Annotated in this window: 49 protein-coding genes; 28 read left to right on the plus strand and 21 right to left on the minus strand. The window is 71.0% G+C overall.

From position 1 onward, the window contains the following. Nucleotide 1: 1 nt before the first annotated feature. Both DSC45_RS13730 and DSC45_RS13735 read right to left on the minus strand, forming a co-directional pair. Entirely contained in the window at nt 2-421 is a 420-nt protein-coding gene (locus tag DSC45_RS13730) for a hypothetical protein (RefSeq protein WP_119290624.1), read from the minus strand. A gap of 156 nt (nt 422-577) precedes the next feature. Further along, the gene (locus tag DSC45_RS13735; RefSeq protein ID WP_119290626.1) at nt 578-1,888 is read right to left on the minus strand and encodes a 6-phospho-beta-glucosidase; all 1,311 of its coding nucleotides are present in this window, start codon (nt 1,886-1,888) and stop codon (nt 578-580) included. A gap of 137 nt (nt 1,889-2,025) precedes the next feature. Between DSC45_RS13735 and DSC45_RS13740 the strand changes: the two genes are divergently transcribed. The 4 genes from DSC45_RS13740 to DSC45_RS13755 all read left to right on the plus strand — a co-directional run bounded on the left by DSC45_RS13740 (nt 2,026) and on the right by DSC45_RS13755 (nt 6,208). Next, complete coding sequence (locus DSC45_RS13740) at nt 2,026-3,180, plus strand: PfkB family carbohydrate kinase (RefSeq protein ID WP_119290628.1); 1,155 nt, start codon at nt 2,026-2,028, stop codon at nt 3,178-3,180. Nucleotides 3,181-3,328: 148 nt separating this feature from the next. After that, complete coding sequence (locus tag DSC45_RS13745) at nt 3,329-4,381, plus strand: PhoH family protein (RefSeq protein WP_119290630.1); 1,053 nt, start codon at nt 3,329-3,331, stop codon at nt 4,379-4,381. Nucleotides 4,382-4,412: 31 nt separating this feature from the next. Further along, nucleotides 4,413-4,910 (plus strand): rRNA maturation RNase YbeY, encoded by a 498-nt coding sequence (gene ybeY / locus DSC45_RS13750; protein ID WP_119290632.1) that lies wholly within the window; start codon nt 4,413-4,415, stop codon nt 4,908-4,910. Beyond that, nucleotides 4,907-6,208, plus strand: a complete 1,302-nt coding sequence (locus tag DSC45_RS13755) for a hemolysin family protein (RefSeq protein ID WP_119290633.1) — start codon at nt 4,907-4,909, stop codon at nt 6,206-6,208. The genes ybeY and DSC45_RS13755 overlap by 4 nt, the downstream gene beginning before the upstream one ends. 73 nt (nt 6,209-6,281) lie before the next feature. Here DSC45_RS13755 and DSC45_RS13760 read toward each other — a convergent pair whose 3' ends face one another. Continuing rightward, the gene (locus tag DSC45_RS13760; protein ID WP_119290635.1) at nt 6,282-7,763 is read right to left on the minus strand and encodes an MFS transporter; all 1,482 of its coding nucleotides are present in this window, start codon (nt 7,761-7,763) and stop codon (nt 6,282-6,284) included. A 164-nt stretch (nt 7,764-7,927) separates the two neighbouring features. Here DSC45_RS13760 and DSC45_RS13765 point away from each other — a divergent pair, with 164 nt between their 5' ends. The 4 genes from DSC45_RS13765 (at nt 7,928) to era (ending at nt 11,189) form a co-directional block, all read left to right on the plus strand. Then, nucleotides 7,928-8,815: a helix-turn-helix transcriptional regulator gene (locus tag DSC45_RS13765; RefSeq protein WP_205571333.1), complete on the plus strand. Its 888-nt coding sequence runs from the start codon at nt 7,928-7,930 to the stop codon at nt 8,813-8,815. A gap of 27 nt (nt 8,816-8,842) precedes the next feature. Beyond that, the gene (locus DSC45_RS13770) at nt 8,843-9,196 is read left to right on the plus strand and encodes a cytidine/deoxycytidylate deaminase family protein (RefSeq protein ID WP_119290639.1); all 354 of its coding nucleotides are present in this window, start codon (nt 8,843-8,845) and stop codon (nt 9,194-9,196) included. 449 nt (nt 9,197-9,645) lie between these two features. After that, nucleotides 9,646-10,122 carry a hypothetical protein gene (locus tag DSC45_RS13775; RefSeq protein WP_119290641.1) on the plus strand — a complete coding sequence of 159 codons (477 nt, stop codon included), beginning with the start codon at nt 9,646-9,648 and terminating at the stop codon, nt 10,120-10,122. Nucleotides 10,123-10,232: 110 nt separating this feature from the next. Continuing rightward, nucleotides 10,233-11,189 carry a GTPase Era gene (gene era / locus DSC45_RS13780; RefSeq protein ID WP_119290643.1) on the plus strand — a complete coding sequence of 319 codons (957 nt, stop codon included), beginning with the start codon at nt 10,233-10,235 and terminating at the stop codon, nt 11,187-11,189. A 24-nt stretch (nt 11,190-11,213) separates the two neighbouring features. Here the strand turns inward: era and DSC45_RS13785 are convergent, their stop codons facing one another. Both DSC45_RS13785 and DSC45_RS13790 read right to left on the minus strand, forming a co-directional pair. Then, nucleotides 11,214-11,480 (minus strand): protealysin inhibitor emfourin, encoded by a 267-nt coding sequence (locus DSC45_RS13785; RefSeq protein WP_119290645.1) that lies wholly within the window; start codon nt 11,478-11,480, stop codon nt 11,214-11,216. A gap of 80 nt (nt 11,481-11,560) precedes the next feature. Continuing rightward, on the minus strand, nt 11,561-12,634 hold the full coding sequence (locus tag DSC45_RS13790) for a M4 family metallopeptidase (protein WP_119290647.1): 1,074 nt from the start codon (nt 12,632-12,634) through the stop codon (nt 11,561-11,563). Between the two features lie 289 nt (nt 12,635-12,923). Here DSC45_RS13790 and leuA point away from each other — a divergent pair, with 289 nt between their 5' ends. The 6 genes from leuA to DSC45_RS13820 all read left to right on the plus strand — a co-directional run bounded on the left by leuA (nt 12,924) and on the right by DSC45_RS13820 (nt 21,371). Then, entirely contained in the window at nt 12,924-14,654 is a 1,731-nt protein-coding gene (gene leuA / locus DSC45_RS13795; RefSeq protein ID WP_119290648.1) for a 2-isopropylmalate synthase, read from the plus strand. Between the two features lie 264 nt (nt 14,655-14,918). Further along, nucleotides 14,919-15,629: a TerB family tellurite resistance protein gene (locus DSC45_RS13800; RefSeq protein ID WP_119290650.1), complete on the plus strand. Its 711-nt coding sequence runs from the start codon at nt 14,919-14,921 to the stop codon at nt 15,627-15,629. 188 nt (nt 15,630-15,817) lie between these two features. After that, nucleotides 15,818-17,941, plus strand: a complete 2,124-nt coding sequence (locus tag DSC45_RS13805; protein WP_119290652.1) for an MMPL family transporter — start codon at nt 15,818-15,820, stop codon at nt 17,939-17,941. 116 nt (nt 17,942-18,057) lie between these two features. Beyond that, nucleotides 18,058-19,275, plus strand: coding sequence for a sensor histidine kinase (locus tag DSC45_RS13810; RefSeq protein ID WP_240434647.1), 1,218 nt, complete (start codon nt 18,058-18,060; stop codon nt 19,273-19,275). Next, nucleotides 19,272-19,940 carry a response regulator gene (locus tag DSC45_RS13815; protein ID WP_162929219.1) on the plus strand — a complete coding sequence of 223 codons (669 nt, stop codon included), beginning with the start codon at nt 19,272-19,274 and terminating at the stop codon, nt 19,938-19,940. Before DSC45_RS13810 ends, DSC45_RS13815 begins: the two co-directional genes overlap by 4 nt. Before the next feature lie 153 nt (nt 19,941-20,093). Next, nucleotides 20,094-21,371 carry a sialidase family protein gene (locus DSC45_RS13820; RefSeq protein WP_119290654.1) on the plus strand — a complete coding sequence of 426 codons (1,278 nt, stop codon included), beginning with the start codon at nt 20,094-20,096 and terminating at the stop codon, nt 21,369-21,371. Nucleotides 21,372-21,474: 103 nt separating this feature from the next. On the opposite strand, the gene DSC45_RS13825 is transcribed toward DSC45_RS13820, so the two are convergent. The 5 genes from DSC45_RS13825 to DSC45_RS13845 are packed head-to-tail and all read right to left on the minus strand — an operon-like array spanning nt 21,475 to nt 28,118. Beyond that, nucleotides 21,475-22,410, minus strand: coding sequence for a dihydrodipicolinate synthase family protein (locus DSC45_RS13825; protein ID WP_119290656.1), 936 nt, complete (start codon nt 22,408-22,410; stop codon nt 21,475-21,477). Then, nucleotides 22,407-23,465, minus strand: coding sequence for an oligopeptide/dipeptide ABC transporter ATP-binding protein (locus tag DSC45_RS13830; protein WP_119290657.1), 1,059 nt, complete (start codon nt 23,463-23,465; stop codon nt 22,407-22,409). The genes DSC45_RS13825 and DSC45_RS13830 overlap by 4 nt, the downstream gene beginning before the upstream one ends. Further along, complete coding sequence (locus DSC45_RS13835; protein ID WP_119290659.1) at nt 23,462-25,471, minus strand: dipeptide/oligopeptide/nickel ABC transporter permease/ATP-binding protein; 2,010 nt, start codon at nt 25,469-25,471, stop codon at nt 23,462-23,464. The genes DSC45_RS13830 and DSC45_RS13835 overlap by 4 nt, the downstream gene beginning before the upstream one ends. Continuing rightward, nucleotides 25,471-26,430, minus strand: a complete 960-nt coding sequence (locus DSC45_RS13840) for an ABC transporter permease (protein ID WP_119290661.1) — start codon at nt 26,428-26,430, stop codon at nt 25,471-25,473. Before DSC45_RS13840 ends, DSC45_RS13835 begins: the two co-directional genes overlap by 1 nt. A gap of 59 nt (nt 26,431-26,489) precedes the next feature. Next, nucleotides 26,490-28,118, minus strand: a complete 1,629-nt coding sequence (locus DSC45_RS13845; protein ID WP_119290663.1) for an ABC transporter substrate-binding protein — start codon at nt 28,116-28,118, stop codon at nt 26,490-26,492. A 318-nt stretch (nt 28,119-28,436) separates the two neighbouring features. On the opposite strand from DSC45_RS13845, the gene DSC45_RS13850 reads away from it, so the two are divergent. Then, entirely contained in the window at nt 28,437-29,204 is a 768-nt protein-coding gene (locus tag DSC45_RS13850; protein WP_240434630.1) for a FadR/GntR family transcriptional regulator, read from the plus strand. Beyond that, on the plus strand, nt 29,201-31,129 hold the full coding sequence (locus tag DSC45_RS13855; RefSeq protein WP_240434631.1) for a beta-galactosidase: 1,929 nt from the start codon (nt 29,201-29,203) through the stop codon (nt 31,127-31,129). Before DSC45_RS13850 ends, DSC45_RS13855 begins: the two co-directional genes overlap by 4 nt. A 17-nt stretch (nt 31,130-31,146) precedes the next feature. Here the strand turns inward: DSC45_RS13855 and DSC45_RS13860 are convergent, their stop codons facing one another. Beyond that, nucleotides 31,147-32,100 carry an ArsR/SmtB family transcription factor gene (locus DSC45_RS13860; protein WP_346426659.1) on the minus strand — a complete coding sequence of 318 codons (954 nt, stop codon included), beginning with the start codon at nt 32,098-32,100 and terminating at the stop codon, nt 31,147-31,149. A gap of 204 nt (nt 32,101-32,304) precedes the next feature. Between DSC45_RS13860 and DSC45_RS13865 the strand changes: the two genes are divergently transcribed. The 3 genes from DSC45_RS13865 to DSC45_RS13875 all read left to right on the plus strand — a co-directional run bounded on the left by DSC45_RS13865 (nt 32,305) and on the right by DSC45_RS13875 (nt 35,074). Beyond that, nucleotides 32,305-33,045: a phosphotransferase family protein gene (locus DSC45_RS13865; RefSeq protein ID WP_119290669.1), complete on the plus strand. Its 741-nt coding sequence runs from the start codon at nt 32,305-32,307 to the stop codon at nt 33,043-33,045. A gap of 323 nt (nt 33,046-33,368) precedes the next feature. Beyond that, a complete protein-coding gene (recO, locus tag DSC45_RS13870) occupies nt 33,369-34,160 on the plus strand; it encodes a DNA repair protein RecO (RefSeq protein ID WP_119290671.1) in 792 nt (263 codons plus the stop codon). A gap of 65 nt (nt 34,161-34,225) precedes the next feature. After that, nucleotides 34,226-35,074, plus strand: coding sequence for an isoprenyl transferase (locus DSC45_RS13875; protein WP_119290673.1), 849 nt, complete (start codon nt 34,226-34,228; stop codon nt 35,072-35,074). A gap of 217 nt (nt 35,075-35,291) precedes the next feature. On the opposite strand, the gene DSC45_RS13880 is transcribed toward DSC45_RS13875, so the two are convergent. The 4 genes from DSC45_RS13880 to DSC45_RS13895 all read right to left on the minus strand — a co-directional run bounded on the left by DSC45_RS13880 (nt 35,292) and on the right by DSC45_RS13895 (nt 38,658). Then, the gene (locus DSC45_RS13880; RefSeq protein WP_119290675.1) at nt 35,292-35,747 is read right to left on the minus strand and encodes a Fur family transcriptional regulator; all 456 of its coding nucleotides are present in this window, start codon (nt 35,745-35,747) and stop codon (nt 35,292-35,294) included. Between the two features lie 171 nt (nt 35,748-35,918). Continuing rightward, nucleotides 35,919-36,818, minus strand: a complete 900-nt coding sequence (locus tag DSC45_RS13885; RefSeq protein WP_119290676.1) for a metal ABC transporter permease — start codon at nt 36,816-36,818, stop codon at nt 35,919-35,921. After that, on the minus strand, nt 36,818-37,600 hold the full coding sequence (locus tag DSC45_RS13890; RefSeq protein ID WP_119290678.1) for a metal ABC transporter ATP-binding protein: 783 nt from the start codon (nt 37,598-37,600) through the stop codon (nt 36,818-36,820). Before DSC45_RS13890 ends, DSC45_RS13885 begins: the two co-directional genes overlap by 1 nt. Before the next feature lie 41 nt (nt 37,601-37,641). Then, nucleotides 37,642-38,658, minus strand: a complete 1,017-nt coding sequence (locus DSC45_RS13895; protein WP_119290680.1) for a metal ABC transporter substrate-binding protein — start codon at nt 38,656-38,658, stop codon at nt 37,642-37,644. Between the two features lie 193 nt (nt 38,659-38,851). Between DSC45_RS13895 and DSC45_RS13900 the strand changes: the two genes are divergently transcribed. After that, entirely contained in the window at nt 38,852-40,231 is a 1,380-nt protein-coding gene (locus tag DSC45_RS13900; protein ID WP_119290682.1) for a glycine--tRNA ligase, read from the plus strand. Nucleotides 40,232-40,396: 165 nt separating this feature from the next. Here the strand turns inward: DSC45_RS13900 and DSC45_RS13905 are convergent, their stop codons facing one another. Further along, nucleotides 40,397-41,788, minus strand: coding sequence for an MFS transporter (locus DSC45_RS13905; protein WP_240434648.1), 1,392 nt, complete (start codon nt 41,786-41,788; stop codon nt 40,397-40,399). Between the two features lie 161 nt (nt 41,789-41,949). Here DSC45_RS13905 and DSC45_RS13910 point away from each other — a divergent pair, with 161 nt between their 5' ends. The 5 genes from DSC45_RS13910 to ppdK all read left to right on the plus strand — a co-directional run bounded on the left by DSC45_RS13910 (nt 41,950) and on the right by ppdK (nt 48,145). Beyond that, complete coding sequence (locus DSC45_RS13910) at nt 41,950-42,819, plus strand: helix-turn-helix transcriptional regulator (RefSeq protein ID WP_119290685.1); 870 nt, start codon at nt 41,950-41,952, stop codon at nt 42,817-42,819. A 174-nt stretch (nt 42,820-42,993) separates the two neighbouring features. After that, nucleotides 42,994-43,197: a hypothetical protein gene (locus tag DSC45_RS13915; RefSeq protein ID WP_119290687.1), complete on the plus strand. Its 204-nt coding sequence runs from the start codon at nt 42,994-42,996 to the stop codon at nt 43,195-43,197. Nucleotides 43,198-43,368: 171 nt separating this feature from the next. Then, on the plus strand, nt 43,369-43,641 hold the full coding sequence (locus DSC45_RS13920) for a DUF6243 family protein (protein ID WP_119290689.1): 273 nt from the start codon (nt 43,369-43,371) through the stop codon (nt 43,639-43,641). A 174-nt stretch (nt 43,642-43,815) separates the two neighbouring features. After that, nucleotides 43,816-44,961, plus strand: coding sequence for a tRNA dihydrouridine synthase DusB (gene dusB, locus DSC45_RS13925; protein WP_119290691.1), 1,146 nt, complete (start codon nt 43,816-43,818; stop codon nt 44,959-44,961). A gap of 460 nt (nt 44,962-45,421) precedes the next feature. Next, a complete protein-coding gene (ppdK, locus tag DSC45_RS13930) occupies nt 45,422-48,145 on the plus strand; it encodes a pyruvate, phosphate dikinase (RefSeq protein WP_119290692.1) in 2,724 nt (907 codons plus the stop codon). Nucleotides 48,146-48,409: 264 nt separating this feature from the next. On the opposite strand, the gene DSC45_RS13935 is transcribed toward ppdK, so the two are convergent. The 4 genes from DSC45_RS13935 to DSC45_RS13950 form a co-directional block, all read right to left on the minus strand. Further along, a complete protein-coding gene (locus DSC45_RS13935; protein ID WP_119290694.1) occupies nt 48,410-49,336 on the minus strand; it encodes an oxidoreductase in 927 nt (308 codons plus the stop codon). Nucleotides 49,337-49,421: 85 nt separating this feature from the next. After that, nucleotides 49,422-49,787 carry a nitrite reductase small subunit NirD gene (gene nirD, locus DSC45_RS13940; RefSeq protein WP_119290696.1) on the minus strand — a complete coding sequence of 122 codons (366 nt, stop codon included), beginning with the start codon at nt 49,785-49,787 and terminating at the stop codon, nt 49,422-49,424. Beyond that, entirely contained in the window at nt 49,784-52,396 is a 2,613-nt protein-coding gene (gene nirB / locus DSC45_RS13945; RefSeq protein ID WP_119290697.1) for a nitrite reductase large subunit NirB, read from the minus strand. The genes nirD and nirB overlap by 4 nt, the downstream gene beginning before the upstream one ends. Continuing rightward, nucleotides 52,396-53,715: an NAD(P)/FAD-dependent oxidoreductase gene (locus DSC45_RS13950; protein WP_119290699.1), complete on the minus strand. Its 1,320-nt coding sequence runs from the start codon at nt 53,713-53,715 to the stop codon at nt 52,396-52,398. The genes nirB and DSC45_RS13950 overlap by 1 nt, the downstream gene beginning before the upstream one ends. A 245-nt stretch (nt 53,716-53,960) precedes the next feature. Between DSC45_RS13950 and DSC45_RS13955 the strand changes: the two genes are divergently transcribed. The 3 genes from DSC45_RS13955 to DSC45_RS13965 all read left to right on the plus strand — a co-directional run bounded on the left by DSC45_RS13955 (nt 53,961) and on the right by DSC45_RS13965 (nt 56,460). Next, nucleotides 53,961-55,343, plus strand: a complete 1,383-nt coding sequence (locus DSC45_RS13955; protein WP_240434632.1) for a ferredoxin reductase family protein — start codon at nt 53,961-53,963, stop codon at nt 55,341-55,343. 96 nt (nt 55,344-55,439) lie between these two features. Then, entirely contained in the window at nt 55,440-55,640 is a 201-nt protein-coding gene (locus DSC45_RS13960; protein WP_119290701.1) for a hypothetical protein, read from the plus strand. A gap of 37 nt (nt 55,641-55,677) precedes the next feature. After that, the gene (locus tag DSC45_RS13965) at nt 55,678-56,460 is read left to right on the plus strand and encodes a sulfite exporter TauE/SafE family protein (protein ID WP_119290703.1); all 783 of its coding nucleotides are present in this window, start codon (nt 55,678-55,680) and stop codon (nt 56,458-56,460) included. Nucleotides 56,461-56,487: 27 nt separating this feature from the next. Here the strand turns inward: DSC45_RS13965 and DSC45_RS13970 are convergent, their stop codons facing one another. After that, a complete protein-coding gene (locus tag DSC45_RS13970; RefSeq protein ID WP_119290705.1) occupies nt 56,488-57,201 on the minus strand; it encodes a class F sortase in 714 nt (237 codons plus the stop codon). Nucleotides 57,202-57,269 lie beyond the last annotated feature (68 nt).

Genomic DNA, 57,269 nt, shown 5'->3' on the forward strand with positions numbered 1-57,269 from the left:
CCTAGACCGAACGCAGCCTGCGTACCCCCGTCGCACACACTCCGCACACCGCGCCCCACGCGGCGTTGACGACGAACAGCGGGACAACGGCGAGCGGTTGGGCCAGCGGCCCGCGCAACTCGCCCGCGACGAAGGGCGACAGGGCCCCGCTCAGGATCAGCGCGGCCACGGCGTACCCCACCCCGGCCGCCACCGGCGTGAGGAAGGGCTCCGGGCCGCGGCTCAGACCGACCGCCAGGATCCAGACCGCCGAAATACCGAAGGTGAGCAGCAACGGCGTGAGCGGTTTCCCGAGCGCCTCGCTCCAGCCCGCGACGGAGAACAGCGGACGGACGAGCGCGACCGCCACCAGAGCGGCGGTCAGCCGCCGGTCCAGGCCACGCAGGCGAGCGACGAGGGAACCAAGCGGTTCAGAGGTCATACGGCCATGCTCGGCGGGCCGAACCGCCCCGGACATCCACCCGGAGCGGACACCCGGCATACCCCCTCGGTTGCGACGCGACGCCGCCCCGTACCCCGCCGGTTGCGCCGTCGGCACCGCGGGCATCCGCGCGGAGGAGGAGGCGCAGCCCCGCCCCTACACGCCTTCCGACGCCACCCGCTCCAGAATGCGCGCCGCCACCGCGGGAGAGTCCACCAGCGGATGCAGGGCCAACGCTCGCAGGGCCGCGTCCCGGTCCTTGAACACCGCCGCCTCCACCGTCGCCCGCTCGACCGCCTTCACCTGCAGCATCAACCCCAACTCCGCCGCCCCGAGCGGCTCGGCAGGCACCGGTCGCGCGCCCGTGCCGTCCACCTCGCACACCGTCTCCACCACCGCGTCCGCGGGCAGCTCCGGCACCGTCGAGCCGTTGCGCACGTTCAGGATCAGCCGGGTCCGCTCGTCCGATGCGATCGCCCGCATCAGCGCGAGAGCCACCCCGTCGTACCCGCCACCGTCCAGATCGTGGGCATCCCGCTGCCAACCGCCCGTCGCCGCACGGCTGTCCGCCATGTACGTCTCCTCGCGCTCCCGCCGCGTCGCCTCCCACAGCTCGTACGCCCGCTCCGGCTCCGCAGCCGCGCGCGTGAAGAAGCCGCCCTGCTGGGCCTGCAGGAACTCGCCCCGCGTCTCGGCGGCGCCCCGCACCGCGGCCAGCGTCTCGCGGCGGAAGTAGTAGTAGTGCAGATACTCGTTCGGCACCGCACCCAGCGTGCGCAGCCACGGAGCGCCGAACAGCCGGCCCTCCTCGAACGAACCCAGTGCCGCCTCGTCCGCCAGCAGGCCGGGCAGCAAGTCGCGACCGTCCGACGCCCGCAACGACCGCAACCAGCCCAGGTGGTTGAGCCCCACGTAGCCGTACTCCACGACATCCGGATCGGCGCCCGCCGCCCGCGCGGCCCGCCGCACCAGACCCACCGGCGAATCGCAGATCCCGATCACCCGGTCACCCAGCACCGAAGCCATCGCCTCGGTCACCGTCCCCGCCGGATTGGTGAAATTGATGACCCACGCGCGCGGGGCCAACGCCGCCACGCGCTCCGCGATACGCAGCGCCACCGGCACCGTACGCAGCCCGTACAGCACCCCGCCCGCGCCCACCGTCTCCTGGCCGAGTACACCCTCGGCCAACGGGATCCGCTCGTCGCGCACCCGGCCCGCCGTACCGCCCACCCGGATCGCCGAGAACACGAAGTCCGCGCCCCGCAGCGCCTCGTCCAGGTCCTTCGCGACCCGCACCGCGGGCCCTGGACCGTCCTGCGGCAGACCCGCGAGGACCGACCGCATCACCGCGAGCCGCACCGGGTCCGTGTCGTACAGAGCGAGTTCCGTGATCGGTGAACCCAGCAGCGCCCGGTACACCAGCGGCACCCGGAAACCGCCCCCGCCGAGAATCGTCAGCCTCATGCCGCGGAAGCTACCCCATGGCGCCCCGGGAGGCGCGAACAGGCTTCCGTGCATCGCAGGCGATGTGCCGGACACCCCCGGGCTCGATGATGCACACTGTCCTGACCTGCAGACCCACCCCCGGCGATGGAACCGCGATGAGTACGGAACCCGAGGCCCCACAATCCCCGCAGGCCGCCGCCCCTTCCGGCGAACGCCCACCGGACCACTCCGGCTGCCTCGACCCGCTCGCCGCCCTGCGCACCCCCGACGACCCGCCCTGGGACGTCCACCTCACCGGCACCGTCTTCCTCGACATCATCTTCACCGGCCTCGACTCCGCCCCCGTGCGCGGCACCGAATCCTGGGCACGGGGCATGGGCTCCAGCCCCGGCGGCGTCGCCAACATGGCCACCGCGCTCGCCCGCCTCGGACTGCGCACCTCCCTCGCCGCCGCCTTCGGGGACGACCACTACGGCGAGTACTGCTGGGACACCCTCGCGCACGGCGAAGGCATCGACCTCCGCCTCTCCCGTACCGCCTCGGGCTGGCACTCACCCGTCACCGTCTCCATGGCGTACGAGGGTGAACGCACCATGGTCTCGCACGGTCACGAAGCCCCCGCCGACGCCGCGGACAACACCCTCACCCGCCCTCCACGCGCGCGTAGCGCCATCGCACCGCTCACCCCCGGCGCCCCCGAACCGTGGGTCGCCCAGGCCGCCCGGCAGGACACCCTCCTCTTCGCCGACGTCGGCTGGGACGACACCGGCCGCTGGGACCTCGGCGGCCTCACCGACCTGGCCCACTGCGAAGCCTTCCTGCCGAACGCCGAGGAAGCGATGCGCTACACCCGCACCGAATGCCCCCGCGCCGCCGCCCACGCCCTCACCGAACATGTCCCCGTCGCCGTCGTCACCCTCGGCGCGGACGGCGCCTACGCCGTCGACAGCCGCACCGGCGAGACCGCCGAAGTCCCCGCCATCGCCGTCGAAGCGCTCGACCCCACCGGCGCGGGCGACGTCTTCGTCGCCGGCTTCGTCACCGGCACCCTGGCCGGCTGGCCGCTCGCCGACCGTCTCGCCTTCGCCGGACTCACCGCCGCCCTCTCCGTCCAGGAATTCGGCGGATCACTCTCCGCACCCGGCTGGGTCGAGATCGCCTCCTGGTGGCAGCGCGTCCGCACCCTCCCCGGCCAGGACCTCGCCGCCCTGCGCCGCTACGCCTTCCTCGAGCCGCTGCTTCCCGAGGCCACCCGCCCCTGGCCGCTGCGCCGGGCCGTCCCCACCATCGGCTTCGGTTCCGGCCGGTGACCGAACCCGTACGCACCGGGCACGTCCCGTACGCCGGAACGAAAAGCCCTCGGCGTTGTCGGCGCCCCGACGTACGCTGGGACCTACAGAGGCAGCCACGCTGCAGGCGCCCGCGCACAAGGAGGACGAGCAGGCCAAGAGCCGGCCCATGACGCAGACACCCTCAGCTCAGACCCCCGCACAGATTCCCGCCCGAGCCCACTTCACCGTCCCGGCCAAACACCCGATGGTGACGGTGCTCGGCTCCGGAGACGCTCTGTTGCGCGTGATCGAGAAGGCCTTCCCGGCGGCCGACATCCACGTCCGGGGGAACGAGATCAGCGCGGTCGGCGAAGCGGCGGAAGTCGCCCTGATCCAGCGCCTGTTCGACGAGATGATGCTGGTGCTCCGCACCGGACAGCCGATGACGGAGGACGCGGTGGAACGCTCGATCGCCATGCTCAGGGCGGGCGAGAACGGCGAAGGCGCCCCGGAGACCCCGGCCGAGGTGCTCACCCAGAACATCCTCTCCTCCCGCGGCCGCACCATCCGCCCCAAGACGCTCAACCAGAAGCGCTACGTCGACGCCATCGACAAGCACACGATCGTCTTCGGCATCGGCCCCGCGGGCACCGGCAAGACCTACCTGGCGATGGCCAAGGCGGTGCAGGCCCTGCAGTCCAAGCAGGTCACCCGCATCATCCTGACCCGACCCGCGGTAGAGGCCGGCGAGCGCCTCGGCTTCCTGCCCGGCACCCTCTACGAAAAGATCGACCCGTACCTGCGCCCGCTGTACGACGCCCTCCACGACATGCTCGACCCCGACTCGATCCCGAGGCTGATGGCCGCGGGCACGATCGAGGTGGCGCCGCTGGCGTACATGAGGGGACGCAGCTTGAACGACGCGTTCATCATCCTCGACGAGGCGCAGAACACCAGTCCGGAGCAGATGAAGATGTTCCTGACGCGGCTCGGGTTCGACTCGAAGATCGTCGTCACGGGTGACGTCACGCAGGTGGACCTGCCCGGCGGGACGAAGTCCGGGCTCCGGCAGGTGCAGGACATTCTCGAAGGCCTCGACGACGTCCACTTCTCGCGGCTCACGTCCCACGATGTCGTCCGGCACAAGCTGGTCGGCCGTATCGTCGACGCCTACGAGAAGTACGACAACGAGAACGGCACGGAGAACGGCGGCCACCAGAACCGCCGCAAGAGATCGTGACCGGGTGAGAGCGGGAGCTGAAAGCAGCACCATGTCGATCGACGTCAACAACGAGTCAGGCACGGGGGTCGACGAGCAGGCGATCCTCGACGTCGCCCGCTACGCGCTGGCGCGCCTGCGGATCCACCCGCTCTCGGAACTCTCGGTGATCGTCGTCGACGGCGACGCCATGGAGCAGCTGCATGTGCAGTGGATGGACCTGCCGGGGCCGACGGATGTCATGTCGTTCCCGATGGACGAGCTGCGTCCGCCGATGAAGGACGACGACGAGCCGGTGCAGGGACTGCTCGGTGACATCGTTCTCTGCCCGGAGGTCGCCAAGCGCCAGGGCGAGGAGGCCCCCACCCAGCATTCGATGGACGAGGAGCTGCAACTGCTCACCGTGCACGGGGTGTTGCATCTGCTCGGCTACGACCACGAGGAACCGGACGAGAAGGCCGAGATGTTCGGCCTTCAGGCGGCGATCGTGGATGGCTGGCGCGGTGAGAGGGGCCTGACCGGGCCGTCTCCCGCGCCGACGGTCTCGTGAGCGCCTCACTGGTCGTCGGCGCGGTTCTGCTCGTCGTCGTTGCGTGGCTCGCCTCCTGTGCGGAGGCGGGCCTCGCGCGTGTGTCGAGTTTCCGCGCGGAGAAGGCGGTGCGCTCGGGGCGGCGCGGCAGCGCGAAGCTCGCGCAGGTCGCGGCGGACCCGACCCGCTATCTGAATGTGGCGCTGCTGGTGCGGGTGGCCGCCGAGATGGCTTCGGCGTCCCTGGTCACGTACGTCTGTCTGCAGGAGCTCCCGGAGACCTGGGAGGCGCTGGCGGTCGCGATCGGCGTGATGGTGCTGCTCAGCTATGTCGCGGTGGGGGTGTCGCCGCGGACCATCGGGCGTCAGCATCCGCTGAACACGGCGACGGCGGCGGCGTACGTGTTGCTGCCGCTGGCGCGGGTGATGGGCCCGATCCCGTCGTTGCTGATCCTGATCGGTAATGCGCTGACTCCGGGCAAGGGTTTTCGCCGGGGGCCGTTCGCCTCGGAGGCGGAGCTGCGGGCGATGGTGGATCTCGCGGAGAAGGAGTCGCTGATCGAGGACGACGAGCGCCGGATGGTGCACTCGGTCTTCGAACTCGGTGACACCTTGGTGCGTGAGGTGATGGTGCCTCGTACGGACCTGGTGGTGATCGAGCGGTTCAAGACGATCCGGCAGGCGCTGACGCTCGCGCTGCGGTCGGGCTTCTCGCGGATCCCGGTGGCGGGCGAGAGCGAGGACGACATCGTCGGGATCGTGTATCTCAAGGATCTGGCGCGCAAGACGCACATCAGCCGGGACGCCGAGTCGGAGCTGGTGTCGACGGCGATGCGGCCGGCGTCGTTCGTCCCGGACACGAAGAACGCGGGGGATCTGCTGCGGGAGATGCAGCAGGAGCGCAATCACGTGGCGGTGGTGATCGACGAGTACGGCGGCACGGCCGGCATCGTCACGATCGAGGACATCCTGGAGGAGATCGTCGGGGAGATCACCGACGAGTACGACCGTGAGCTCCCGCCGATCGAGGATCTGGGTGAGGGCCGGTACCGGGTGACGGCGCGTCTGGACATCGGGGATCTCGGGGAGCTGTACGGGTTCGAGGAGTTCGACGACGAGGACGTGGAGACGGTCGGCGGGCTCCTCGCCAAGGAGTTGGGCCGGGTGCCGATCGCGGGCGCGGGTGCGGTGGTGGAGCTGCCGGACGAGCGGTCGCTGCGGCTGACGGCGGAGGCGGCCGCGGGCCGGCGCAACCGGATCACGACCGTGCTGGTGGAGCCGGTGCAGGTGGAGGCCGGGATCGGGGACGCGGAGTCCTGAGCGTCCCGGTGTCGTCCGGTTCTGGTACGACACGGCCCCGGCGGTCACCTGGCGATCGCCGGGGCCGCGCCGTTCAGGCAGAGGTGCGGTTCCGCAGGCCGACGGCGATCAGGACTCCGGCGGTCAGGAGTACGCCGGCATCGATCGCGACGGCCGTACGGACTCCGGAGACCAGGTCGGTGGAGGCGGTGGCGAGGACACCGAGCAGCGGGATGCCGACGGTCGATCCGACCTGCTGGGTGCTGGTGACCAGGCCGGTGGCCAGGCCCTGTTCCTTGTCGGGCACGCCGGAGGTGACTGTCACGCCGTAGGAGATGATCGCGCCGAGGTGGCCGACGCAGGCCAGTGAGACGGCGACGGTGGCGATCCACACGGAGGCGCCGCCGGTGCCGATCGCCAGGAGCGAGGCGGTGAAGGCTCCTTGGACGAGCAGCGATCCGGCGAGGGTGCGGCGGGCGCCGATGGCGCCGATGACGCGGGGGACCAGTGCGCCGGTGACGACGGCGACGACGCCCTGTGCGCCGAAGACGAGTCCGGTCCGGAAGGCGGTCAGACCGAGGACCTCCTGCAGGTACAGGGTGAGGAGGAAGACCACGGTGCTCATCATCGAGAAGGTCACCAGGCCGCCGAGGTTGCCCCAGGCGATGGTGCGGCGGCGCAGCATCGGCAGTGAGACGAGTGGCTCGGTCGTGCGGGTCTCGACGACGGCGAAGGCGGCGAGCAGTGCCGGGCCGATCAGCAGGGTCGCGATGACGTCGGGGCGGGCGAAGCCGCCTTCGGCCGCGGTGGACAGGGCGTAGATCAGCGCGAGCAGGCCGCCGGTGACGGTGACCGCGCCGGGGATGTCGAGGCGCGGGCGGGTGGCGGGCCGTGACTCGGTGAGCAGGAACGGTGCGAGGGGCAGGACGACCGCGGTGAAGAGGGCGAGCAGCCACATGGTGGCGCGCCAGCCGAGTGTGTCGGTCAGGGTGCCGCCGGCGACCATGCCGATGGTGAAGCCGAGCGAGAGCAGAGTGCCGGAGATGCCCAACGCCCTTGCCCGCTGCGGTCCTTCGGGGAAGGTCGTGGTGAGCAGTGCCATGCCGGTGGGCACGATGGCGGCCGCGCCGATGCCTTGCAGGGCGCGGCCGGTCAGGAAGGACGCGGGGTTCCAGGCGAAGGCGGCGAGCACGGAGGCCGTGCCGAACACGGCGAGTCCGGTGAGGAAGAGCCGGCGTCGGCCGTAGAGGTCGCCGACCCGGCCGAAGAGCAGCAGGAAGCCGCCGGAGGGCAGGGCGAAGGCGGTGATCGCCCATTGCAGGGCGGAGTGGCTCATGCCGAGGTCGGTGCCGAGTACGGGCAGGGCCACGTTCAGGACGGAGAAGTCGAGCGCCACCATGAACTGGGCGGCACAGAGCACGAAGAGGACGAGCCGGTCGCGTGCGCCGAGCGGGGCGAGGCGCGTGCGGGCTGTGGGGGAGGGGAGGTCGGCGGTCGGGGAAACGGTCCTCTGCTGGGTGGGGGAGGCGGCGGACGCCTCGGGTGCGGTGTGTCGGGTGGGTACGTCGGTCGGCATGGGCCCAGGGTCGTGCGGCGGGAATACCGGTGGGGAGCCGGTGTTTATCCTGGTGCCCGCACCACCACCTGGGGGAGACGCGTGTGACGGAGACGGTTGGACGGCCTGCTGGGGCGGCCGGTGGCGGGGCCGGTCGTGCCGGTGTCCGTGCCGAGGGTGTGGAGCTGCCCGGTGTGCGGCTCGTCCCGGATGGCAAGGCCCAACGGCTGCGTGAGCTGCGGGAGTTCCTGACGGCGCGGCGGGCGCGGGTGACTCCGGCGCAGGCGGGTCTGCCGGACGGTGGGGGCCGTCGTCGTACGCCGGGTCTGCGCCGTGAGGAGGTCGCGGTACTCGCCGGGGTGGGGGCCTCCTGGTATCAGTGGCTGGAGCAGGGGCGGGACATCTCGGTCTCGCCGCAGGTGCTCGATGCGGTGGCCAGGGTGCTGCGGTTGAGCGATGCGGAGCGCCGCCATCTCTATGTGCTGGCGGGTCTCAATCCGCCGGTGGCCCGCGTCGAGGCGGAGGACCTGCGGATGTGCGACGGGCTGCGCCGCCTGATCGACACCTGGATGCCGTATCCGGCGCACATCATGGACGTGTGCTGGAACTGCGTGATGTACAACGACGCGGCGGCGGCCGTGCTCGGTATGCGGCCGGAGATCCGGCAGAACTGCCTGATCTCCTTCTTCACGGACCCGGTCTACCGGGCCCGTTCGAGGAGTTGGCAGGCGAACGCACGCGAGGTGGTGGCGCAGTACCGCGCGGCCTGGTCGGAGGCCCCGGAGGACGAGGGCTTCCGCGAGATCGTGACCGAGGCGCTGGCGGCGAGCGCTGAGTTCGCCGAACTGTGGGAGCGGCACGAGGTGCGGCCGGGCGGGCAGTTGGAGAAGGAGCTGGAGCATCCGGTGGTGGGTGCGCTGCATTTCGAGGCGACGCAGCTGCGGGTGCCGGTCCGCCCGGACCTGAACATCGTGCTGCACAACCCGCTGCCGGACACGGACACGGCCGCGCGTACGCGCTGGCTGGCTTCGCCGGAGGGCCGGCGCGGGTCGATGTACCCGGTGGCCGGGTGACGGGTGGCGGCTTCGTATCCTCGGGGCATGACCGAGAGCAGCGCGCTTGACCCCGAGGACCGCAAGATCGTCACCCTCGCCCGCTCGGCGCGGGCCCGCAACGGTGTGCCGGAGGGCGCGGCCGTACGGGACGACACGGGCCGTACGTATGTCGCGGGGACGGTGGATCTCGCCTCGCTGAAGCTGAGTGCGCTGCGTACGGCGGTGGCGATGGCGGTCGCGAGCGGGGCGGAGTCCCTGGAGGCGGCGGCGGTGGTGTCCACGGCCGGCGAGCTGAGTGCGGACGATGTCGCGGCGGTTGGCGATCTGGGCGGGGCGGGCACCGTGGTGCTGCTCGCCGGGACGGACGGCGAGGTCCGCGAAACGGTGCGTACGGGCTGAGGGTCCGGAGGCTTGCACGGCTGGGAGGCGGTGTGGGGCTACGGAGGCTTGCACGGCTGAGGCGGTGTGGGGGTCCGGGCGTGGTTCCCGCGCCTTCCGGGCGATACGGCCCCGGTTCCCCTCGCGTGCCCGTACGGCCGGAAATCCTTCGGCGCGCTGGCCGGAAAGCCTCTGGCCGTCCTTCGAGTACCCGAAGAATCAAGGGACTTGGTCTTGCGTTCGCGGGCGGTCCGCGCATCAATGGGTGGAGTTCTTCCGACGGACCGTCAGATCTGCCGTACGGCGTGCGCACCCCCGCCCCGGCGGCGGTCCTTCATGTGCATCCCCACACGCACACCCCGCGGCGTCGCACCCCGCTCCGGCAGCAGAATTGGCATGCCCATGCCGGATGGGCGCGCGGCTCCGTGCAACGGCACACCGACCACGACCCCCACAGGGAAGGTGAACCGATGAAGCGCTCCAGAATCGGCATCGGCGCGGCGCTCACAGCGGGCGCGCTCGCCACGGCCGGCCTGATCTACGCCCCGGCCGCCGCGGCCGTCGAACCCGGCACGGCCACGGTCCAGGCGGACTGCGGGATCTACGGCGGCGGCGAGGCCACGCTGACCGCCACCCAGGACGGCACCACGGCGACCATCACGGTCACCTCGTCCGAGATCACCACCCCCGTCGCCGTCGACGCGAACACGGTCGACACGACGATCACCATGACGAAGGGCGGCGGAGGCACCACCGAGTTCACCGGCAGCAGCAACCCGGCGATGGAGGCGGGCGGCGGAGTCGACTCCGGTCCGCTCACCGGCACCGTCGCATCCGGCGACAGCCTGGACGCCTTTCCCGGTTCCCTGACGCTGGTCGTCATGGGCATCTCGGTGACCTGCGAATCGACCGCGGCCCAGTCGCCGGGCCCGTTCGTCTTCGACTGATCCGGACGGTCCGGCGGGTGACACCGCCGGACCGTGAGCGACACCGTCCCGGCCGACCCGGGAGGCCGCAGTGGCCGCCCTGGTCGGCCGGGACCACGGCATCGGGGACAATGGGCCGCATGAGTTCACCCACCTCGTCCCAGGACCGGCCGCAGGAGCACCGCGCGGGCTTCGCCTGCTTCGTCGGCCGGCCGAACGCGGGCAAGTCCACGCTGACCAATGCCCTGGTGGGGACGAAGGTCGCCATCACCTCCAACCGCCCGCAGACCACCCGGCACACCGTGCGCGGCATCGTGACCCGCCCGGACGCCCAGCTGATCCTGGTGGACACCCCAGGCCTGCACAAGCCGCGCACCCTGCTGGGAGAGCGGCTCAACGACGTGGTGCGCACCACCTGGGCCGAGGTCGACGTGATCGGCTTCTGCCTGCCCGCGAACGAGAAGCTCGGCCCCGGTGACCGGTTCATCGCCAAGGAGCTCGCCGGCATCCGCCGCACCCCGAAGATCGCGATCGTCACCAAGACCGACCTGGTCGACTCCAAGACGCTCGCCGAGCAGCTCATCGCCATCGACCAGCTCGGCAAGGAACTCGGCATCGAGTGGGCCGAGATCGTCCCGGTCTCCGCGGTCGGTGACAAGCAGGTCCAGCTGGTGGCCGACCTGATCGCGCCGATGCTGCCGGAGAGCCCGCCGCTGTACCCGGAGGGCGACCTCACCGACGAGCCCGAGCAGGTCATGGTCGCGGAACTGATCCGCGAGGCCGCGCTCGAGGGCGTACGGGACGAACTGCCGCACTCCATCGCGGTGGTCGTCGAGGAGATGCTGCCCCGCGAGGACCGCCCCGCGGACAAGCCGATGCTCGACATCCACGCGTTCGTCTACATCGAGCGGTCCAGTCAGAAGGGCATCATCATCGGCCCGAAGGGCAAGCGGCTCAAGGACGTGGGCATCAAGTCCCGCAAGCACATCGAGGCCCTGCTCGGCACCCCGGTCTACCTCGATCTGCATGTGAAGGTCGCCAAGGACTGGCAGCGCGACCCGAGGCAGCTCAGGAAGCTCGGCTTCTGAGCGGAGCCCCGGGCCCGCCGACGGTCAGGACCCTTCCCGCAAGACCCGCGAGATGAGTGCGCGCTGCTGTTCGGACAGTCGCGGGTCCGCGCAGTACACCGTCCGGTCGTCCACGGTGATCTGGTAACTGAACCCGTCGGGGACCCCGATCGGGGGTGTCGTGCGGGCCGCGGCCAGTGCCTCGTCGGCCAGCGCGTGCCAGTCGCCGGCGTCGGCCCGTCCGGAGGTGTCCACCTCGGCGTGCCGCTCGATGCCGGCGAATCCTCCCGTACGCCTCACTTGGATACGCATGGGTCCTTGTCTAGTACGGCAGAGGGGCGGGCGGTAGTCGGACGGCGGTCCCGCATCGGCGCGACCGCCCGGGGAGCCGGTCACGAGGTCGGGACGCCGACCTGCGACCAGGCCTTGACCACCGCCTCGTGCTCGTCCCCGGCGCCGTAGCGGCTGCTCGCGGCGGCCACCGTGGCCTTGGCGAACGCGGCGAAGTCGGCCTCGGCCTTCAGCGTGCCGCCGGTCAGGACGTCGTACCAGATCTGGCCTGCGCGTTCCCAGGCGTTCCCGCCGAGCGCCGTGGCGAAGAGGTGGAAGGCGCGGTTCGGGATGCCCGAGTTGATGTGCACGCCGCCGTTGTCCTGGTCGGTCGTGACGTAGTCGTCCATCGTGGCGGGTTGCGGGTCCTTGCCGAGGACGTCGTCGTCGTACGCCGTGCCCGGGGCCTTCATGGAACGCAGGGCCTCACCGGTGACGCGGGGCGCGAGCAGTCCGGCGCCGATCAGCCAGTCGGCCTCGTCGGCGCTCTGGCCGAGCGTGTACTGCTTGATCAGCGAGCCGAAGACATCGGACACCGACTCGTTGAGCGCGCCGGACTGGCCGAAGTACGCCAGGTTCGCGGTGTGCTGGGTGACACCGTGCGTCAGCTCGTGGCCGATCACGTCGACGGGCAGGGTGAAGTCCAGGAAGACCTCCCCGTCACCGTCGCCGAACACCATCTGGTCGCCGTTCCAGAAGGCGTTCGCGTAGTCCTTGTCGTAGTGCACGGTGGCGGTCAGGGGAAGGCCCGCGCCGTCGATCGAGTCCCGGCCGTACGCCTTGAGGAACAGGTCGAACGTCGCACCGAGGCCCGCGTACGCGCGGTTGACGGTGGCGTCCTTGGTGGGCTTGTCGCCCTCGCCGCGGACCTTCTCGCCCGGCAGTTCGGTGCCGTGGCCCGCGTCGTGGACGGTGCGCTCGGGTTCGCCCGCCGCGGCGGCGGCCGAGCGTGCGGCGGCGGTGGTGCCGGCCACGGTCGCCAGGCGGCGCTGGGTGCGCTCGAAGGCGTCGCGCTGCAGGGTGCGCCGGGCGGGTCCCGACAGGGCGGAGTCCTCGGCCCGGGACAGCCGGTCGAGGACATGGGGCGGCACGATCGTGCAGAAGACAGGCTCCACGCCTGCGGTGCTCTCGCTCATGCTTCGCAATGTGGCAGTGCGTGACGGATCTGTCACTAGCGGCGACGAGGATTACCGAAATAGAGGGATCCATCACCTCTCGCCCGTTACCGGGGTGCGGTCCCGCATACTGATACGGGCCTTCACCAAGCGGATCGCTCGGTTACGCTACGGACATCATGCGTTTCGGGCTGCTTCTCCTTAGCTGCCGCGGCGAGGGCCTGTAGTCGAGGCCGACCCCCTCCCCGCGGAGTTCGGTGTTGCGCTACGTCGGCCGCCCCCTCAGCGGACCCAGAGGAGCCCCCGCATCATGCCGAACCACCAGCAGCCTTCCGGGATGCCCACCCACAAGTACCGCGGCTACGACGCCGTCGACATCCCGGACCGCACCTGGCCGAGCAAGCGCATCACGAAGGCTCCGCGCTGGCTGTCCACCGACCTGCGGGACGGCAACCAGGCGCTGATCGACCCCATGTCGCCCGCCCGCAAGCGCGAGATGTTCGACCTCCTGGTACGCATGGGCTACAAGGAGATCGAGGTCGGCTTCCCGTCCTCCGGCCAGACCGACTTCGACTTCGTACGCTCCATCATCGAAGAGGGCGCGATCCCCGAGGACGTGACGATCTCCGTCCTCACCCAGGCACGTGAAGAACTGATCGAGCGGACCGTGGAGTCCCTGGTCGGTGCCCACCGCGCCACCGTCCACCTGTACAACGCGACCGCGCCGGTCTGGCGCGACGTCGTCTTCCGCGGTTCGCGCGACGCGGTCAAGCAGATCGCGGTCGACGGCACCCGGCTGGTCATGGAGTACGCCGAGAAGCTGCTCGACGAGCGCACCACCTTCGGCTACCAGTACTCGCCGGAGATCTTCACCGACACCGAGCTGGACTTCGCCCTGGAGGTCTGCGAGGCCGTCTGCGACGTGTGGCAGCCGGGTCCCGACCGCGAGATCATCCTCAACCTGCCCGCCACGGTGGAGCGTTCGACCCCCTCCACGCACGCGGACCGCTTCGAGTGGATGTCGCGCAACCTGACCCGCCGCGAGTACGTGTGCCTGTCCATCCACCCGCACAACGACCGCGGCACCGCCGTCGCCGCCGCCGAACTGGCCGTGATGGCGGGCGGCGACCGCGTCGAGGGCTGCCTGTTCGGCCAGGGCGAGCGCACCGGCAACGTCGACCTGGTCACCCTGGGCATGAACCTGTTCTCGCAGGGCGTCGACCCGGAGATCGACTTCTCGAACATCGACGAGATCCGTCGCGTGTACGAGTACTGCAACCAGATGGAGGTCCACCCGCGCCACCCCTACGCGGGCGACCTCGTCTACACCGCCTTCTCCGGCTCGCACCAGGACGCCATCAAGAAGGGCTTCGAGGCGATGGAAACCGGCGCCGAGGCACGGGGCGTCACCGTCGACGACATCGAGTGGGCCGTCCCGTACCTGCCCATCGACCCCAAGGACGTCGGCCGCTCCTACGAGGCCGTGATCCGCGTCAACTCCCAGTCCGGCAAGGGCGGAATCGCCTACGTCCTGCAGAACGAGCACAAGCTCGACCTGCCGCGCCGCATGCAGATCGAGTTCTCCCGGCTGATTCAGGCCAAGACCGACGCCGACGGCGGCGAGGTCACCCCGCAGGACATCTGGCGGACCTTCCAGGACGAATACCTGCCGGCCGAGCCCGGTTCCGGCGCCGAGCCCTGGGGCCGGATCCAGCTGCGCTCCGGGCAGAGCACGACCGACACCGACGGCGTGGACAAGCTCACCGTCGAGGCCGTGGTGGACGGCGTCGAGACCACCCTGTCCGGCTCCGGCAACGGTCCGATCTCCGCGTTCTTCGCGGCACTGCAGGGCGTCGGCATCGACGTACGGCTGCTCGACTACCAGGAGCACACGATGAGCGAGGGCGCCTCCGCGCAGGCCGCCTCGTACATCGAGTGCGCGATCGGCGACAAGGTTCTGTGGGGCATCGGCATCGATGCCAACACCACCCGCGCCTCGCTGAAGGCGGCCGTCTCCGCGGTCAACCGCGCCGCTCGCTGACTCTTCCGTAGCGCACCGGCAACTTCCGCCCGGCACCGCGTCCCACAGGCTCCGGCCTGCGACGCAGTGCCGGGCGGCGTCGGTACGGGGGCACCGTTCGCACATCAGGTCTCGGCCAACTGATGTCCAAGGTACTGACGTCGCATCATCGATGTGGCTAACATCACGCCAACGCGGGCTGCGCGTCCGAGGGTTGGGCGCGTGCATCCCGGGGGAGTGAAGCGCGGTGCAACGGGGCACCGCGGTGCGTGACGGAGGTGCGACGTGCTGCCAGTTCGTGGTCGGGAGAGCCGCGGTCGTTCGGGCCATCAGTCACGCGTCTGGGGCGTCCGCACGGTGTGGACCACCGTCGGCGACGGCGAGTTCTTCTGCCCGGCGTGCGGCGGCGACCGAAACTACCGGCGCCGTACCGGACGCAGGCGGTTCACCCTGCTCGGCCTCCCGCTGCTGCCCCGCGGCACCACGGGGCCCGTCGTCGAATGCACGGCCTGCCAGGAGCACTTCGGCCCCGACACCCTCGGCCATCCGACCACCACCCGCTTCTCGGCGATGCTCAGGGACGCCGTGCACACCGTGGCCCTCGCCGTGCTCGCCTCCGGTGGCACCGCCTCGCGGCCGGTACTGCGCACGGCCGTCACCACCGTTCGGTCCGCCGGATTCGCGGACTGTACCGAGGACCAGCTGACCACCCTGGTCGACGCACTCGCCGCGGACACCGGCCGGTTCCCCGGCGGTGCGCAGGACACAGCCGGAGTCACGCTGGCCATAGAGCTCCACGAGGCGCTCGATCCGCTCGCCCCGCACCTCGCCCCGGCCGGCCGCGAGGCGATCCTGCTGCAGGCGGCGCACATCGCGCTCGCCGACGGCCCGTACACCCCGGCCGAGCGCGAGGTGCTCGGCACCGTCGGCGGAGCGCTCACGCTGCCCGCCGGCGAGGTGACCCGGCTGCTCGCGTCGGCCGATCTGCCGTCCTGAGCGGTGGCTGGGAAGTCCCCCACGGCGCCCACGGCGCCCGGTCCCACGTACTCCCGCGGGAGTAAGAGGTCCTGCCCGCCACCTTGCGGAGTACGGCCCGATTCGCCCTGACGCCCGACGCCTCGCCCTCCCCACGACGGAAGTCTGGTCAGTGAACCGGACACCGTTCACGAGGGGAGGACCCCGGCATGGGGCCCGTAACAGAACCACGAGGCAGGCGGCGGACGCTGCCCTGGGCGCTGGTCGGCCTGTGGGTGGCCGTACTCGCAGTCGCCCTGCCCTTCGCCGGCCAGCTCGGCGACGTACAGCGTGACCGTGCCATCGACTATCTGCCCGCCAGTGCGGACTCCACCCAGGTCGCCGAGATCCAGGACCGGCTGCCCGGCGGCGAGGCCACCGAGACGATCGTCGTCTACCAGCGCGACGACGGCCTCACCGCGGCCGACCGCACCCTTGCACGCGAGCAGCTCGCCGAGATCTCGGACGCGCACGAACTGACCGGCACACCGCGGGCCGTACCGTCGAAGGACGGCACGACCCTGATGTATCCCGTCGCCAGCACCGCACCCGGCCAGGACGAGGAAGCCAGGAACGAGTTCGTCAACGGCGTGCGCGACATCGTGCGCGGCGGCGACGGGCTGAGTGCCGAGGTGGGCGGCAGCGGCGGCCTCGCCGTGGACGCCGAGGAAGTCTACGAATCGCTCGACGGCCCCCTGCTCTACACCACCGTCGCCGTCGTCGCGATCCTGCTGATCCTCATCTACCGCAGCCCGTTCCTGTGGCTGGTGCCGCTGATCGTCGCGGGTCTCGCCGACGCCCTGTCGCTGTCCGTCACCTACGGCCTCCACCAGGCCTTCGACATCTCGGTCAGCGGCCAGAGCACCGGCGTGATGACCATCCTCGTCTTCGGGGTCGGCACCGACTACGCCCTGCTCCTCGTCTCCCGCTACCGCGAGGAACTCCGGCGCCAGGAACGGCCCTACGACGCGATGCGCACCGCCCTGCGCGGCTGCGGGCCCGCCATCCTGGCCTCGTCGGGCACGGTCTCGGCGGGCATGCTCTGCCTGCTTGCCGCCGACCTCAACAGCAGCAGCGGGATGGGGCCGACCGCCGCGGTCGGGGTGCTGTGCGCTCTCGTCGCCATGACGACGCTGCTGCCCGCGCTCCTGATCCTGCTCGGCCGGCGGGTGTTCTGGCCGCTGGTACCGGCGTTCGGCAGTGAGCCCAAGGCGCGCAGGTCGCTGTTCGCCGCGATGGGGGACTCCGCGGGACGGCGGCCGGCCACCGTGCTCGCCACCGGCGCCGTACTCCTCGGCGCGCTCGCCCTCGGGACGTTCAGCCTGCCCGGCAACCTCAAACAGGAAGACAGCTTCACCTCGAAACCCGAGTCGATCTCGGCGATGGAGTCTCTCGCCCGCGGCTTCCCGGAACAGTCCACCCAGCCGATCACCCTGCTCGCACCGACCGGCGAAGCAGCCGCCGCACTGGCCGAGACCCGGGACACCGAGGGTGTCCGCAGCGCCGAACAGGGCCGCAGCGGCGACGGCTGGACCGAGATCTCGGTCATCGCGGCCGGCGAACCGCAGTCCGCGGCCGAGACCGCCACCATCGAGCGACTGCGCTCCGGACTCGACGGCGTACACGTCGGCGGGCCGAGTGCGCAGCAGTTGGACCTGGAGACCACCAACGCCCGGGACACCAAGGTCATCGTTCCGCTGGTGCTCGCCGCCGTCCTCGTCATCCTGGTGGCGCTGCTGCGCAGCCTGGTCGCGCCACTGATCCTGCTCGCGGCGGTGGTCGCCGTGTGGGGCGCCGCGCTCGGCGTCGGCGGGCTCGTCTTCGACACCCTCCTCGGACTTGAGGGGACCGATCCGGGACTTCCGCTGCTGTCGTTCGTGTTCCTGGTCGCGCTGGGCGTCGATTACGGCATCTTCCTGATGCACCGGATGCGGGAGGAATCGCTGGCCGGTGCGGAGACGGGAGCCGCGGCGCTCACCGCGCTGCGCACCACCGGCGGTGTGATCGCCTCGGCCGGTCTGGTGCTTGCGGCGACGTTCGGGGTGCTTCTGTCGATGCCGCTGGTGCAGATGGTCGAGCTGGGCTTCGTCATCGCACTGGGCGTCCTGCTCGACACGTTCCTCGTACGGACCTACCTGGTCACGTCCGCGAGCCTCGCACTCGGGCGCAAGGTGTGGTGGCCGGGACCGCTCAGCAGGCGGCCGGCCGCAGAGCCCGGGCCCGGAGCGACGGGCGGAGAACCGCACGCCGGGGAGGGGCAGCCGGGGGCACCACAAGAAGCGGGCCGTACGTGAACCCCCTTCTGCTGCAGCAGGATGGAGGCGTGGACCCCAGACTCCTCCATCCCGAGCGGAACGACCCGCAGAGCACTGTCGGCGCCCGCATCATGGCCGTGGTCAACCGTGACCCCATGACCGCACCGCACCGGCACCGCAACGACGCCTTCACCGCCCTGGGCGCCCTGGCCCTCTCGGTGCTGCTCGCGTTCGTCACCACCGACGGGCCGGCGCCCGACGCCGTCGGCTGGGTACTGCTCGTCGCCTCCGTGGCGCCCGTCGCCGCCCGGCGACGGCGCCCGGTCGCGGCGCTCTGCGCCTTCGTTCTGATCGTCCTGACCTACCACATGCTCGACAACGCACACGCGGCACCGATGCCGCAGACGATCATCATGCTGTACACGGTCGCCTCGACCGGCAGGCCGCTGCGGACCCTCGCCGTGGGCGTCGGACTCATCACGCTGCTGCTCACCGTGGTGTTCGGATTCGACTCCGAGCAGGGTCTGGAGCTGCTCAGGATCTCCGGCTGGATCATCGCGGTCCTCGTCTTCGGCGTGGACGCTCGCTTCTACCGCGGCTACGTAGCGGCCATCGTCGAGCGGGCCGTACGGGCCGAACGCACCCGCGAGGAGGAGGCGGCCCGCCGGGTGGCGGAGGAACGGCTGCGGATCGCCCGCGATCTGCACGATCTGCTCGCCCACAGCATCACCCTGATCGGCGTGCAGAGTTCGGTGGCCGCGCACATCCTCGCGGTCGACCCGGACCGGTTCGACCGGGCGGCGATCGGCAAGGCGCTCGACGACATCTCCGGCACCTGCCGCACCGCACGCGGTGAACTGCGCACCACACTCGAGGTGTTGAGGGCCGGCGAAGCCGCCCGGACGGGAGGAGCGGCACCGGACGGCGGTCCGCTGCCCGGCCTGGACGGCCTCACCGACCTGGCGGCCGCGGCCCGCAGCGCGGGCGCCCGGGTCGATCTGGCGGTGGAAGCCCGGCAGCCGCCGCCCGCCGTGGGCGCGGCCGTGTACCGGATCGTCCAGGAGTCCCTGACCAACGCCGTACGGCACGGCGGCTCCGGGGTGGCGGTCGAGGTCGCCGTACGGCAGGAGCACCGGTCCCTGTACGCCGACATCCACGACGACGGAGGCACCGGAGCCCCCGAGACCTCCGGCCCGCCCGGCTACGGACTCGTCGGCATGCGGGAGCGGGCCCGCAGCGTCGGCGGCACGCTGGAGGCCGGGCCGCGTGACGGCGGAGGTTTCTCGGTACGGGCCGTGCTACCTCTTCAACTGACGGCGGAAACCGGGGAATCGGCGGATCCCGGGCGACCAGAGGGAGAAGAGGCGTCATGACTGTCCGTGTGCTGCTCGCCGACGACCAGGCCCTGGTACGGGCCGCGTTCGCGATGCTGGTGTCGTCCGCGCCCGACATGGAGGTGGTCGCCGAGGCGGGCACCGGCCGCGAAGCGGTCGAACTGGCCCGCAGCGCCCGCGCGGACCTGGTGGTGATGGACGTACGCATGCCCGATCTCGACGGGATCGAGGCCACCCGCCGGATCGCGGCCGACGAGGACCTGGCCGGGGTCAAGGTGCTCGTCCTGACCACCTACGACACCGACGAGCACGTGGTGGAGGCGCTGCGCGCCGGCGCCTCCGGCTTCCTCGTCAAGGACACCCGGCCCGCCGAACTCCTCGACGCCATCCGGACGGTGGCCGCCGGTGACGCGCTGCTCTCGCCCGGCCCGACGGCGCGGCTGATCGCCCGGGTCCTGCGTTCGCCGGACGCACCTGCTCCCACCCCCGACGGCCCGGACTGCCTCACCGAGCGGGAACGCCAGGTTCTGGCCCTGGTCGCGCGCGGCCTGAACAACACCGAGGTGGCCGAGACGCTCGGCCTCAGCCCGCTGACCGCGAAGACGCACGTCAGCCGGATGATGGGCAAGCTCGGTGCCCGCGATCGAGCCCAACTCGTCATCGTGGCCTACGAGTCCGGGCTGATCACGCCGGGGGAGCGGTAGGGCGGATCGCTCCGTCCGGAGCCCCGAGGCGATCGGAAGCACCGGCTCTCGGACCTCAACCCTCCCACCGTGCACAGGTATTGCCGCGCCTCACGGGCGTCTGTAGATTCACCGGACATCCCACGTCCCACGTCCAGCACGTCAGGGAGAGCGATGCCCACCTTCACGAGTCGTTCCATCTCGACACCGGTCGGCCGGTTCCGCGCCGACGGCCCCTTCCTCAGGGGCCGTTCCGTCGCCGTCGTCGCACTCGCCGCGCTTGCGGCGGTCGCCGTCGCGGGCACTGCCGCGGCCGCGCCCGGCCCCGCACCGTCCCGCGGCGAGGCCCACTGCACCTCGTCCGTGCCCTACCGGGCGGGCGAGGACGGATACGACACGTACCGGATACCGGCCACGGTCAGAACGAAGGCGGGCACCCTGCTCGCCTTCGCCGAGGGCCGGGTCGGCGGCGCCGGGGACTCCGGCAACATCGACGTCGTCGTCAGACGGTCCACCGACGGCGGCTGCACCTGGGGCCCGTTGAGCCTGGTCGCCGCGGGCGACGGCGACACCCGCGGCAATCCCGCGCCGGTCGTCGATCCCCGTACCGGCAAGGTCGTCCTCGTCACCTCGTACAACAGCGGCGAGGTCACCGAGGCCGAGATCATGCGCGGTGAGGTGACGCCCGAGCAGAGCCGCCGGGTCTTCGTGCAGTCGTCCGCCGACGACGGCCGCAGCTTCACCCGCCCCCGGGACATCACCGCCGATACCAAACTGCCCCGTTGGCGCTGGTACGCGACCGGACCCGGCCACGCCGTGGCCCTCACGCACGGCCCCCACAAGGGCCGCCTCGTCGTACCCGCGAACCACTCCACCTCGCCGCCCGAAGGCTCCACCGACACCGGCGAGGAGGACAAGTACTACGGCGCGCACGCCCTCTACAGCGACGACGGCGGGCGCAGCTGGCAGTTCGGCTTCATCGAGGACTCCTACGAGGGCGTGATCAACGCCAACGAGTCGGCAGTGGCCCAACTGCCGGACGGCCGGCTCTACTTCAGCGCCCGGGACCAGAACGGCAGCAGTCCCGGGAACCGGCTCGACACGTACTCGAGCGACGGGGGCGAGAGCATCGACCGGGGCTACGAGGTGCAGCCCACGCTGGCCGACAACCCGGTCGTGCAGGGGACGGTGCTGCAAGTGACCGGGCGGGGCGGACCGCTGCTGTTCGCCGGGCCCTCGGTGCCGACCGCGCGGAAGTCGATGGCGATCTGGTCCTCCGCGGACGCGGGCGCGTCCTTCGGCAAGGCGGTGTCTCTCTCGGCGCAGCCGGCCGCGTACTCCGACCTCGTCCAGCCGGACCGCCGGACGGTGGGCCTGCTCTACGAGACGGGCGTGGACGGCCCGTACGAATCCATCGAGTTCCGGCGGGTGCCGGTGTCCGAGCTGCGGTAGTCGGAGCCTGCGGCGTGGCCGGTGTGCCCCTGCCCCGCCCCTTCGCCGTGTCCTCCTCACTCACCCGGAGGGGCTCTACGAGGAGAGCCCCTCCGGGAGGCACTCAGAGGAGTCCGGCGCCCGCCAGGTACTTGCCGACCTCCGCGATCTCGGAGGCGGACAGCGGGACCTGCGGCGCGGCCGTCACGGGACAGGCGATGACCCCCCGGAGGTGCAGCGCCGCCTTGAACGCGCCGAGCGCGGACGACCCCCGCCCCATCCGCGCCGGGTCTCCCACCCCCACCATCCCGAACAGCCCGCACAGGCGCTCCTGTTCGTCCCGGGCCCGGGCCCAGTCGCCCTCCGCACACAGCCGGTACAGCCGTGCGTACCCCGCCGGGTCGACATTGCCGAGTCCCGGCACGACCCCGGACGCCCCCATCGCCAGCGCACTGTCCACCGTCAGCTCGCTGCCCGTCAGGGCACTGAACCCGTCGACATCCGTGCGCGACCGCGCACCGAGCACCACCGACCTGAAGCCGCCCTCGTCCCCGGACGAGTCCTTGAGACCGGCGAGCACCCCCTCCGCGGCCAGCTCCAGCACCAGATCGGCGCCCAGCTTCGAGTGCACCGCCACCGGCAGGTCGTACGCGAAGAGCGGCGCTCCCGTACGACGGGCGATCAGCCGGAAATGCTCGGCGATCTCCGCCGGATGGGTCCGGGTGTAGAACGGCGCGGTGGCCACCAGACCGTCCGCGCCCGCCGCGAGCGCCGTCTCGGCGTGCTCCACGACCCGCAGGGTCGCCGTGTCGATGACCCCGGCCAGTACCGGCACCTGCCCGGCCACATGCCGTGTCACCGTCTCCACCACGAGCTTGCGGTGGGCGTCCGGCAGGAATGCCACCTCGGAGGTCGAGCCGAGCACGAACAGGCCGTCCACACCGCCCGCGAGAAGGTGATCGACGAGGGCCACGAGCGAGGCGGTGTCCACCTCGCTGTCCGGCGTCAGGGGAGTGCAGACGGGCGGGACGACACCGTTCAGCGGGGCGGGAATGGTCATCGGCTCTCCTTGATGGCCGTGGCGGCGGCCGTTTCCGTGGCCGCTGAGGCGGCCTGGGTGACGAGCTCGTGGGTCGACTGGCCGTCGTCCACGGGGTGGTGGCAGCGGAACCGGTGACCGTCGCTCGCCCCGGTGAACTCGGGCATCCCGTCCGCGCACTGCGCGTCCGCCCGCCAGCAGCGCGTACGGAACGGGCAGCCGCTCGGCGGCCGGGTCGCCGACGGCACCGGACCCACCAGCGGGATCGGGTCGATCGGGTCCAGCAGCCCCGGAGTCGCCGAGAACAGAGCGCGGGTGTACGGGTGGCGGGCCCGGTCCAGACCCTCGTCGGCCGGTGCCTCCTCCACGATCCGGCCGAGGTACATGGTCACGACGCGGTCGCTCATCCGCCGCACGGTCTGGATGTCGTGGGACACGAACAGCAGCGCGAGGCCGAGCCGTTCCTTGAGATCGAGCAGCAGATTGAGGATCTGCGCGCGCACCGACACGTCCAGCGCGCTGGTGGGTTCGTCGGCCACCACGAGCTCGGGTTCGAGGGCCAGGGCCCGGGCGATCGCCACCCGCTGCCGCTGACCGCCGGAGAGCTGCGCGGGCAGCGCCTCGGCCAGCACCTTGGGCAGTCCGACCAGGCTCATCAACTCCCGTACCCGCTCCTCGCGTTGCTCCGGAGTCCCGCGCCGGTGCACATCGAGCGGGTCGCGCAGGATCTGCCGTACGGAGAGCCGGCGGTTGAGGGCCGTGGACGGGTCCTGGAAGATCATGCCGGTGCTGCTGCCGACCGCCGCACGCCGTTCACCGGCGGACATGGTCCACAGGTCCCGGCCGCGGAACGCCACGGTGCCGGACGTCGGCCGCTGCACCCCCACCAGCACCTTCGCGAGTGTCGACTTGCCGCAGCCCGACTCACCGACGACGCCGACCGTTTCACCCGCCGAGATCTCCAGATCGGCGCCGGTCAGGGCGTACACCCTGTCCCGGGAGAACAGGCCTCCGGAGCGGGCCTTGTGCACCACATGGGCGTCGGACAGTGTGATCAGGGGCTCCTGGGCGGTCACTTGAGGGCCTCGCTTCCCCTGGGTTCGGGCACGGTCAGGGTGACCGCGGGACGGTGGCAGGCCGCCGAGTGCGTACGGCCCGCGCCGAGCAGATCGGGGGCGGTGCTGCGGCAGACGTCCACGGCCTGCGGGCAGCGGTCGGCGAAACGGCAGCCGGCCGGGAAGTCGGCGGGGGACGGCACCACACCCCTGATCTGGGTCAGTCGCTGTGCCGACGACTCCAGGGACAGGACGGAGCCGAGCAGTCCGCGCGTGTAGTGGTGGGCGGGAGCCTCCACCAGGTCGGCTGTCACGCCGGTCTCGACGATCTGCCCGCCGTACATCACCACGACACGGTCGGTGACGTCGGCGACGAGTGCGAGGTCGTGCGAGACGAGGATCAGGGCGAAGCCCAACTCCTCGCGCAGCCGCAGGAGCAGCTCCATGACCTGAGCCTGGACCGTCACGTCGAGTGCGGTGGTCGGCTCGTCGGCGACGATCAGCTTGGGGTCGCGGGACAGGGCGAGGGCGATCAGGACGCGCTGGCGCTGGCCGCCGGACAGCTCGTGCGGATAGCTGCGCAGGGTGCGCTCCGGGTCCAGGCCGACCAGTTCGAGGAGTTCGGCCGGGGTGCGTCGGCCGCCCCTGCTCACGACCTGCTTCAGTTGGGCGCGGATCGTCATCGCCGGGTTCAGGGACGACAGCGCGTCCTGGTAGATCATCGCCATGTCGTGGCCGAGCAGCCGGCGCCTGGTGCGCATCGGCAGCCCGACCAGTTCGGTGCCGTCGAAGGTGACGCTGCCGCCGATGCGAGCTCCGGCCGGCTGCAGGCCCATCACGGTCAGGGCGGTCAGCGACTTGCCGCAGCCGGATTCGCCGACCAGGCCGAGGACTTCACCCGGCCGTACGTCGAAGCTGATGCCGTCGACGACGTCGACGCCGCCGTGCCGCTGGTCGAAGCCGACGGCCAGGTCCTGCACGGTGAGGACGGGCGGGCCGTCCGGCAGCGGTCTGGCCCGCGCCCGCAACCGCGCCGCGGCCTCGGTCAGGCCGGGCAGTTCGAGCACCTTGCCGGTCCCGGCCTCGGGGGCCTCGAGGCGGTCCTCGGCGAGTGCCTTGTCGGTGGGTACGTCACGGGCGGCGGGCGCGGCCCAGGCGTCCGACACGCCCTCGGCCAGGACGTTCAGGGCGAGGACGGTGATCAGCATGAGCAGTCCGGGGAAGACCGTCGCCCACCAGCCGCCGATCAGGACCATGTTCTTGCCGTCGGCGATGACGCTGCCCCAGGACGGGTCGGGCGGGCGTACACCGGCGCCGATGAACGACAGCGAGGCCTCGAAGACGATCGCCTCGGCGACCTGCACGGTGCAGAACACCAGGATCGGCGCCGCGCAGTTGATCGCCACATGCTTGGCGACGATGTGCGGGGTGCGGGCCCCGATGATCCGCTCGGCCGTCACGTAGTCCTCGCCGTACTGGTCGAGGACGTTCGCCCGTACCACCCGCGCGATGGGCGGTACGTAGAGGAAGGCGATGGCGCAGATCAGTACCGGGATGCCGCCGCCGAAGACGGAGACGAGGACCGCGGCGAGCGCGATACCGGGGAAGGCCATCACCACGTCGAGGCAGCGCATCAGGGTCTCGTCGACCGCCTTGCGCGAGGTGGCGGCGATCGCGCCGAGCAGAGCACCGACGAGCAGGCCGAGCAGGGTCGCGCCGAGTCCGATGGCGAGCGACCAGCGGGCCCCGTGCATCAGCCGGCTGAGGATGTCCCGGCCGAGGCTGTCCTGGCCCATCCAGTGGTCGGCGGACGGATGCCCGCTGCCGTCGACCTGTGCGGCCTGGGCGAGCGGGTCGTGCGGAGCCAGCAGCGGCGCGAACACGGCCACCAGGACGACCACGGCGAGTACGGCGAGACAGATCCGGGACAGCACGGGCAGCCGCCCGAGGCCCCGCAGGCGGACACCCGGGCGGGCCAGCTTCTCGGTGAGGCGCTTGCGCGTCAGCAGGGTGGGAGGCGTCGGCATCAGGCGGCACTCCTCAGACGCGGGTTGACCAGGAGGTGGAGGATGTCGATGACCAGGTTCACGATGACGAAGCCGACGGCCGTGGTGATCACCACGCCCTGTACGACGGCCGGGTCGCCGTTCTTCACCGCGTCGATCATCAGCTTGCCCATGCCGGGCAGCGAGAAGATCGTCTCGATGACGACGGCGCCGCCGAGCAGATAGCCGACTCTGAGGCCGAGCACGGTCAGCGGGTTGATCAGCGCGTTGCGCAGCACATTGCGGCCGACCACGACGACCGGCGGCAGCCCGCTGCCGATCGCGGTGCGTACGTAATCCTTGTCCAACTCCTCGACGACCGCGGTCCGTACGATCCGGGTGAGCTGCGCGGCGACCGGCAGCGAGAGCGCGAGTGCCGGCATCGTCATCGTCTTCAGCCAGCCGCTGAACGAATCCGCGGGATTGACGTATCCGCCCGTCGGGAACCAGCCCTGCCCCACGGCCAGATACTGGATCATCAGCAGCGCAAGCCAGAAGCTCGGTGCCGCCACACCGGTCAGCGAGACGACCCGGATGATCTGGTCGGGCAGCCGGTCGCGGTGGATGGCCGCGGTGATGCCGAGCACCAGGGACAGCACGACGGCGATCGCGAGCCCGAGGAACGTCAGCTGCAGCGTGAGCGGCAGCGCGGTCATCACCTGGTCCAGGACCGGTGTCCTGACCAGCACGCCGGTGCCCATGTCTCCCTGCAGCAGGTCGCCGACGAAGGCGATGTAGCGCACCGGCAGCGGGTCGAGCAGGCCGTTCTCCTCGCGGAACTGCTGCAGCTGCTCGGGCGTCGGGTTCGCGCCCTGGAAGAACGCCGACGCCGGATCGCTGTCCGAGAACCGCATCACGAGGAAGACGAACAGCACGATGCCGAGCATCAGCGGGACCAGCAGGGCGATACGACGGGCCAGGATCCTGGCGATCGCGAGCACGTACGGCTCCTTGGACGTAGGACGTGAGAGGGGCCGGGGTCAGCCGGCGCGCGGCCGGGTCAGCCCGCGGGCTTGGACTGGAGCACGTTGATGCCGGGGTAGGCCTGCGGGCGAACTCCGGTGAGCTGCTTGGGATTCCAGGCCGTGACCAGCTCGTTGTGGACGACGGGGTAGATCACCGCGTTCTCGGCGACGACGTCGATGTACTCCTGCGTCATCTCCTTCTTCTTCGCCGCGTCCGGCTCCCTGGTCGCCTGGTCCATCAGCTTGAAGAGGCTCTTGGCCTCGGACTTGGAGGCCCAGCGTGCGTACCCCATCCACAGGTTCTCGGGGCCGTAGTTGTAGCGCATGATCAAGTCGGCGTCGAGGCCGAACTGGTTGGGGTTGGAGGCCGCGGCGACCACCTGGAAGTCCTTCTTCTGGTCGAGCTTGGTGAAGACCGCGGTGGTCTCCTGCGGGTCCAGGTCGGTCTTCACGCCGATCGCGTCCCAGGAGGCCTTGATGGTCGGCAGGCAGTCCACGATCCAGCTGACGTTGACCGCCATCAGGTTGATCGTGAGGTCCTCGACCCCGGCCTCCTTCAGCAGCTTCTTGGCCTTCTGCGGGTCGTACGCGTAGACCGTCTTCGCCTTGCGGTACGTCGGGTTGTCCTCGTTGAGGAACGAACTGGCCGCCTTGCCCTGGCCCTTGAGCGCGACCTCGATCATCTTCTCGGTGTCGATGGCGTAGTGCAGGGCCTGCCGGACCCGGACGTCGTCGAAGGGTTTGTGCGCGGTGTTGAACAGCAGGAACATGTGGTTCATCCCGGCCCCGCCCTCGACCTTCAGGCCGCCCTTCTCGAGCTGATCGATGTTGGCGTACGGGATGTTGTCCGCGATCTGGGCGTCCGCGCTGCCGCCGGAGATCTTGGCGACGCGCGGCGCGGCGTCCACGATGGTCAGCCAGTTCATCTTCTTGAAGGCCGCCTTGCGGGGGCCGTTGTACTTGTCGTACGCGGCGAAGGTCGTGTTCGACTTCGGGTTGTGCGCGGTCATCCGGTACGGGCCCGAGCCGACGGCCGTCCCGGTGGTCGCCTTGTCCCAGCCGCCCGGCTTGCCGAACACGTGCTTCGGCATGATCTTCGCGAGCGTGAGCCGGGGTGCTCCGTCCGGGAAGGGGAACTTCAGAACCAGTTCGACGGTCTTCGCGTCGACCTTCTTGACCTCCTTCAGCCAGGCGGCGAAGAAGCCCTGGGCGAGCGTGGTGGTCTTGGTGTCGAGGATCCGGTCGAAGGTGAAGGTCACGTCGTCGGCGGTGACGGGCTTGCCGTCGTGCCAGGTGGCGCCCTCGCGCAGGGTGAAGCGCCAGGTGGTGGCGTTCAGGTCCTTCGGTATCTCCGTCGCGAGCGCGGCGTACGGCTCGCGGTCGATCGGGTCGGTGTCGAGCAGGCCCTCGTAGATGTGGTGGTTGGCGGCCATACAGAAGGCGGAGGCCGTCTGGGTCGGGTCCCAACTGCCGTCGTTCCCGTAGCCGATGACCGCGGTCAGGGTGTCGAGTCCGCCGCCCTTGCCGCCGCCGTCGGTGTCGGTGGTCGACTTCGGACCACCGGAGCACGCGGACAGGGTCGTCGTGATGGTGGCGGCCGCGCCGAGTGCGCCGGTGTACTTGAGGAAGGACCGGCGGGCCGCAACCGGATTCAGGTCGCTCACAGTGCTGCCTCCATGGCGGAGAGGGCGTTCCCGTGCTGCCGGGTAGGGGCAGCGGGGCGCGAGGGGAGTGGAGAGTGGGGCTGGGCCAGGGATGGAGGGTCCGGGGTGCCATGCGTGTCCTGCAGTCCGGAGATCCCACGTCCTACGTCTACGGGTAGCGCGACCATAGGAGGACGGACGCGGACGGTCAAGGTTTCGTGCAGGATCTCGCCGACTGTCACCACCCGGTCGTTTTCCGTGCGCCGAAGAGCGACTGATTTCAGAAGAGTTGGGCCGGACGTGGGACGTAGGATGTCCGCTGCCCTTACGATGTGCCGCATGTCGGACGAGCCGAGGAATCCCACGGTGCCGGCTGCCCGGGAACGGCGCGTGGGCAGCCGGATCCAGCGTCAGGTCATGCAGCTGATCCTCGACCGAAGACTGCGCCCCGGTGAACCCATGCCCACCGAGACCGAGTTGATGGAGACCCTCGAGGTCAGCAGAAACTCCGTACGCGAGGCACTCAAGGCGCTGCAGGCACTCGACATCGTCGAGATCAGACACGGCCACGGCACCTATGTCGGCGAGGCCTCGCTCACCCCGTTCGTGGACGGGCTCACCTTCCGCACCCTGGCCAGAGGCGGCTGGGGATCGCCGCGGAGCGCGTCCGGGGGAGACACCCAGGCGCTCGGCGAGATCCTCCAGGTCCGCGAGGTCCTCGAGGAGGGCCTCATCCGCCGTGTCGCCGAATCGCTCGACGACCACGAACTGGCCGAACTCGAGGACGTCGTACGCCGGATGGAAGCCTCCGGCCGGGCCGGCGACGCCTTCCCCGAACTCGACCGGGAATTCCACGAGAAGCTCTACCGCTCGCTCGGCAACGCCCTGGTCCCGCAGCTCCTCGCGGCCTTCTGGAACGTCTTCCACACCGTCGCCGGCGCCCGCGGCTGGACCAAGGACCCGGCGCCCGCCGTCACCGCCCGCCGCCACCGCGACATCCTCACCGCGCTGCGCGCCCGCGACGTGGAGCAGGCGCAGCGCGCGATGGCCGACCACTTCCGCGGGATCGAGGCCCGCGCCTGGCAGGAGACCCTGGGGGTCAAGTGAACGACACGCACCGTATCGGCCGCTTCTACGACAGCCTCGACTCCGTCGCCTACGGAGGCGACTACAACCCCGAGCAATGGGGCCCCGAAGTCCACGCCGAGGACACCGAACTGATGCGGAAGGCCGGCGTCAACCTGGCCACCGTCGGCATCTTCTCCTGGGCCAAGGCCGAACCGGCCCCGGGCGCCTACGACTTCGGCTGGCTCGACACCCACCTGGACCGCCTCGCCGACGCAGGCGTCCGGGTCTGTCTCGCCACCATGACCGCCTCACCACCGGCCTGGCTGGCCCGGCTGCATCCCGAGACGCTGCCCGTCATGGAGGACGGCACTCGCCTGTACCCCGGCTCGCGCCAGCACTGGTGCCCCTCCAGCCCGGTCTTCCGCGACCACGCGACGCGGCTGGTCGAGCAGTTGGCCGGCCGGTACGCCGACCATCCGGCCCTCGCCCTGTGGCACATCGGCAACGAGTACGGCTGCCACATCTCCCGGCACTGCCACTGCGAGGTCTCCACGGCGGCGTTCCGTGCCTGGCTGCGCGAGCGCTACGGCACCGTCGACGCGCTCAACGAGGCCTGGTGCACCGACTTCTGGGCCCAGCGCTACGGCGACTTCGACGAGATCCACACGCCCCGCAGCGCACCCTCGTTCCGCAATCCCGCGCAGCAGCTCGACTACCGGCGCTTCAGCAGTGACGAGCTGCTGGCCTGCTACCTGGCCGAGAAGCAGGTCCTGGAGCGGCTCACCCCGGCCGTCCCGGTCACCACCAACTTCGTGCCCGTCGCCCGCACCCTCGACCTGTTCCGCTGGGCGCCCCACCTGGACGTCGTCTCCTACGACTCCTACCCGGACCCGCACGACGCCGACTCCGCGCACGGCACGGCCTTCTCGTACGACGTGATGCGCGGCCTCAAGGGCGGACAGCCCTGGCTTCTGATGGAACAGGCACCGAGCGCTGTCAACTGGCGCCGGCGCAACGGCCGCAAGCCGGACGGCCGGATGCGCCTCGACAGCTGGCAGGCGGTCGCGCACGGCGCCGACTCGGTGCTGTTCTTCCAGTGGCGCCAGTCCCGCGGCGGCGCCGAGAAGTTCCACTCCGCGATGGTCCCGCACGGCGGACCCGACACCCGGATCTTCCGCGAGGTCGGCGCACTCGGAGCCGAACTCGCCGCCCTTCCCGAGCTGTTCGGCTCCCGCCCGGAGCGTGCGGACGCCGCCCTGCTGCTCGAATGGCCCAGCTGGTGGGCCCTCGAACTCGACGCCCACCCCAGCTCCGACGTCACCCTCCTGGACACCGCACTCGCCCACCACCGGCCGCTCTACGACGCCTCGGTGGCCTGCGACATCGTCCCCGCGGACGGCGACTTCAGCCCGTACCGGCTGCTGGTCGTGCCGAACCTGTACTCCGTCAGCTCGGCGACCGCCGAACGGATCACGGACTACGTGGCTGCCGGCGGCACCCTGGTGATGTCGTACTTCTCCGGGATCACCGACGAGTACGACCGGGTGCATCTCGGCGGCTACCCGGCGCCGTTCCGCGAACTGCTCGGCCTGCGGATCGAGGAGTTCGACCCACTGCCGGAGGGCGTCACGCTGCCGCTCGGGGACGCGGGCACCGGATCTCTCTGGTCCGAGGACATCGTCCTCGAAGGAGCCGAGCCGATACTCGCCCTCGGCGACGGCCGCCCCGCCGTGACCCGCCACACCTACGGCGACGGCACGGCCTGGTACCTGGGCACCCGCCCCGACCCGGCCACCCTGCGCACCCTGATGGACCGGATCCGCACCGAGGCCTCGGTCGCGCCCACCGAGGCGGACCTGCCCGAAGGCGTCCAGGTCCGCACCCGGATCACGACCGACGGCCGACGTCTGCGGATCGGACTGGACTGGCGGGACGGGTCGGTGAGCGTGACCGAGCAGGAGTAACTGCTCGCCCAGATATGTCAGTTGGAGCGGAGCAGCGCGGAGCCGAGCGGCGTCAGAGTGTGCCGGACCACATTGCGCTCCCGCACGCTCGACACCAGGCCGGCACTGCGCAGCACCGCGGCATGCTCACTGGCGGTCGAGAGCGCGACTCCGGCCCGCTGCGCCAGCTCCGTCGTCGTACAGTCACTGCTCAGCGACTCGAGGACGGCGGCCCGGGTGTGGCCGATCAGCCGGGCCAGGCACGGGGTGAGCGGCAACCGCAGGTCGGAATCCGTCACTTGGCCGTCCGTGGAGGCCGGGTACACGAGCACGGGCGGCAGCTCCGGGTTCGCGAGCGCGACCGGTCCCCGGCAGAAGTACGAGGGGACGAGCAACAGCCCGCGGCCGTCCAGGTGGAGATCACGGTCCACCGGATAGTCGACCTCGAGCACCGGCGGACGCCAGCGCATCGACGGCCCGTACGTCCGCAGCATCGCCTCCGAGCCGCCCTGCCACAGGGCGTGCAGCCGCAGGGCGCGGTCGGCGGCGGTCCGCCGGACGATCCGCGTCCAGTGCGGCCCGAGCGCGGCGTCGTGGTACTCGCGCAACGAGCCGGTGAGGCGCCGCAGGGCCGGTGCCCCGCCGTCGGCGAGCGACCGGGTCCACGGCACGGGACTGTCCCGGCCGGTGAGCGTGGTCAGCTCCGAGCGCAGCCGGGTGCGGGGCGTACTCAGGACCGCGTCGAGCCCGGCGTCGAGCCCGGCGCTGCCGGCACCCGGCGTGAGGAAGTCCGGGAAGTAGCCGCGCGGCGGTACGAGCGGCAGCAGCATGCTCAGCGGCCGCGCGAGCGAAGCCGGCCGCCGGCCGGCCAGAACCGGGTCGGGCCGGCGCTCCTGCAGACTGTGCAGGCTCAGGACGGTTTCCCAGAGTGGATCAGCACCGTCCGCGACCTGCGTCCTGGCAAGGTCCTCGGCGGTGAAGTGGATACGCATCACGTGGTGTGTCCCCCCGATGATCGTGCGGTCACCGATCCCCCCGGACGGTAACCACACGACGATCCCGGCAGCACCCCACCGAACGCAAGACCAGCGCGCCGTACGGGGGTGACGGGATTGTGGATATCGCCGAGTCGTACGGGGACGAACTACCGCTGTGCCCACCGCTTCACGGGCAGCGGCGAGGAAGGAGCCAGGGGCATGTCCAGGAGCGCCGACCGACCCGTCCCCCTGCGGGGCGGCCGTACGACCAGGGGAGTCGTCCGCGTCGGTGACACGGTCCGCAGGCCCGCCTCGCCCGCCTCACCGTTCGTCGCCTCCCTGCTCGATCTGCTGGAGAGCCGAGGGTTCACGGGCGCCCCGCGCCATCTCGGCCGGGACGCGAGGGGCCGGGACACCCTCAGCTACGTACCGGGCTGGGTTCCACCGACGTTCCGGCCCTGGACCGACGCGCAGGTCGCTGCCGCCGGGGCGCTCGCACGCGACCTGCACGACGCCACCCGGGGCAGCGACCTCGCGGGCCGGCATCAGGTCGTCTGCCACCACGATCCGGGGCCGAACAATGCCGTCTTTCAGGACGAGTTGCCGGTCGCCTTCATCGACTTCGACATGGCCGCGCCGGGCAGTCCGCTGGAGGATGTCGGGTACATGGCCTGGCTCTGGTGCGTGTCGTCGAAGGCGGGAGCTCCTCCTGTGGAGGTTCAGGCCACCCAGGTGCGTGTGCTGGCCGACGCCTACGGCCTGGCCGGTCCCGAACGTGCTGCGCTCGTCGACGCGATGCTGGAGCGACAGGCCCGTAATGCCCGTTTCTGGGCGGAGGTACGAGCGGGCTTCACGGCCGTCGAGGCCACTGCCGCGCAGATCGCGGACCGGATCGCATGGTCCCGGCGTGAGCACGAACACACCGCCGGATACCGCAAGGTGTTCGAGTCCGCCCTCTAGTGACGCGGGTTGCCGCCGGATCCCTGAAGGCGCCCTTCACGCGCCCGCTCGCCCCCGCCCGCGTATCCCCGGCTCCCACAACGCGAACGCCGTCCGAGGGCGACCAACCCCCGGACGGCGTTCGCGCCCCCCGAGTGACAACGGATGCCCGGCCCCCGCCTGAAGAGGGCCGGACACCCGGCCCGTCCACCATCGCGTGCACCGGTCCCGCCGACCAGGTGTTTCGGGTGTCGCCGAAGTTCGCAGACCAGTGGCCGGGCTCGGGTGACGGCAGTTTCGGACCTGGGCGCCGGGCCGGGACCGTGGCGCGCGACAATGGGCGCATGAGTCTGTTCCGGGACGACGGCATCGTGCTGCGGACGCAGAAGCTGGGTGAGGCCGACCGCATCATCACGCTGCTGACGCGCAGCCATGGCCGGGTGCGTGCCGTCGCCCGTGGAGTGCGCCGTACCAAGTCGAAGTTCGGTGCGCGGCTGGAGCCGTTCAGCCATGTCGATGTGCAGTTCTTCGCACGTGGAAGTGAACTGATCGGCCGCGGACTGCCGTTGTGCACGCAGAGTGAGACCATCGCTCCGTACGGTGGCGGCATCGTCGCCGACTACGCCCGCTACACCGCGGGTACGGCCATGCTGGAGACCGCCGAGCGGTTCACCGACCACGAGGGCGAGCCGGCCGTCCAGCAGTATCTGCTCCTCGTCGGCGGCCTGCGCACACTCTCCCGCGGCGAGCACGCCCCACACCTCGTCCTCGACGCCTTCCTGCTGCGCTCCCTCGCCGTCAACGGCTATGCGCCGAGCTTCGGCAGCTGCGCCAGATGCGGCATGCCGGGCCCCAACCGCTTCTTCTCCGTCGCCGCGGGCGGAGTGATCTGCACGGAGTGCCGCGTACCGGGAAGCGTCGTACCCTCTGCGGAGGCCGTCGCCCTGCTCGGTGCGCTGCTCACCGGGGACTGGGAGACGGCCGACGCGTGCGAGGCGCGGCATGTCCGCGAAGGCAGCGGCCTGGTGTCGGCCTATCTGCACTGGCACCTGGAGCGCGGACTGCGCTCGCTGCGCTACGTGGAGAAGGCCGAACGGCCCGAGCGGGCCGGGGCGTCGGAGCAGTCCGCCCCGTGATCCACCGTCCGGCCCGGACGGACAAGCAGCAACGAACAGCCGAGTACCAGGGAGCGAGAGAGCACATGGCAGTACGCGGGATTCTGGGACGCGGGCGTCGCGACTACCGGACGCCCGACCCGCACCCCTCCGGCGCACGGCCGCCACAGCTCCCCTCGGAGTTCGTGCCGAACCACGTGGCCGTCGTCATGGACGGCAACGGACGCTGGGCCAAGGACCGCGGGCTGCCGCGCACCGAGGGGCACAAGGTCGGCGAGGGCGTCGTCATGGACGTGCTCAAGGGCTGCCTGGAGATGGGCGTCAAGAACCTCTCCCTGTACGCCTTCTCCACCGAGAACTGGAAGCGCTCGCCCGAAGAGGTCCGCTTCCTGATGAACTTCAACCGCGACGTCATCCGCCGCCGCCGCGACGAGATGGACGAACTCGGCATCCGGATCCGCTGGGTCGGCCGGATGCCGAAGCTGTGGAAGTCGGTCGTCCAGGAGCTCCAGGTCGCCCAGGAGCAGACCACGAAGAACGACGCGATGACGCTGTACTTCTGCGTCAACTACGGCGGCCGCGCGGAACTCGCCGACGCGGCACGGCGGATGGCCGAGGACGTGGCCGCGGGCCGGCTCGATCCCGGCAAGGTCGGCGAGAAGACGATCCAGAAGTACCTCTACTACCCGGACATGCCGGACGTGGACCTCTTCCTGCGGCCGAGCGGCGAGCAGCGCACGTCCAACTACCTGATCTGGCAGAGCAGTTACGCCGAGATGGTCTTCCAGGACGTCCTGTGGCCGGACTTCGACCGCCGCGATCTGTGGCGGGCTTGCGTCGAGTACGCATCGCGGGACCGGCGGTTCGGCGGCGCGATCACCGACGGGGTGACGTCATCCGGCCCCGCCGACCCGTCGAGCCCGTCCGGCGCTTGAGGGAGCCTGCGGAGCGGACGCGACCGGCCGAATCCAGCTCGCCGGTCAGAACCAGCACGTCCGGCGCTTGAGGGCGTCTTCTCGCGGCGAGCGCAATCGGCCCGTCCGACGCCGGTCGCTGATGTCCGCCCGAGCGCCGGACGTGCTGAGGAGAGCTGCCCCGGGCCACCAGGCGCCCGCCGGGCGCATCGAAGAGAACTGTCCCCGCGACCAGGCGTCAGCCGGACGGGCTGGGGGTCGAAGGGCCCCCCGCGGACCTGGACCCCGCGGACGCACACTCCGCGCACGTGCCGAAGATCTCCACCGTGTGGGCCACGTTGACATAGCCGTGCTCCACGGCGATCGCCTCCGCCCACTTCTCCACCGCCGGTCCCTCGACCTCGACGGCCTTCCCGCACACGCGGCACACGAGGTGATGGTGGTGCTCGCCGGTCGAGCAGCGCCGGTAGACGGACTCGCCGTCGTGGGTGCGCAGCACATCGACCTCGCCCGCGTCCGCGAGCGACTGCAGCGTGCGGTAGACGGTCGTCAGACCGACCGAGTCGCCGCGGTGTTTGAGCATGTCGTGCAGGTCCTGCGCGCTGCGGAACTCGTCCACCTCGTCGAGCGCCGCCGCCACCGCGGCCCGCTGCCGAGTCGAGCGTCCGCGTACCGGTGGTCCTGCGGTTGTCACCGTCGTCGCCTCCTCACCTGATGCTGACCGGTCATTGTGCCAGGTCGTCCGGCGATCCGAGACTGCTTGTTAGGCATACCTCAGTTCACCGGGCGGAGCGGACCGGATGCAACCAGTGTGCGTCCCTGCTCCGGGCCCGACGGCCCCGGGGGCCGGGGCGGGCCCAGGGCCTCAGACCCGTACGTCGTCCGTGGCGCTGCCGGACGCGGGCAGCGGGCAGTCGTCAGGACCGGGCCCGGACGCCGCCGTCGTGGTCCGTGCACGCCGCCGGGCCAGCGGCGCGGCGACGGCCGCGAGGACCAGGAACACACCGATGGAGAGCAGGACGATCGCGGCGCCGGACGGGGCGTCCACGTAGTACGTGGTGACCGTGCCGGCCACCGAGACGGCCACCCCGATCGCCATGGCGAGACCGAGCGTGGCCACGAAGCCGCGGGTCACGCGCTGGGCGGCCGCCACCGGGATCACCATCATCGCGCTGACGAGCAGCAGCCCGACGATGCGCATCGCCACGGTCACCGTCACCGCGGCCGTGACGGCGATCAGCAGATTGAGCAGCCGGACCGGAAGCCCGGTGACCCGCGCGAACTCCTCGTCCTGGCAGACCGCGAACAACTGCCGCCTGAGACCCACCGTGATCGCGATCACGAAGGCCGCGAGCACGACGATCGCCGTGACGTCCTCGGGCGCGACCGTGGTGATCGAACCGAAGAGATAGCTGGTCAGATTGGCCGTCGAGCCGTTCGGGGCGAGGTTGATGATCATCACGCCGCCGGCCATGCCGCCGTAGAAGAGCATGGCGAGCGCGATGTCGCCGCTGGTCCTGCCGCGGGAACGGATCAACTCCATGCCGACCGAACCGATCACGGCGACGAGTGTGGCCATCCACACCGGGCTCGCGTTCAGCAGGAAGCCGAGTGCGACACCGGTCATCGCCACATGGCCGATCCCGTCACCCATGATCGCCTGCCGGCGCTGCACCAGATACGTCCCGATCGCCGGAGCCGTGACGCCGACCAGGAGCGCGGCGATCAGGGCCCGCTGCATGAAGGCGTAGTCGAGGATCTCCATCAGGTGAGCAGTCCAGTCCGGATCGGTTCGGCGTCCTGCGCCGTGTGCGGGTGTACGTGATCGTGGCCGGGAAGGGCGTGCTGGCCGACCGCCTCGGGCGGCGGCCCGTCGTGTACGACGCAGCCGTCGCGCAGTACGACCGCACGGTCGATCAGCGGTTCCAGAGGGCCGAGTTCGTGCAGGACGAGCAGCACGGTGGTGCCGGCCGCGACCTGCTCGCGCAGGGTGCCGGCGAGTACCTCCTGGCTGGCCAGGTCCACTCCCGCCATCGGCTCGTCCATGATCAGGAGCTCGGGTTCGCCGGCCAGGGCGCGCGCGATCAGGACGCGCTGGTGCTGTCCGCCGGACAGCGCGTTCACCGAGTCGCCCGCCCGGTCCGCCATGCCCACGAGCTCGAGTGCGCGGTCCACCGCGTGCCGGTCCGCCTTGCCGGGCAGCCGCAGCCGGGTGCGGGACAGACGCCCCGCCGAGACCACCTCGCGCACCGTCGCCGGGACGCCTGAGGCGGCCGTGGTGCGCTGCGGTACGTACCCGACGCGGGCCCAGTCGCGGTAGCGCCGCAGCGGGGTGCCGAACAGCTCCACCGCCCCGTCCGTCAGCGGTACTTGGCCGACCGCGGCACGTACCGCGGTGGACTTGCCCGAACCGTTGGCTCCGAGCAGCGCCACGACCTCGCCCCGGCCGACCGTCAGGTCGATGCCGCGCAGCACCGGGCGCGAGCCGAGCGTGGCGCGCGCCGCGGAAAGGGCGAGCACGGGCTCCGGCTGGTTCGCTGCGGACATCGGTCCACCTTTCGCGGTCGGGCGCGAGCCCGGAGGGTTGCTCACTTGGCGCCCAGGGATTTCTCGAGCGAGGCGAGGTTCGCGCGCATCACGCCGAAGTAGTCGTCGCCGCGCGAGTCGTCGTTGATCCCCTCCAGGGGATCGAGCACATCGGTCTTCAGACCGGTGTCGGAGGCCAGCGTCTTCGCCGTCCGGTCGCTGGCGAGGGTCTCGAAGAAGATCGTGGAGACCTTGTCCTCGCGGGCGATCTTCTGGAGTTCTTTCATCCGGGCGGGGCTCGGCTCGGACTCCGGGTCGACGCCGGCGATGCCGACCTGCTCGAGGCCGTAGCGCTCGGCGAGGTAGCTGAATGCGGTGTGCGTGGTGATGAAGGTCTTGGTCCGGGTGTCCTTCAGACCGTCCTTGAACTCCTTGTCCAGGGCGGTGAGGCGGTCCGTCAGCTTCTCCGCGTTCTTCTCGTAGTAGGCGGAGTTGTCAGGGTCGGCCTTGGCGAGCGCCTTGCCGACGCCCTCGGCGATCTCGCCGTACTTCACGGGGTCGAGCCACACGTGCGGGTCGGCGGCGTTCTCGTCGCCGTGGTCGTGGTCGTGCTCCTCGCCCTCGTGGGCGCCCTCGTCCTCGTGGCCGTGGCCCTCGTCCTCGTGTCCCTCTTCGCCGTGGTCGTGCCCGTCGCCGGCGCCGTGCTTCTCCAGCGAGGTGAGTTCTGCCGCGTCGACCGGGTCCTTCGCGCCCGACTGCCCGACGGCCTCGTCGACGGCGGGCTGCAGCCCCTTCAGGTACAGGACGACGTCGGACTCGCCGAGCCGGCCGGTCTGCTGCGGGGAGATCTCCAGATCGTGCGGCTCCACGCCGGGCTTGGTGAGGCTCTCGACGTTCACGTGCTTCCCGCCGATCTGCTCGGCGAGGTACTGCATCGGATAGAACGACGCCACTACGTCCAGCTTGTCGCCGCTCTTGCCGTCGGCGGCGCCGGCGCCCGAGCATGCGGAGACGGTGAGCAGGCCGAGTGCGCTGATTCCGGCGACAGCGGCGGTGGGTATGAGGCGTCGTACGTTCATGACAGTCATTTTCAACTATTTTGGAAACGGTTGTCAACAAGAGCTGATCGGCTGCTTATCGGGACCGATTTGATCCCGGGGGTGGCGCCGCCGGTAACCTGAAGGCTTCGCCCACCCGACGTCCGTCCCCCGCTCCTCACGGAGACGCCGGGCGCCGCACTTCAACATCGTCCGCCGTAATGAAGAGAGCACCGTGGCCGCCGACAAGATCGACACCATCGTCAGCCTGAGCAAGCGCCGTGGCTTCGTATACCCCAGCAGTGAGATCTACGGCGGCCAGCGCGCCGCCTGGGACTACGGACCGCTGGGCGTCGAGCTCAAGGAGAACCTCAAGCGCCAGTGGTGGCGCTACATGGTCACCTCGCGTGAGGACGTCGTCGGTATCGACTCTTCGGTGATCCTGGCGACCGAGGTCTGGGAGGCCTCGGGGCACGTCGCCACCTTCACCGACCCGCTCACCGAGTGCACCTCCTGCCACAAGCGCTTCCGGGCCGACCACCTGGAGGAGGCCTTCGAGGCCAAGCACGGCCGGGTCCCGGAGTCGCTCGCCGAGGTCAACTGCCCCAACTGCGGCAACAAGGGCCAGTTCACCGAGCCCAAGGAGTTCTCGGGCCTGCTCTCCACGCGCCTCGGCCCGACGCAGGACTCCAGCTCGGTCGCCTACCTGCGCCCCGAGACCGCGCAGGGCATCTTCACCAACTTCGCCCAGGTCCAGCAGACTTCGCGCAAGAAGCCGCCGTTCGGCATCGCCCAGACGGGCAAGTCGTTCCGGAACGAGATCACGCCGGGCAACTTCATCTTCCGCACCCGTGAGTTCGAGCAGATGGAGATGGAGTTCTTCGTCAAGCCGGGTGAGGACGAGGCCTGGCAGGAGTACTGGATGGAGCAGCGCTGGAACTGGTACACCGGCCTGGGCCTGCGCGAGGAGAACATGCGGTGGTTCGAGCACCCGAAGGAGAAGCTCTCCCACTACTCCAAGCGCACCGCCGACATCGAGTACCGCTTCCGCTTCGGCGGTTCCGAGTGGGGTGAGCTCGAGGGCGTCGCCAACCGCACGGACTTCGACCTCTCCGCGCACGCCAAGGCCTCCGGCCAGGACCTGTCGTTCTTCGACCAGGAGGCCGGCGAGCGCTGGACTCCGTACGTCATCGAGCCGGCGGCGGGGGTCGGCCGCGCGATGCTCGCCTTCCTGCTCGACGCGTACACCGAGGACGAGGCGCCGAACGCCAAGGGTGTACTCGAGAAGCGCACCGTGATGCGCCTCGACCACCGCCTCGCGCCGGTCAAGGTCGCGGTCCTGCCGCTGTCGCGCAACCCGCAGCTGTCGCCGAAGGCCAAGGGCCTGGCGACCGCGCTGCGGCAGAACTGGAACATCGAGTTCGACGACGCGGGTGCGATCGGACGCCGCTACCGGCGCCAGGACGAGATCGGTACGCCGTTCTGCGTCACCGTCGACTTCGACACGCTCGACGACAACGCGGTCACGGTTCGCGAGCGGGACACGATGAAGCAGGAGCGGGTGTCGCTCGACCAGATCGAGGGCTACCTGGCCGCGCGCCTCGTCGGCTGCTAGCAACCGGCCGTTGGGGGGTTCGAGGGCTCGTCCCTCGGGCCCCCGCTTTGTTGCCCAGCCCCGTTCGGCGATCGAGGACATCCGTCGGCCGGGCCGCCGGCCGGTGGGTGGCTTCTGGGGCGCTGCCCCGGCCCCCCCGGGTGCTCGATCGCCGGACGGGCCTCGTCAGCTCATCGTCCGTGGTAGCCGCAGGCTGAGCGTCGCGGTCAGGGCGATCAGGGCCAACTGCGCGGCGAGCGTGAGGAGAAGCGCGTCCCGCATGCCGAGCCCCGGCGTGAGCGACAGGAAGAGGCTGCCGAGCGTCGCGACGCCGACGGCCAGCGCCGCCTGCTGCGCGGTGATCATGACGCCGCTGCCCACCCCCGCCCGGTCCGCGGGCACGTCGGACAGCACGAGCCGCATCAGGACCGGCAGTTGGAGCCCCTGACCGAGGCCGGCGAACGCCGCACCCGGCGCCAGACCCGCGCTGCCGAGGTCCGGCCAGCTCCGCCACACGGCCGCGACGATCAGGACGACGCCGAGCCCCTGCAGGACGCCGCCCGCGGTCACCACCCGGGTCCCGTACCGGGCGATCAGGCGCGGCCCTGACAGCGAGGCGCCGAAGAAGGTGACCGCCATCGGCACCAGCGTGAGCCCCGCCGACACCGGACCCATCCCCAGGCCCTGCTGCAGCGCCACCGCGATCACGAACATGAAGCCGCCGAACGACACCGAGAACGGCACCACCAGGGCCAGACCCCGCCGCAGCGAGAGCAGCGCGAGCAGGCTCGGCGGCACCAGCGGGGTGCGCCCCGCACGGTCCGCCCGCCGCTCCACCAGGAAGAAGCCGAGCGCGGCGAACGGGAACGCGCCGAGTCCCAGCCACGTCCACAACGGCCAGCCGGCCGCCCGCCCCTCGGTGAGCGGCACGAGCAGCGTCACCATGGACACGGCGAGCAGCAGCGTGCCCGGTACGTCCACGGGCGCGGGACGTTCCGAACGGCTCTCCGGCACCGTACGCACCGCCAGGAGCAGGCCGATCAGCACGACCGGAACGTTCACCAGGAAGACCGCGCGCCAGCCCGTGCCCGCGATGTCCGCGGCGACGAGCACGCCGCCCAGGATCTGCCCGGCGACCATGGACAGGCCCGCGGTCGCCCCGTACAGGCCCATCGCACGGGCCCGCCGCGAACCGGTGGTCGTCGCCTGGATGGTGGCGAGCACCTGCGGCAGCATCAGCGCCGCCGCGGCGCCCTGTGCGACCCGGGCCCCGACCAGGGTCCCGGCGTCCGGTGCGAGCCCGCAGGCCAGCGAGGTCACGCCGAAGGCCGTGAGGCCGGCCAGGAAGAGGCGGCGGCGCCCGAACATGTCGCCGAGCCGCCCGCCCAGGACGAGCAGCACGGCGTACGCGACGCCGTAGCCGGCCACGATGAGCTCGAGCATCGCCGGGCCCGCGGCGAGATCGTGCTCCATCGTGGGCAGGGCCACGTTGACGATGAAGAAGTCGATCAGCGGGAGGGCCGCACCGAGCAGGACGGTGACGAGGCCGAGGCCGCCGAGGACCGGGGCGTGCCGGATCGCGGCGTCCTCGGCGGCTGCGGCGGGAGGGGAAGGGATACGGACAGTGGATTCACTCACGCAGTCGACGATGCCCCGCCACTCAGCCTGGTACCAGAGTCTTCTTATCCTGGTACAAGGGGAACCTGGCAAGCGGCCGGTCCCTGCGGCAGCCTGGGAGCATGACGATGACGTACGAGCCCGCGGTACGCGGTGACGATGCACGCCGCACGGAACTCGCCGGGTTCCTGCGCAGCCGCCGGGAGCGGATCACTCCGGAGCAGGTCGGACTGCCGCGCGGCCGCCGTCGTCGCACCCCGGGCCTGCGCCGCGAGGAGGTCGCCCAGCTCTCCGCCGTCGGCGTCACCTGGTACACCTGGCTCGAACAGGCCCGGCCCATCCAGGTCTCCCCGCAGGTCCTGGACGCGGTGGCCCGCACCCTGCTGCTCGACCCGGGGGAGCGGGACCACCTCTTCGCGCTCGCCGGTGTCGCCGACCCCGCACCCGGCACCGAATGCCCCACGGTGAGTGCCGAACTGCGCCTTCTCCTCGAGGAGTTGGAGCCGATCCCGGCCTGTATGCAGAACAGCCGCTACGACATCCTCGCGTACAACCGCACCTACGCCCGGCTGCTCTGCGATCTCGACGCCGTACCTCCCGAGGACCGCAACTGCCTGTGGCTGGCCTTCACCAACGAGGAGTGGCGGTCCTCGCTCGCCCAGCGGGAGGAGACGGTCCGGCAGATGGCGGGCAAGTTCCGTGCGGCCATGGCGGGCCACCTCGCCGAACCCGCCTGGAAGACGTTGGTCGGACGTCTGGAGAAGGCCTCCCCGGAATTCCGTGAACTCTGGGACCGGCACGAGGTGGTGGCCGCGACCGGCGCCAGGTCGAAGCACTTCGTGAACGCCCTGGTCGGCCCGTTGCACCTGAGCCACACCAGCCTCTGGCTCGGCCCTTCCGCGGGCCCCCGGCTGGTCACGTACGTACCTGTGGACGACGAGTCGCGGGCGGGTGTCGAGAAGCTCCACGCGCTGGTGACGGAGGGGGCCTGAGCCTCGTCCGCGGCCGAACTGTCCCTGGCGATAGCCCTGTTGATGTTGAATTTGCTGCACACTGGGCGCGCGACCCGCACCACACACCGTGCGTCACGGCGAAGGAGCGCCGGGACGCCGCAGCCGGAGGGCCAGGGGTGCTTCGACAGCCCCGGCACCCCTAGGAGGCACGCGATGCCGTCGATGACGAGCAGCAAGGTCAGCCGCTGGGACCAGCACGGACGCGAACACGTCGTGCAGGTCCGCAAGTCGGGGATGCAGCGGGCCCTGTCGTGCGAGACCTGCGGCTGGAGCCGGTCCGCGCAGTTCCTGCCGTGGCTGAAGGCCGAGGAGCATCTGGCCGAGGAGCATCAGGCGACGGTCGATCCGGCGGGTTGACCGGCTGGGGCGCCGGGGGCATCGGAAATTCGGATGCTCGGCCGGGCGCGCTCCTATAGCGTCCGGGCCATGAACCTCTTCCAGATCTACGAGTGAGAGTCCGCGGCCGCATCGACCGGCCGCTCTCCGAGGCATTCCGGAACCCTTCTCGTCCCGTAGGGGAGATCAGTCATGGCCAAGAGCCGAAACAACCTGCTCGGAGTCGGCGGACAGCGCAAGAAGCTGTCGCGCGCGGACCAGTACGGCCCCGGGCAGTCCCGCACCGATGACCGCCGAGCGGCCCTGGACCAGAAACAGGAACTGCTGCGCAAGATGCGGTCCCGTGTCGAGGACACGGGGGGCGCCGAGGGCGCCGAGTCCGAGACGCCGGACGCTGCGCCCGCCGAGCCCGAGCCCACGGACGGGGCGGCCGGCCCCGTCGGATCCGGGTCCTCGGGCTCCTGACCCGCTCCACCGCGAGGGGACGTGGCCACTGAGTCACCTTCCGTCCGCCGGACCGGCGCACATCGCGCCGGTCCGGCACCTCCAGCCCGTCCGGCAGGTGGTTTCGTCTCCATCGCCGGAGGGGCTGGAATCGGCCGGGGCCGCTGTCCCGGATACGTGCGGGACAATGGAGCAATGACCTCGCTCGCCCCCGCCTCGCTCGCCATCGGCCCCCACACCGTGCAGCCCCCGGTCGTACTCGCTCCGATGGCCGGCATCACGAACGCACCGTTCCGCACCCTCTGCCGCGAATTCAGCGGCGGCAAGGGGCTGTTCGTCAGCGAGATGATCACCACGCGGGCGCTGGTCGAGCGCAATGAGAAGACCATGCAGCTGATCCACTTCGACGCGAGCGAGACCCCGCGCTCGATCCAGCTGTACGGAGTGGACCCGGTGACCGTCGGCAAGGCCGTCCGCATGATCGCGGAGGAGGACCTGGCCGACCACATCGACCTCAACTTCGGCTGCCCGGTGCCGAAGGTGACCCGCAAGGGCGGCGGCTCCGCGCTCCCGTACAAGCGGCCGCTGCTGCGGGCGATCCTGCGCGAGGCCGTCACCGGAGCCGGCGATCTGCCCGTCACCATGAAGATGCGCAAGGGCATCGACGACGACCACATGACCTACCTCGACGCCGGACGCATCGCCGTCGAGGAGGGCGTCACCGCGATCGCCCTGCACGGCAGGACCGCCGCCCAGCACTACAGCGGTACCGCCGACTGGGACGCGATCGCCCGCCTCAGGGAGCACGTCACCGAGATCCCGGTGCTCGGCAACGGCGACATCTGGTCGGCCGGGGACGCCGTCCGCATGATGCGCGAGACCGGCTGCGACGGGGTCGTCGTGGGGCGTGGCTGCCTCGGCAGGCCCTGGCTCTTCGGCGATCTGGTCGGCGTCTTCGAGGAGGGCGGCGCCGCGACGGCCACGCCCACCCTGCGCGAGGTCGCGGCCGTGATGGTGCGGCACGCGCAGTTGCTCGGCGAGTGGATCGGTGACGAGGCCCGCGGCGTGATCGACTTCCGCAAGCACGTCGCCTGGTACCTGAAGGGCTTCGCGGTCGGCTCCGAGATGCGCCGCAGTCTGGCCGTCACCTCGTCCCTGGCGGAGCTCGACGCTCAGTTGAGCGAGCTGGATCTGGACCAGCCGTGGCCGCAGAGCGCCGACGGCCCGCGTGGGCGGACCTCGGGCCGGGACCGGGTGGTCCTGCCGGCGGGCTGGCTGGACGATCCGTACGACGCGTCGGCGGTCGATTCCGGTGCGGAGCTGGACACTTCGGGCGGCTGACCGCTTCCGTACCAGGGTTCGCGCCGGTCGACGGGTGTCTCACCGGTGTCCTGGTCCGGTCCGGCAGGTGTCCGCGTAGGCGTCCGGATCCTGGAATGCGGCCGCCGGAAACGGCGTGATCCTCGCCACCCTTGATAGGGGTGATGCTCAGATGAGCGATTCCTAAGCGGTTGCACTTCTCCAAGTGAGGCACTCAGTGCCACCTCTTTTGTGTTCACCTGTTGAACTCAGGTGTACTGAGCCCCGCTCATGCGAGCGCCAGTCATCGGGATTTGGTCAAAGATCGTTCGGGATGTGAATCCATGGGCCGCTCTCCGGGTGTCCCGCCGTCACTTTCGATCTGCTGGCGGACGGGTGGTTACGGCCGTACGACGGGTTGGCGTGCATACCGCGACGCCTTCGATCTGGGTATGTTCCTCGCCGTCAGGGCAGCCACTGAGTCCTCGAGGAGTCGAGACCCGTGTCGGAAAACAAAGATCAGAAGTACGTCTACGACTTCACCGAGGGCAATCGGGACCTCAAGGACCTGCTCGGTGGCAAGGGCGCCAACCTCGCCGAGATGACCAACCTCGGCCTGCCCGTCCCTCCGGGCTTCACCATCACCACCGAGGCCTGCAAGGAGTACCTGGCCGGCGGTGAGGAGCCCGCGGCACTGCGTGACGAGGTCACCGCGCACCTCGACGCCCTCGAGCAGGCCATGGGCAAGAAGCTCGGCCAGGCCGACGACCCGCTGCTCGTCTCGGTACGCTCCGGCGCCAAGTTCTCCATGCCGGGCATGATGGACACCGTCCTCAACATCGGGCTCTCCGACAAGTCCGTACAGGGCCTCACCAAGCAGTCCGGCGACGAGCGCTTCGCCTGGGACTCGTACCGCCGCCTCATCCAGATGTTCGGCAAGACCGTCCTCGGTGTCGACGGCGAACTCTTCGAGGACGCCCTGGAGAAGGCGAAGGCCGCCAAGAAGGTCGCTGTCGACACGGACCTGGACGGCGCCGACCTGAAGAAGCTGGTCACCCGCTTCAAGAAGATCGTCAAGACCGAGGCCGGGCGCGACTTCCCGCAGGACCCCCGCGAGCAGATGGACCTCGCCGTGCGCGCGGTCTTCGAGTCCTGGAACACCGACCGCGCCAAGCTCTACCGCCGCCAGGAGCGCATCCCCGGCGACCTCGGCACCGCGGTCAACATCTGCTCCATGGTCTTCGGCAATCTCGGCCCCGACTCCGGCACCGGCGTCGCCTTCACCCGCGACCCCGCCTCCGGCCACCAGGGCGTCTACGGCGACTACCTGCAGAACGCGCAGGGCGAGGACGTCGTCGCCGGTATCCGCAACACCGTGCCGCTCGCCGAGCTCGAGTCGATCGACAAGAAGTCGTACGACCAGCTGATGCAGATCATGGAGACCCTCGAGACGCACTACAAGGACCTGTGCGACATCGAGTTCACCATCGAGCGCGGCCAGCTGTGGATGCTGCAGACCCGGGTCGGCAAGCGCACCGCGGGCGCCGCCTTCCGGATCGCCACCCAGCTCGTCGACCAGGGGCTGATCGGCGAGGCCGAGGCCCTGCAGCGGGTCAACGGGGCGCAGTTGGCGCAGCTGATGTTCCCGCGCTTCGAGGACACGGGGGCCGGCGACGGGAAGGGTCCCGAGCGACTCGGCCGCGGTATCGCCGCATCGCCGGGTGCCGCGGTCGGCAAGGCCGTCTTCGACTCGTACACCGCCGTCAAGTGGTCCCGTTCCGGCGAGAAGGTCATCCTGATCCGCCGCGAGACCAACCCCGACGACCTGGACGGCATGATCGCCGCCGAGGGCATCCTGACCTCGCGCGGCGGCAAGACCTCGCACGCCGCCGTGGTCGCCCGCGGCATGGGCAAGACCTGCGTCTGCGGCGCCGAGGACCTCGAGGTCGACACCAAGCGCCGGCGGATGACGGTCGGCGGCAGGGTCGTCGAGGAGGGTGACGTCGTCTCCATCGACGGCTCCACCGGCAAGGTGTACCTCGGCGAGGTACCGGTCGTACCGTCGCCGGTCGTCGAGTACTTCGAAGGCCGGATGCACGCCGGCGCCGACGACGCCGACGAACTGGTCGGCGCGGTGCACCGGATCATGGCCTACGCGGACCGGATGCGCCGCCTGCGGGTGCGGGCCAACGCCGACAACGCCGAGGACGCGCTGCGCGCCCGCCGCTTCGGCGCCCAGGGCATCGGCCTGTGCCGCACCGAGCACATGTTCCTCGGCGAACGCCGCGAGATGGTCGAGAAGTTGATCCTCGCCGACACCGACGAGGAGCGGGAGTCCGCGCTCAGTCAGCTGCTGCCGCTGCAGAAGAAGGACTTCGTGGAGCTCTTCGAGGCCATGGACGGGCTGCCCGTCACGGTCCGGCTGCTCGACCCGCCGCTCCACGAGTTCCTGCCCGACATCACCGAACTCTCGGTCCGCGTCGCGCTCGCCGAGTCCCGCAAGGACTCCAACGAGAACGACCTGCGCCTCCTGCAGGCCGTCCACCGGCTGCACGAGCAGAACCCGATGCTCGGCCTGCGCGGTGTCCGTCTCGGCCTGGTCATCCCCGGCCTGTTCACCATGCAGGTACGGGCCATCGCGGAGGCCGCGGCCGCCCGCAAGAACGCCAAGGGCGACCCGCGCGCCGAGATCATGATCCCGCTGGTCGGCACCGTGCAGGAGCTGGAGATCGTCCGCGACGAGGCCGAGCAGGTCATCGCCGAGGTCGAGGCCTCCACCGGCGTCAAGCTGAAGCTGGCGCTCGGCACCATGATCGAACTGCCCCGTGCCGCGCTCACCGCCGGTCAGATCGCCGAGGCCGCCGAGTTCTTCTCCTTCGGTACGAACGACCTCACCCAGACCGTGTGGGGCTTCTCGCGCGACGACGTCGAGGCGAGCTTCTTCACCGCGTACCTGGAGAAGGGCATCTTCGGGGTCTCCCCGTTCGAGACCATCGACAAGGACGGCGTCGGCTCCCTGGTACGCAACGCGGTGCGCGACGGTCGGGCCACCCGGCCCGACCTCAAGCTCGGCGTCTGCGGCGAGCACGGCGGCGACCCCGAGTCGGTGCACTTCTTCCACGAGGTCGGCCTCGACTACGTCTCCTGCTCGCCGTTCCGGATCCCGGTGGCGCGGCTCGAGGCGGGCCGTGCCGCCGCCGAGGCCAAGGGCAGCGACAACCGCTGACCGCCGGGCCGCAGGCCCTCCTGGACACCGGGACCACGCCGGTCCCCGACCCTCACCGATCGGTGTCGGTCCCGGTTCACCGCAGGAGAGGGCGCCCATGTGCGGGGGCGCCCTCTCCTGAAGACCTGCCGGTCTCCGTGCCGGCCGGGCCCCACAGCTCCGGGGCCGTCGAAGGGTCCCCGACCAAGCCGATCCTTCGACGGCCCCGGTATCTCCCGGTACTTCACGCCCGCTGCCGGTGCCGGGCGGTGCCTGGGCCGTACGTCAGACCTCGAGGCCCTCGTACGTGACCTGCGTGAGGCGTTCGCTCTCCGCCCAGAGCAGTTCTCCGGCCCTGTCGTTCAGCGTCCACTTGGCGCGCCAGGACGGGGCGGGTGCGCCGCGCCAGCCGAGCAGCCGTGGACCGGTGAAGGAGTCGGGGCCTACGCCGGGTGCGGTGGCCGCGTAGAGGGTGGGCAGGGCGCCGGACTCGGCCGGCTGGGCCACGATCCCGTTGCCGAAGTGCACGAGGCGCTCGACGGTGTGGCGACCCTCCATCCGCACCCCGGCGGTCTGCAGGTTCGTCTCCGCGTAGCCGGGGTGGACCGCGGCGGCGACCACGTCGGAGCCGACGGCGTCCAGGCGGCGGGCCAGCTCGTGCACGAAGAGCAGGTTGGCGGTCTTGGATCTGCCGTACGCGACCCAACGCCGGTATCCGCCCTCGCTGTTGAGGTCCCTGATGTCGATGTTGGAGAGCACGTGCAGACCGCTGGACACCGTGACGACGCGGGCCCCGGGTGTCGCGAGGAGGCGCGGTAGGAGCCGTCCGGTCAGTGCGAAGTGCCCCAGGTGGTTGACGCCGAACTGCCGCTCGAAGCCGTCCTCGGTGGTGGAGTACGGCAGTGCCATCACACCTGCGTTGTTGACCAGCAGATCGAGCCCGTCGCCCGGCAGCTCCTGTGTGAACTCCCGTACGGAGACCAGATCTCCGAGGTCGAGGCGCCTGAACTCCACGTCCGCGTGCGGGACTTCGGCCCGGATGCGCCCGACCGCCTCCTCGCCGCGCGTCTCGCTCCGGCAGCCGAGCACGACCCTGGCTCCGGCCCTCGCCAGCTCCTGCGCGGTGACGAACCCGATCCCGCTGTTCGCCCCCGTCACCACGGCCGTACGCCCGCTCTGGTCGGGCATGTCCCGCACTGTCCAGGCCGTCATGGCGGACCTCCCGTCCGGATCGCCGATCTTGTCGCGTCCAGCGTAGGGCTTGTCGTTCGGATCGGCGTGGGGCCACGATCCGCCTTCAGCGGACGCGTACGTCGTAGCTGGTCAGGATGACCGTGTCGTCGTCCAGGCAGTGGCCCGATTCGAGGTCGAAGCGCTGTTTGAGCAGTGGAGAGGCGACGAACGGACGGCCGGAGGCGTGGCCGAGCAGGCCGCGGGAGAGGACCGCGGCGCCCGAGAACGGGTCGCGGTTGTCGACCGCGTAGAGCCGGCCCGTACGGTCGCGGAAGAGGGCGACCTGGCGGCCGTCCGGGAGCAGCGCGGCCACTCCGCGTCCCGGGAGCAACCGCTCCGCCGGGCAGAGAGTGAACCAACCTTCTTCCAGGCGGAGTTGGACCGAAGCGACGGCCCTGGTGCCAAATGCTGTTGCTGTGCGGCTGGTCATCGGATGGCCGTTCCTTCCAGGGTGGCGGCCGTGCGGGGCGGGCCGAGGGTGAGCAGCGGCAGATCGGGCTTGATCTGGTCGCGCTCGGGGACGAAGCGGACCGTGGGGTCGGGGGCGCCGGGCGCGTTCACGAAGGACACGAAGCGGGCGAGGCGGTCGGGGTCGTCGAGCGTCTCGGCCCATTCGTCGCGGTAGTGCGCGACATGCGTGCCCATCAGGGACTCGAGCTCGGGGCCGATGCCGAGCGAGTCGTGCACCACCACGTCCCGCAGATGGTCGAGCCCGCCCTCCAGCCGGTCCAGCCAGGTCGCGGTGCGCTCCAGGCGGTCGGCGGTGCGGATGTAGAACATCAGGAACCGGTCGATCAACCGCACCAGTTCGGCGTCGGACAGGTCCTGGGCGAGCAGGTCGGCGTGGCGCGGGGTCGCGCCGCCGTTGCCGCCGACGTAGAGGTTCCAGCCCTGGGCCGTGGCGATCACCCCGAAGTCCTTGCTCTGCGCCTCCGCGCACTCCCGCGCGCAGCCCGACACCGCGGACTTCAGCTTGTGCGGTGCCCTCAGGCCCCGGTAGCGCAGCTCCAGATCGATCGCCATCCGCACGCTGTCCTGCACGCCGTAGCGGCACCAGGTCTGCCCCACACAGGACTTGACCGTCCGCAGCGCCTTTCCGTACGCGTGCCCCGACTCGAAGCCGGCATCGACCAACCGGGCCCAGATGGGCGGGAGTTGATCGACCCGGGCGCCGAACAGGTCGATCCGCTGGCCACCCGTGATCTTGGTGTACAGGCCGAAGTCCCGGGCCACCTCGCCGATCACGATCAGGTTCTCCGGGGTGATCTCACCTCCCGGGATGCGCGGGACGACCGAATAGGAGCCGTTGCGCTGCAAGTTGGCGAGGAAATGGTCGTTGGTGTCCTGCAGTGCGGCCTGCTCGCCGTCGAGGACGTAGCCGCTCGCGCCGATCACCGGGGCGAGCGAGGCGATGATCGAGCCGACGGTCGGCTTGCAGGTCTCGCAGCCGTCCGTGCCGCGCGCCTCCTCGCGCCCGTGCGTGTCCAGGAGTTCCTGGTACGAGGTGAGGCGCAGAGCCCGCACGATCTCGTACAGCTCCTGACGGGTGTGGGCGAAGCAGCCGCACAGGCCCTTGTCGACCTCGATGCCGGACGCTTCCAGTTCGGCATCCATCAGCTGTCCGAGGATCTTGACGCAACTGCCGCAGCCCGTCCCGGCCTTGGTGCACTTCTTGACCTCCGGCACCGTCCCGCAGCGGTGTTCGGTGACCGCGCCGCGGACGGTGGCCTTGGTGACGTTGTGGCAGGAGCAGATCACGGCCTCGTCGGGCAGTGCGGCGGGTCCGAGGGCCGCGGGTGCGCCCGCACCGGCCGGCAGCACCAACTGCTCCGGCGCCAGCGGGGGTTTGCTGCCGGTCAGGGCGCGCAGCGTGCCGTACGCCTCGGCGTCTCCGACGAGGATGCCGCCGAGGAGCGTGCCCTCCGGGTCGACGACGAGCTTCTTGTAGACGCCCGCGCGCGAGTCGGCGTACACCACGTCCAGGCAGTCCGCCGCCGTGCCGTGTGCGTCGCCGAAGGACGCCACGTCCACGCCGAGCAGCTTGAGCATGGTCGAGCGATCGGCGCCGGTGAACCCCTGGTCAGCGGTGCCGTCGGCGATCGCGGCTGCCGCGGTCCGCGCCATCTCGTAGCCCGGCGCCACCAGGCCGTACACCCGGCCGTCGGCCGCCTGCGCGCACTCGCCGATCGCGTACACGGCCGGGTCGCCGGTCCGGCAGTCGGTGTCCACGGTGATGCCGCCGCGCTCGCCGACGCCGAGCCCGCACGCGCGGGCCAGCGCGTCCCGCGGCCGCACGCCGGCCGAGAACACCACCAGATCCGTGGCCAGTTCACCGCCGTCCGAGAGTCGCACCCCACTCACCGAACCGTCCTCACCGGTCAGTACCTCCTGCGTACCGGTGCCGGTGTGTACGCGCAGGCCCCTGCCGGACAGCGTCCGAAGCAGCGCTCTGCCGCCGCCCTCGTCGACCTGCACCGGCATCAGGCGCGGCGCGAACTCCACGACATGCGTGGCGAGTCCGAGCCCGTCGAGCGCGCCGGCCGCCTCCAGGCCGAGCAGCCCGCCGCCGACCACCAGGCCGGTGTGCGCGGACTTCGCGTACTCCTCGATCGCCAGGAGATCCTCGATGGTGCGGTACACGAAGCAGCCGCGCGCGTCCTTGCCCGGTACGGGCGGTACGAAGGGATACGAGCCCGTCGCGAGCACCAGCGTGTCGTAGCGGAAGGTGCGTCCGGAGCGCGCGGTGACGGTCCTGGCGGCGCGGTCGAGGTGCTCGGCCGGGTCGTCCAGATACAGCTCGATGCCGTGCTCGGCCATGAAGTCCGTTGCGGTGAGCGAGAGTTCGTCGGGCGTGCGACCGGAGAAGTAGGAGGTGAGGGCGACCCGGTCGTAGGCGGGGCGGGGTTCCTCGCACAGGACGACCACCCGCGTGCGCTCGGTCACCTTGCGCGCCGCGAGCTCCTCGAGGAACCGCTGGCCGACCATGCCGTGGCCGACGAGCACGATCGTGGGGGTCGCCGCGGTGGACGGTGCGGGCATCAGGAGCCTCCATCGTTGGTGAGCAGGTGGAGCAGAGGTGCCTCGGTGAGCGGTTCGTCGGCGCCCCAGGCGCGGGCGAGGGTGCCGACGGCGGAGAGCTCGCCGAGCAGTACCCCGCCGACCAGCCGGTCCTCGCGGACGACGACCTTGCGGTACGTGCCGCGGGTGGCATCGGTGAGGTGCACGACGTCGTCGCCCGGCGACGCCTCGGCTTCACCGAAGGCGGCCACGTCGAGGACCCCGGTGGGGTGCGGCGGCCCGGTGCCGGTCAGGGTGAGCCGGGTCAGGGCGCGGGTGCCGGTGTAGCGGCACGGGCCGCGGCCGGTGAGGGACTGGGCCAGGGCGTCGGCCTGTTCGACGGCGGGGGTGGCGAGTCCGTAGACGCGGCCCGCGTGTTCGGCGCAGTCGCCGATCGCGTGGATGTCCGGGTCGCTGGTGCGCAGTGCGTCGTCGACGACGATGCCGCGGCGCACCTCGAGCCCGGCCGCGGCGGCCAGTGCGGTACGAGGGCGGACTCCGCAGGCCAGGACGACCAGTTCGGCGTCCAGGACGAATCCGTCGGCCAGTTCCACGCCGGTCACCCGGTGGTGCGGCCCGTCGGGTTCGGCAGTCCGCGGCGACCGGCCGTGCGCCGCTGCCGCGGAGGGGGGTGCGGCCGTGGTGCGCAGTCCGCGTACCCGGCATTCGGTGTGTACCTCGACGCCGAGGCGTGCGAGGTGCGAGGCGACCAGTTCGCTTGCCGGGGCGTCCAGTTGGCGTTCCATCAGGCGCTCGCCCTGCTGGGCGAGGACCACCTGGGCGCCGCGTTCGGCCAACGCCCGCGCCGCCGAGACGCCGAGCAGCCCGCCGCCGATGACGACCGCACGCGTGCCCTCCCGGACAGCCGCCGAAAGCGCCAGGCAGTCGTCCATGCTGCGGAAGGCGTGCACCCCTGTGGGCAGGCCGGGGCTCGGTGAGCGGTCCCTCGGCCCGTCCGCCGTCGCACCCGCGAGGCCCCGCAGCGGTGGCAGGACCGGGTTGGAGCCGGTGGCCAGGACGAGGGCGTCGTAGCCGGTCTTCGTACCGTCGCCGCCGTGCACGACGTGCGCGGACCGGTCGATACGCGCCACCCGGGCCCGCCGGACCGGTCCGGGGGAGGGCAGCGCGGCCAGCTCGGCCTCGTAGCGCCCGGCCAGTACCTCCGCGAGCAGCACACGGTTGTACGGCGCGTGCCGCTCCTCGCCGAACAGTGCCACGTCGACGCCGCCGGCCGCCCGGAGCTGCTGCGCCAGGCGCGCTCCCGCCGTCCCGGCGCCGATCACCACGATCCTCCGACTCATGGCTCCGAGCGTGCGGCGCAGGTGTTACCCGACGGCATCCGAGCTGTTTCCCGTGCGGAACGCTGCGCTCAGCGACGGGAGAGGGCGTATGTGAGGCCCCGGCACCGGGCGGACACGCTCCCGTTCAACTGGGGTGTCACGGTGGCTTAATCGCCGGTGAGCCGATCCTCAAGGCCGCCTTAAAGATCCACTGCGAGGTCCGGACCAGTGATCCGCGGGCGTCGTGACGGCTTATGTTCGGCGGCGTGACCATCGAGGCCGCCATCGACGAACACCCCGCAATGCCCGCACGGCACCCGGCTGCCGACCGAGCCGGGGACGCTCCGCGTATCCCGCCGCGCGTCCTGCGCGCCGCACTCCTCGCCGGCGCCACGGCGGTGACCCTGCTGTGGGCAGCCCAACTGCAGCCCTCGGCCCGGCTCGACGCCCTCTTCGCCGGCGGCGCCCACCTCACCGGGCTCCTGGCCGGATACGGGGTCCTCGTCATGCTCTTCCTGATGGCCCGGGTCCCGGCCGTCGAACACGGCATCGGCGCCGACCGGCTCGCCCGCCGGCACGGACTCGGCGGTCGCTGGGTGCTCACCCTGTGTGCGGCACACGCCCTGCTCGCCCTCTGCGGATACGCGGTGCACACCGACACCGACGTGATCGCCGCCACCCGCGCACTGCTCGGCTATCCGGCGCTCGCCGCCGCCACGGCCGGCGCCCTGCTGCTCCTCGTCGTCGGTGTCAGCTCGGCTCGCGCGGTGCGCCGCCGACTGCCGCACGAGACCTGGCGGTCGCTGCATCTGCTCACGTACCTCGCGGTGGCCCTCGGCTTCGTCCACCAACTGGCCGGCCCGGACGTGGCGAGCAGCGCGGTCGTCGTCTGGATCTGGACGATGCTGCACACCACCGTCGCCGCCCTGCTGATCTGGTACCGGCTCGTCGTCCCCGTACGGCAGGCGCTGCGGCACCGGCTGACGGTCGTCGAGGTGCGCGGCGAGGCGCGGGGAGTGGTGTCCGTGGTGATGCGCGGGACCGGGCTCGACGCGCTGTGTGCCGAGCCCGGCCAGTTCTTCCGCTGGCGGTTCCTGCGGGCGGGGCTGTGGCGTACGGCGCTGCCGTTCTCGCTCTCCGCGCCGGTACGCGACGACACTCTGCGGATCACCGTGAAGGCACTCGGCAACCACAGCCGTCGCATCCGGCGGCTCCGTCCCGGCACCCGCGTGCTCGCCACCGGCCCGTTCGGCGCGCTCACCGCCCGCCGCCGCACCCGGCGCAACGTCCTGCTGATCGCCGGCGGCGTCGGCATCACCCCGATGCGCACGCTCTTCGAGACCCTTCCGGCCGGCCCCGGCGAACTCACCCTCCTGTACCGCGCCAACAGCGCCGACCAGCTCGTACTGCGCAGCGAACTGGAATCCATAGCCGCCGCCCGCAGGGCCAGGCTGCACTACCTGCTCGGACCCTCCGACGGCCCGTACGACCCACTGGCTCCGCACGCGCTGCGCGACCTGGTGCCGAGCCTGACCGAGCACGACGTGTACGTCTGCGGCCCGCCCGGCATGACCAAGGCGGCACTCTCGGCGCTCGGCCGGGCCGGGGTCGCCGAGGACCGGATCCACGCGGAGGACTTCGCCTTCTGAGCCACCCGAGTCCCCGCGCCGCACCCGCAAGCGGCCGCAGGGATGTCCGCGCCGCCCAGCTCCGAGATCCGTCCCCCCCCCCGAAAGGCACCGGCGATGTCCCGCCACCGCAGAACCACCGACCGCTCGCCGCTCCCGCCCCACCTCGCGCGGCAGCGCCTGGCGGCCGCCCTGACCGCGGCGGGCGCGATCGCCGCGACCGTGCTGGCGATCACCGTGCAACCCTCCGCGCCGCCCGCCCCCGACCGCCTGCCCGACCCGACCACCTCAGAAGTCGCTCAACTCCGCAGATTTTGATGGACGCCACACCTATCGCGTCCATAGGGTCGCGATCATGCCCGACATAGCCCTGACCACACTCGTTGTCCTGTGCCTGGCCGCGGCGGCGGCCGGCTGGATCGATGCGGTGGTCGGCGGCGGCGGGCTCCTGCTGCTCCCCGCCCTGCTCCTCGGACTCCCGGCCGGCACGCCTGCCGCCACGGCGCTCGGCACCAACAAGGCCGTCGCGATCGTCGGCACCACGGGCGCCGCCGTGACCTACGTACGCAAGGCGCCGGTCGACGTCCGCACCGCCGTGCGGATCGGGCTCGCGGCGCTCGCCGGGTCGATGGGCGGGGCCTTCTTCGCCGCCGGGATGAGTACCGAGGTGCTCAAGCCCGTCATCATGGCGGTCCTGATCGGCGTCGCCGCGTTCGTGATCCTCAAGCCCGCCTTCGGCACGGCACCGTCCGCCGCACCCCCTTCCCGACGCCGCATCGTCGCCGCGATCGCCCTGGCCGGAGTCGGCATCGGCTTCTACGACGGTCTGATCGGACCCGGCACCGGGACCTTCCTCGTCCTGGCGCTGACCGCCGTACTCCACCTCGACCTGGTCTCCGCCTCGGCCACCGCGAAGATCGTCAACGTCTGCACCAACGCCGGCGCGCTCGCGATGTTCGCCTGGCAGGGCGCGGTGCTGTGGCAACTGGCCGCGCTGATGGCGGCGTTCAACCTCGTCGGCGGCATGGTCGGCGCCCGGATGGCACTCAAGAAGGGCAGCGGCTTCGTCCGTATCGTCCTGCTCGTCACGGTCTTCGCCCTGGTCGGCAAGATGGCGTACGAGCAGTGGCTGGCCTGACGCCTGCCTGCCGGGAAACGACAGGCCCTAGCCGCGCGATCCCGTCAGATGAGCGAAGACCACGACATTGCCCAGATAGCCGGTCTTCTTCGAGTAGCCGCCGCCGCAGGTGATGATCCGCAGCTCCGGCCGGGAGGCGGCGCCGTACACCTTCTCGTCGGGGAAGGCCCGGCTGTCGTAGACCTCCACGGCGTCCACGGTGAAGAGCGCGGTGCGGCCGTCGGCGCGTGCCACCTCGACCTGGTCGCCCTTGTGCAGGGCGCCGAGTGCGTAGAAGACGGCGGGTCCCTCGGCGTTGTCCACATGGCCGGCGACGATCGCGGTGCCCCGTTCGCCGGGGGAGGTGCCGGCTCCGTACCAGCCCGCGAGATTGCTGCGGCCGGCCGGCGGTACGTCGAGGCTGCCGTCCGCCGTGAGGTGCAGGTCCATCAGCGGGGCGTCGACGTCGATGCGGGGGATGCGTATGCCGGTGGGGTTCGCGGCGGGCAGTGCGGGGGCCGACGGCAGGGCGTCGCGGCCGGTGTGGTCCGCGGCCTCGGCGGCGGTCGGCTGGGGAGGAGCGTCGGCGTCCGCGGCACTCCCCAGCAGCCAGACTCCGGCGCAGAGGGCGAGGGCGCTGACGCCGCCTATCGCCACGTTGGCCGTGCGCCGTCGCCTTGCGCGGACGCGGCGGGGTTCGGGTGCGGGCCGTTCCGTGCCCTCGTCGGAAGTCCTGCTGTGGGGCTTGGGCGCAGGGTGCATGTCGAGCCTCCTCGAGGGGTCGTTCGGCCCTGTCCCCCTTCAGGCGGCACGGGGCCGGGCCTGAAGGG

The sequence above is a fragment of the Streptomyces sp. YIM 130001 genome (assembly GCF_003574445.1).
Classification (GTDB): domain Bacteria; phylum Actinomycetota; class Actinomycetes; order Streptomycetales; family Streptomycetaceae; genus Streptomyces.

Excerpts from the sequence above, each read along its gene's own strand:
- DSC45_RS13885 (WP_119290676.1), bottom strand. The coding sequence starts at position 36,818 with ATGGAGATCCTCGACTACGCCTTCATGCAGCGGGCCCTGATCGCCGCG.
- dusB (WP_119290691.1), top strand. The coding sequence starts at position 43,816 with ATGACCTCGCTCGCCCCCGCCTCGCTCGCCATCGGCCCCCACACCGTG.
- DSC45_RS13820 (WP_119290654.1), top strand. The coding sequence starts at position 20,094 with ATGCCCACCTTCACGAGTCGTTCCATCTCGACACCGGTCGGCCGGTTC.
- DSC45_RS13970 (WP_119290705.1), bottom strand. The coding sequence starts at position 57,201 with ATGCACCCTGCGCCCAAGCCCCACAGCAGGACTTCCGACGAGGGCACG.
- DSC45_RS13810 (WP_240434647.1), top strand. The coding sequence starts at position 18,058 with ATGACCGCACCGCACCGGCACCGCAACGACGCCTTCACCGCCCTGGGC.
- recO (WP_119290671.1), top strand. The coding sequence starts at position 33,369 with ATGAGTCTGTTCCGGGACGACGGCATCGTGCTGCGGACGCAGAAGCTG.
- DSC45_RS13760 (WP_119290635.1), bottom strand. The coding sequence starts at position 7,763 with ATGCCGACCGACGTACCCACCCGACACACCGCACCCGAGGCGTCCGCC.
- DSC45_RS13825 (WP_119290656.1), bottom strand. The coding sequence starts at position 22,410 with ATGACCATTCCCGCCCCGCTGAACGGTGTCGTCCCGCCCGTCTGCACT.
- DSC45_RS13920 (WP_119290689.1), top strand. The coding sequence starts at position 43,369 with ATGGCCAAGAGCCGAAACAACCTGCTCGGAGTCGGCGGACAGCGCAAG.
- DSC45_RS13915 (WP_119290687.1), top strand. The coding sequence starts at position 42,994 with ATGCCGTCGATGACGAGCAGCAAGGTCAGCCGCTGGGACCAGCACGGA.
- DSC45_RS13935 (WP_119290694.1), bottom strand. The coding sequence starts at position 49,336 with ATGACGGCCTGGACAGTGCGGGACATGCCCGACCAGAGCGGGCGTACG.
- era (WP_119290643.1), top strand. The coding sequence starts at position 10,233 with ATGGGCCGCATGAGTTCACCCACCTCGTCCCAGGACCGGCCGCAGGAG.
- DSC45_RS13730 (WP_119290624.1), bottom strand. The coding sequence starts at position 421 with ATGACCTCTGAACCGCTTGGTTCCCTCGTCGCTCGCCTGCGTGGCCTG.
- DSC45_RS13785 (WP_119290645.1), bottom strand. The coding sequence starts at position 11,480 with ATGCGTATCCAAGTGAGGCGTACGGGAGGATTCGCCGGCATCGAGCGG.
- DSC45_RS13805 (WP_119290652.1), top strand. The coding sequence starts at position 15,818 with ATGGGGCCCGTAACAGAACCACGAGGCAGGCGGCGGACGCTGCCCTGG.
- nirD (WP_119290696.1), bottom strand. The coding sequence starts at position 49,787 with ATGACCAGCCGCACAGCAACAGCATTTGGCACCAGGGCCGTCGCTTCG.
- DSC45_RS13740 (WP_119290628.1), top strand. The coding sequence starts at position 2,026 with ATGAGTACGGAACCCGAGGCCCCACAATCCCCGCAGGCCGCCGCCCCT.
- DSC45_RS13890 (WP_119290678.1), bottom strand. The coding sequence starts at position 37,600 with ATGTCCGCAGCGAACCAGCCGGAGCCCGTGCTCGCCCTTTCCGCGGCG.
- DSC45_RS13910 (WP_119290685.1), top strand. The coding sequence starts at position 41,950 with ATGACGATGACGTACGAGCCCGCGGTACGCGGTGACGATGCACGCCGC.
- DSC45_RS13775 (WP_119290641.1), top strand. The coding sequence starts at position 9,646 with ATGAAGCGCTCCAGAATCGGCATCGGCGCGGCGCTCACAGCGGGCGCG.
- ybeY (WP_119290632.1), top strand. The coding sequence starts at position 4,413 with ATGTCGATCGACGTCAACAACGAGTCAGGCACGGGGGTCGACGAGCAG.
- DSC45_RS13860 (WP_346426659.1), bottom strand. The coding sequence starts at position 32,100 with ATGCGTATCCACTTCACCGCCGAGGACCTTGCCAGGACGCAGGTCGCG.
- DSC45_RS13865 (WP_119290669.1), top strand. The coding sequence starts at position 32,305 with ATGTCCAGGAGCGCCGACCGACCCGTCCCCCTGCGGGGCGGCCGTACG.
- DSC45_RS13770 (WP_119290639.1), top strand. The coding sequence starts at position 8,843 with ATGACCGAGAGCAGCGCGCTTGACCCCGAGGACCGCAAGATCGTCACC.
- DSC45_RS13965 (WP_119290703.1), top strand. The coding sequence starts at position 55,678 with ATGCCCGACATAGCCCTGACCACACTCGTTGTCCTGTGCCTGGCCGCG.
- DSC45_RS13895 (WP_119290680.1), bottom strand. The coding sequence starts at position 38,658 with ATGAACGTACGACGCCTCATACCCACCGCCGCTGTCGCCGGAATCAGC.
- nirB (WP_119290697.1), bottom strand. The coding sequence starts at position 52,396 with ATGCCCGCACCGTCCACCGCGGCGACCCCCACGATCGTGCTCGTCGGC.
- DSC45_RS13835 (WP_119290659.1), bottom strand. The coding sequence starts at position 25,471 with ATGCCGACGCCTCCCACCCTGCTGACGCGCAAGCGCCTCACCGAGAAG.
- DSC45_RS13735 (WP_119290626.1), bottom strand. The coding sequence starts at position 1,888 with ATGAGGCTGACGATTCTCGGCGGGGGCGGTTTCCGGGTGCCGCTGGTG.
- DSC45_RS13875 (WP_119290673.1), top strand. The coding sequence starts at position 34,226 with ATGGCAGTACGCGGGATTCTGGGACGCGGGCGTCGCGACTACCGGACG.
- leuA (WP_119290648.1), top strand. The coding sequence starts at position 12,924 with ATGCCGAACCACCAGCAGCCTTCCGGGATGCCCACCCACAAGTACCGC.
- DSC45_RS13745 (WP_119290630.1), top strand. The coding sequence starts at position 3,329 with ATGACGCAGACACCCTCAGCTCAGACCCCCGCACAGATTCCCGCCCGA.
- DSC45_RS13850 (WP_240434630.1), top strand. The coding sequence starts at position 28,437 with ATGTCGGACGAGCCGAGGAATCCCACGGTGCCGGCTGCCCGGGAACGG.
- DSC45_RS13960 (WP_119290701.1), top strand. The coding sequence starts at position 55,440 with ATGTCCCGCCACCGCAGAACCACCGACCGCTCGCCGCTCCCGCCCCAC.
- DSC45_RS13815 (WP_162929219.1), top strand. The coding sequence starts at position 19,272 with ATGACTGTCCGTGTGCTGCTCGCCGACGACCAGGCCCTGGTACGGGCC.
- DSC45_RS13790 (WP_119290647.1), bottom strand. The coding sequence starts at position 12,634 with ATGAGCGAGAGCACCGCAGGCGTGGAGCCTGTCTTCTGCACGATCGTG.
- DSC45_RS13950 (WP_119290699.1), bottom strand. The coding sequence starts at position 53,715 with ATGAGTCGGAGGATCGTGGTGATCGGCGCCGGGACGGCGGGAGCGCGC.